This window comes from Streptomyces sp. NPDC055239 (assembly GCF_053606205.1).
On sequence record NZ_JBSGRD010000009.1, the window covers coordinates 168,453 to 224,058 of the forward strand.

General features: G+C 69.1%; 57 protein-coding genes and 4 tRNA genes (1 of these 61 running past the window's edge). 42 read left to right on the forward strand and 19 right to left on the reverse strand.

Annotation, left to right across the window (positions count from 1 at the left end; translation table 11 throughout):
• Both ACWFRJ_RS27125 and ACWFRJ_RS27130 read left to right on the forward strand, forming a co-directional pair.
• Positions 1–630: the 3' portion of an FAD-dependent oxidoreductase gene (locus ACWFRJ_RS27125; protein WP_453536143.1), read on the forward strand. The gene continues 573 nt to the left of window position 1, outside the view; only the last 630 of its 1,203 coding nucleotides appear in the window; the start codon falls outside the window, past its left edge; the stop codon is at positions 628–630.
• A gap of 139 nt (positions 631–769) precedes the next feature.
• Positions 770–1,585, forward strand: coding sequence for an HAD family hydrolase (locus ACWFRJ_RS27130; RefSeq protein ID WP_453536146.1), 816 nt, complete (start codon positions 770–772; stop codon positions 1,583–1,585).
• A gap of 4 nt (positions 1,586–1,589) precedes the next feature.
• Here the strand turns inward: ACWFRJ_RS27130 and ACWFRJ_RS27135 are convergent, their stop codons facing one another.
• Complete coding sequence (locus ACWFRJ_RS27135; RefSeq protein WP_453536704.1) at positions 1,590–3,578, reverse strand: CocE/NonD family hydrolase; 1,989 nt, start codon at positions 3,576–3,578, stop codon at positions 1,590–1,592.
• Positions 3,579–3,606: 28 nt separating this feature from the next.
• A complete protein-coding gene (locus tag ACWFRJ_RS27140) occupies positions 3,607–5,121 on the reverse strand; it encodes a peptide MFS transporter (RefSeq protein WP_453536149.1) in 1,515 nt (504 codons plus the stop codon).
• 298 nt (positions 5,122–5,419) lie between these two features.
• Between ACWFRJ_RS27140 and ACWFRJ_RS27145 the strand changes: the two genes are divergently transcribed.
• The 5 genes from ACWFRJ_RS27145 (at position 5,420) to ACWFRJ_RS27165 (ending at position 11,107) form a co-directional block, all read left to right on the forward strand.
• Positions 5,420–6,430, forward strand: a complete 1,011-nt coding sequence (locus ACWFRJ_RS27145) for a polyprenyl synthetase family protein (RefSeq protein WP_453536152.1) — start codon at positions 5,420–5,422, stop codon at positions 6,428–6,430.
• Between the two features lie 156 nt (positions 6,431–6,586).
• On the forward strand, positions 6,587–7,576 hold the full coding sequence (locus ACWFRJ_RS27150; protein WP_453536155.1) for a CHRD domain-containing protein: 990 nt from the start codon (positions 6,587–6,589) through the stop codon (positions 7,574–7,576).
• Positions 7,577–7,845: 269 nt separating this feature from the next.
• A complete protein-coding gene (locus tag ACWFRJ_RS27155; RefSeq protein WP_453536158.1) occupies positions 7,846–9,117 on the forward strand; it encodes a LolA family protein in 1,272 nt (423 codons plus the stop codon).
• 90 nt (positions 9,118–9,207) lie between these two features.
• Complete coding sequence (locus ACWFRJ_RS27160; RefSeq protein WP_453536161.1) at positions 9,208–10,188, forward strand: ABC transporter ATP-binding protein; 981 nt, start codon at positions 9,208–9,210, stop codon at positions 10,186–10,188.
• Positions 10,175–11,107, forward strand: coding sequence for an ABC transporter permease (locus ACWFRJ_RS27165; protein WP_453536164.1), 933 nt, complete (start codon positions 10,175–10,177; stop codon positions 11,105–11,107). Before ACWFRJ_RS27160 ends, ACWFRJ_RS27165 begins: the two co-directional genes overlap by 14 nt.
• A gap of 51 nt (positions 11,108–11,158) precedes the next feature.
• On the opposite strand, the gene ACWFRJ_RS27170 is transcribed toward ACWFRJ_RS27165, so the two are convergent.
• The 3 genes from ACWFRJ_RS27170 to ACWFRJ_RS27180 all read right to left on the reverse strand — a co-directional run bounded on the left by ACWFRJ_RS27170 (position 11,159) and on the right by ACWFRJ_RS27180 (position 13,907).
• Positions 11,159–11,740: a flavodoxin family protein gene (locus tag ACWFRJ_RS27170; RefSeq protein WP_453536167.1), complete on the reverse strand. Its 582-nt coding sequence runs from the start codon at positions 11,738–11,740 to the stop codon at positions 11,159–11,161.
• A gap of 145 nt (positions 11,741–11,885) precedes the next feature.
• Positions 11,886–12,827: a M28 family metallopeptidase gene (locus ACWFRJ_RS27175; RefSeq protein WP_453536170.1), complete on the reverse strand. Its 942-nt coding sequence runs from the start codon at positions 12,825–12,827 to the stop codon at positions 11,886–11,888.
• Positions 12,828–13,028: 201 nt separating this feature from the next.
• A complete protein-coding gene (locus ACWFRJ_RS27180) occupies positions 13,029–13,907 on the reverse strand; it encodes an AraC family transcriptional regulator (RefSeq protein WP_453536173.1) in 879 nt (292 codons plus the stop codon).
• 100 nt (positions 13,908–14,007) lie between these two features.
• Here ACWFRJ_RS27180 and ACWFRJ_RS27185 point away from each other — a divergent pair, with 100 nt between their 5' ends.
• Positions 14,008–14,874: an NAD(P)H-binding protein gene (locus ACWFRJ_RS27185; RefSeq protein WP_453536176.1), complete on the forward strand. Its 867-nt coding sequence runs from the start codon at positions 14,008–14,010 to the stop codon at positions 14,872–14,874.
• A gap of 1 nt (position 14,875) precedes the next feature.
• Here the strand turns inward: ACWFRJ_RS27185 and rarD are convergent, their stop codons facing one another.
• A complete protein-coding gene (gene rarD, locus ACWFRJ_RS27190) occupies positions 14,876–15,886 on the reverse strand; it encodes an EamA family transporter RarD (protein ID WP_453536178.1) in 1,011 nt (336 codons plus the stop codon).
• Between the two features lie 144 nt (positions 15,887–16,030).
• Complete coding sequence (locus ACWFRJ_RS27195; protein WP_453536181.1) at positions 16,031–16,891, reverse strand: NAD(P)H-binding protein; 861 nt, start codon at positions 16,889–16,891, stop codon at positions 16,031–16,033.
• Positions 16,892–16,982: 91 nt separating this feature from the next.
• On the opposite strand from ACWFRJ_RS27195, the gene ACWFRJ_RS27200 reads away from it, so the two are divergent.
• Positions 16,983–17,375, forward strand: coding sequence for a winged helix-turn-helix transcriptional regulator (locus tag ACWFRJ_RS27200; RefSeq protein ID WP_453536184.1), 393 nt, complete (start codon positions 16,983–16,985; stop codon positions 17,373–17,375).
• A gap of 57 nt (positions 17,376–17,432) precedes the next feature.
• Here ACWFRJ_RS27200 and ACWFRJ_RS27205 read toward each other — a convergent pair whose 3' ends face one another.
• The 5 genes from ACWFRJ_RS27205 to ACWFRJ_RS27225 form a co-directional block, all read right to left on the reverse strand.
• Positions 17,433–18,524 carry a 2-oxoacid:ferredoxin oxidoreductase subunit beta gene (locus ACWFRJ_RS27205; protein WP_453536187.1) on the reverse strand — a complete coding sequence of 364 codons (1,092 nt, stop codon included), beginning with the start codon at positions 18,522–18,524 and terminating at the stop codon, positions 17,433–17,435.
• A complete protein-coding gene (locus ACWFRJ_RS27210; protein WP_453536190.1) occupies positions 18,517–20,448 on the reverse strand; it encodes a 2-oxoacid:acceptor oxidoreductase subunit alpha in 1,932 nt (643 codons plus the stop codon). The genes ACWFRJ_RS27205 and ACWFRJ_RS27210 overlap by 8 nt, the downstream gene beginning before the upstream one ends.
• Before the next feature lie 328 nt (positions 20,449–20,776).
• Positions 20,777–21,436, reverse strand: coding sequence for a LuxR C-terminal-related transcriptional regulator (locus ACWFRJ_RS27215; RefSeq protein WP_453536706.1), 660 nt, complete (start codon positions 21,434–21,436; stop codon positions 20,777–20,779).
• A 207-nt stretch (positions 21,437–21,643) separates the two neighbouring features.
• Entirely contained in the window at positions 21,644–23,002 is a 1,359-nt protein-coding gene (locus ACWFRJ_RS27220) for a sensor histidine kinase (protein ID WP_453536193.1), read from the reverse strand.
• 166 nt (positions 23,003–23,168) lie between these two features.
• Positions 23,169–24,350, reverse strand: coding sequence for a sensor histidine kinase (locus ACWFRJ_RS27225; protein ID WP_453536195.1), 1,182 nt, complete (start codon positions 24,348–24,350; stop codon positions 23,169–23,171).
• A 230-nt stretch (positions 24,351–24,580) separates the two neighbouring features.
• Here ACWFRJ_RS27225 and ACWFRJ_RS27230 point away from each other — a divergent pair, with 230 nt between their 5' ends.
• From ACWFRJ_RS27230 to ACWFRJ_RS27290, 13 genes are all read left to right on the forward strand, one after another.
• Positions 24,581–24,970: an NADH-quinone oxidoreductase subunit A gene (locus tag ACWFRJ_RS27230; protein WP_365862827.1), complete on the forward strand. Its 390-nt coding sequence runs from the start codon at positions 24,581–24,583 to the stop codon at positions 24,968–24,970.
• Positions 24,961–25,593, forward strand: coding sequence for an NADH-quinone oxidoreductase subunit B (locus ACWFRJ_RS27235; RefSeq protein WP_453536198.1), 633 nt, complete (start codon positions 24,961–24,963; stop codon positions 25,591–25,593). The genes ACWFRJ_RS27230 and ACWFRJ_RS27235 overlap by 10 nt, the downstream gene beginning before the upstream one ends.
• Complete coding sequence (locus tag ACWFRJ_RS27240; protein ID WP_453536201.1) at positions 25,590–26,558, forward strand: NADH-quinone oxidoreductase subunit C; 969 nt, start codon at positions 25,590–25,592, stop codon at positions 26,556–26,558. Before ACWFRJ_RS27235 ends, ACWFRJ_RS27240 begins: the two co-directional genes overlap by 4 nt.
• Positions 26,555–27,523 carry a complex I subunit 1/NuoH family protein gene (locus ACWFRJ_RS27245; RefSeq protein WP_453536204.1) on the forward strand — a complete coding sequence of 323 codons (969 nt, stop codon included), beginning with the start codon at positions 26,555–26,557 and terminating at the stop codon, positions 27,521–27,523. The genes ACWFRJ_RS27240 and ACWFRJ_RS27245 overlap by 4 nt, the downstream gene beginning before the upstream one ends.
• On the forward strand, positions 27,524–28,108 hold the full coding sequence (locus ACWFRJ_RS27250; RefSeq protein ID WP_453536207.1) for a NuoI/complex I 23 kDa subunit family protein: 585 nt from the start codon (positions 27,524–27,526) through the stop codon (positions 28,106–28,108).
• Positions 28,105–28,809 (forward strand): NADH-quinone oxidoreductase subunit J family protein, encoded by a 705-nt coding sequence (locus tag ACWFRJ_RS27255; protein ID WP_453536210.1) that lies wholly within the window; start codon positions 28,105–28,107, stop codon positions 28,807–28,809. The genes ACWFRJ_RS27250 and ACWFRJ_RS27255 overlap by 4 nt, the downstream gene beginning before the upstream one ends.
• Positions 28,809–29,222: an NADH-quinone oxidoreductase subunit NuoK gene (gene nuoK, locus ACWFRJ_RS27260; protein WP_453536213.1), complete on the forward strand. Its 414-nt coding sequence runs from the start codon at positions 28,809–28,811 to the stop codon at positions 29,220–29,222. Before ACWFRJ_RS27255 ends, nuoK begins: the two co-directional genes overlap by 1 nt.
• Positions 29,219–31,219: an NADH-quinone oxidoreductase subunit 5 family protein gene (locus tag ACWFRJ_RS27265; protein WP_453536216.1), complete on the forward strand. Its 2,001-nt coding sequence runs from the start codon at positions 29,219–29,221 to the stop codon at positions 31,217–31,219. The genes nuoK and ACWFRJ_RS27265 overlap by 4 nt, the downstream gene beginning before the upstream one ends.
• 6 nt (positions 31,220–31,225) lie before the next feature.
• Entirely contained in the window at positions 31,226–32,815 is a 1,590-nt protein-coding gene (locus ACWFRJ_RS27270; RefSeq protein WP_453536219.1) for an NADH-quinone oxidoreductase subunit M, read from the forward strand.
• Complete coding sequence (locus ACWFRJ_RS27275) at positions 32,812–34,347, forward strand: NADH-quinone oxidoreductase subunit N (RefSeq protein ID WP_453536222.1); 1,536 nt, start codon at positions 32,812–32,814, stop codon at positions 34,345–34,347. Before ACWFRJ_RS27270 ends, ACWFRJ_RS27275 begins: the two co-directional genes overlap by 4 nt.
• 187 nt (positions 34,348–34,534) lie before the next feature.
• Positions 34,535–35,398, forward strand: a complete 864-nt coding sequence (htpX, locus tag ACWFRJ_RS27280; RefSeq protein WP_383276987.1) for a zinc metalloprotease HtpX — start codon at positions 34,535–34,537, stop codon at positions 35,396–35,398.
• Positions 35,395–35,787, forward strand: a complete 393-nt coding sequence (locus tag ACWFRJ_RS27285) for a YccF domain-containing protein (RefSeq protein WP_453536227.1) — start codon at positions 35,395–35,397, stop codon at positions 35,785–35,787. The genes htpX and ACWFRJ_RS27285 overlap by 4 nt, the downstream gene beginning before the upstream one ends.
• A gap of 144 nt (positions 35,788–35,931) precedes the next feature.
• Complete coding sequence (locus tag ACWFRJ_RS27290; RefSeq protein WP_453536230.1) at positions 35,932–36,198, forward strand: GlsB/YeaQ/YmgE family stress response membrane protein; 267 nt, start codon at positions 35,932–35,934, stop codon at positions 36,196–36,198.
• A 153-nt stretch (positions 36,199–36,351) separates the two neighbouring features.
• Here the strand turns inward: ACWFRJ_RS27290 and ACWFRJ_RS27295 are convergent, their stop codons facing one another.
• Positions 36,352–36,840 (reverse strand): YajQ family cyclic di-GMP-binding protein, encoded by a 489-nt coding sequence (locus ACWFRJ_RS27295; RefSeq protein ID WP_383276979.1) that lies wholly within the window; start codon positions 36,838–36,840, stop codon positions 36,352–36,354.
• A gap of 202 nt (positions 36,841–37,042) precedes the next feature.
• Between ACWFRJ_RS27295 and ACWFRJ_RS27300 the strand changes: the two genes are divergently transcribed.
• Positions 37,043–37,124: transfer RNA gene (locus ACWFRJ_RS27300), tRNA-Tyr, on the forward strand.
• A gap of 68 nt (positions 37,125–37,192) precedes the next feature.
• Positions 37,193–37,432, forward strand: a complete 240-nt coding sequence (locus tag ACWFRJ_RS27305; RefSeq protein ID WP_453536233.1) for a hypothetical protein — start codon at positions 37,193–37,195, stop codon at positions 37,430–37,432.
• Between the two features lie 66 nt (positions 37,433–37,498).
• Here ACWFRJ_RS27305 and ACWFRJ_RS27310 read toward each other — a convergent pair whose 3' ends face one another.
• The 3 genes from ACWFRJ_RS27310 to ACWFRJ_RS27320 all read right to left on the reverse strand — a co-directional run bounded on the left by ACWFRJ_RS27310 (position 37,499) and on the right by ACWFRJ_RS27320 (position 40,075).
• A complete protein-coding gene (locus tag ACWFRJ_RS27310; protein ID WP_453536236.1) occupies positions 37,499–37,876 on the reverse strand; it encodes a nuclear transport factor 2 family protein in 378 nt (125 codons plus the stop codon).
• Positions 37,877–37,995: 119 nt separating this feature from the next.
• A complete protein-coding gene (locus ACWFRJ_RS27315) occupies positions 37,996–38,652 on the reverse strand; it encodes an SDR family oxidoreductase (protein WP_453536239.1) in 657 nt (218 codons plus the stop codon).
• A gap of 94 nt (positions 38,653–38,746) precedes the next feature.
• The gene (locus ACWFRJ_RS27320; RefSeq protein WP_453536242.1) at positions 38,747–40,075 is read right to left on the reverse strand and encodes an amidohydrolase family protein; all 1,329 of its coding nucleotides are present in this window, start codon (positions 40,073–40,075) and stop codon (positions 38,747–38,749) included.
• A 500-nt stretch (positions 40,076–40,575) separates the two neighbouring features.
• On the opposite strand from ACWFRJ_RS27320, the gene ACWFRJ_RS27325 reads away from it, so the two are divergent.
• From ACWFRJ_RS27325 to ACWFRJ_RS27360, 8 genes are all read left to right on the forward strand, one after another.
• Positions 40,576–40,648, forward strand: a tRNA-Thr gene (locus ACWFRJ_RS27325).
• A gap of 47 nt (positions 40,649–40,695) precedes the next feature.
• Positions 40,696–40,768 (forward strand) — tRNA-Met (locus ACWFRJ_RS27330).
• Between the two features lie 91 nt (positions 40,769–40,859).
• Positions 40,860–41,024, forward strand: a complete 165-nt coding sequence (gene rpmG / locus ACWFRJ_RS27335) for a 50S ribosomal protein L33 (protein ID WP_004571794.1) — start codon at positions 40,860–40,862, stop codon at positions 41,022–41,024.
• A gap of 87 nt (positions 41,025–41,111) precedes the next feature.
• Positions 41,112–41,576, forward strand: coding sequence for an FAS1-like dehydratase domain-containing protein (locus tag ACWFRJ_RS27340; protein WP_453536245.1), 465 nt, complete (start codon positions 41,112–41,114; stop codon positions 41,574–41,576).
• A 4-nt stretch (positions 41,577–41,580) separates the two neighbouring features.
• Positions 41,581–42,009, forward strand: coding sequence for a MaoC family dehydratase (locus tag ACWFRJ_RS27345; RefSeq protein ID WP_453536248.1), 429 nt, complete (start codon positions 41,581–41,583; stop codon positions 42,007–42,009).
• Between the two features lie 150 nt (positions 42,010–42,159).
• Entirely contained in the window at positions 42,160–42,726 is a 567-nt protein-coding gene (locus ACWFRJ_RS27350; protein ID WP_453536251.1) for a TetR/AcrR family transcriptional regulator, read from the forward strand.
• A gap of 80 nt (positions 42,727–42,806) precedes the next feature.
• Complete coding sequence (locus tag ACWFRJ_RS27355; protein ID WP_453536254.1) at positions 42,807–44,246, forward strand: DHA2 family efflux MFS transporter permease subunit; 1,440 nt, start codon at positions 42,807–42,809, stop codon at positions 44,244–44,246.
• Positions 44,221–45,378 (forward strand): UDP-N-acetylmuramate dehydrogenase, encoded by a 1,158-nt coding sequence (locus ACWFRJ_RS27360; protein WP_453536257.1) that lies wholly within the window; start codon positions 44,221–44,223, stop codon positions 45,376–45,378. The genes ACWFRJ_RS27355 and ACWFRJ_RS27360 overlap by 26 nt, the downstream gene beginning before the upstream one ends.
• Before the next feature lie 31 nt (positions 45,379–45,409).
• On the opposite strand, the gene ACWFRJ_RS27365 is transcribed toward ACWFRJ_RS27360, so the two are convergent.
• Positions 45,410–46,060 carry an NAD(P)-dependent oxidoreductase gene (locus tag ACWFRJ_RS27365; protein WP_453536260.1) on the reverse strand — a complete coding sequence of 217 codons (651 nt, stop codon included), beginning with the start codon at positions 46,058–46,060 and terminating at the stop codon, positions 45,410–45,412.
• An 87-nt stretch (positions 46,061–46,147) separates the two neighbouring features.
• Between ACWFRJ_RS27365 and ACWFRJ_RS27370 the strand changes: the two genes are divergently transcribed.
• Positions 46,148–46,762 carry a TetR/AcrR family transcriptional regulator gene (locus ACWFRJ_RS27370; protein WP_453536263.1) on the forward strand — a complete coding sequence of 205 codons (615 nt, stop codon included), beginning with the start codon at positions 46,148–46,150 and terminating at the stop codon, positions 46,760–46,762.
• On the opposite strand, the gene ACWFRJ_RS27375 is transcribed toward ACWFRJ_RS27370, so the two are convergent.
• Both ACWFRJ_RS27375 and ACWFRJ_RS27380 read right to left on the reverse strand, forming a co-directional pair.
• Positions 46,752–47,771, reverse strand: a complete 1,020-nt coding sequence (locus ACWFRJ_RS27375) for an adenosine deaminase (protein WP_453536266.1) — start codon at positions 47,769–47,771, stop codon at positions 46,752–46,754. The genes ACWFRJ_RS27370 and ACWFRJ_RS27375 overlap by 11 nt on opposite strands.
• 144 nt (positions 47,772–47,915) lie before the next feature.
• Positions 47,916–49,142, reverse strand: coding sequence for a pyridoxal phosphate-dependent aminotransferase (locus tag ACWFRJ_RS27380; protein ID WP_453536269.1), 1,227 nt, complete (start codon positions 49,140–49,142; stop codon positions 47,916–47,918).
• Between the two features lie 192 nt (positions 49,143–49,334).
• Between ACWFRJ_RS27380 and ACWFRJ_RS27385 the strand changes: the two genes are divergently transcribed.
• From ACWFRJ_RS27385 to rplL, 9 genes are all read left to right on the forward strand, one after another.
• Positions 49,335–49,407 (forward strand) — tRNA-Trp (locus ACWFRJ_RS27385).
• Between the two features lie 105 nt (positions 49,408–49,512).
• A complete protein-coding gene (gene secE / locus ACWFRJ_RS27390; RefSeq protein WP_383275861.1) occupies positions 49,513–49,797 on the forward strand; it encodes a preprotein translocase subunit SecE in 285 nt (94 codons plus the stop codon).
• 89 nt (positions 49,798–49,886) lie between these two features.
• Positions 49,887–50,807, forward strand: a complete 921-nt coding sequence (gene nusG / locus ACWFRJ_RS27395; protein ID WP_453536272.1) for a transcription termination/antitermination protein NusG — start codon at positions 49,887–49,889, stop codon at positions 50,805–50,807.
• Between the two features lie 175 nt (positions 50,808–50,982).
• Complete coding sequence (rplK, locus tag ACWFRJ_RS27400; protein WP_160506641.1) at positions 50,983–51,417, forward strand: 50S ribosomal protein L11; 435 nt, start codon at positions 50,983–50,985, stop codon at positions 51,415–51,417.
• An 87-nt stretch (positions 51,418–51,504) separates the two neighbouring features.
• Positions 51,505–52,227: a 50S ribosomal protein L1 gene (gene rplA / locus ACWFRJ_RS27405; protein ID WP_453536276.1), complete on the forward strand. Its 723-nt coding sequence runs from the start codon at positions 51,505–51,507 to the stop codon at positions 52,225–52,227.
• A gap of 108 nt (positions 52,228–52,335) precedes the next feature.
• Positions 52,336–53,226: a hypothetical protein gene (locus ACWFRJ_RS27410; protein ID WP_453536279.1), complete on the forward strand. Its 891-nt coding sequence runs from the start codon at positions 52,336–52,338 to the stop codon at positions 53,224–53,226.
• 64 nt (positions 53,227–53,290) lie between these two features.
• Entirely contained in the window at positions 53,291–54,232 is a 942-nt protein-coding gene (locus ACWFRJ_RS27415; RefSeq protein ID WP_453536282.1) for a hypothetical protein, read from the forward strand.
• A 320-nt stretch (positions 54,233–54,552) separates the two neighbouring features.
• The gene (gene rplJ, locus ACWFRJ_RS27420) at positions 54,553–55,083 is read left to right on the forward strand and encodes a 50S ribosomal protein L10 (RefSeq protein ID WP_453536285.1); all 531 of its coding nucleotides are present in this window, start codon (positions 54,553–54,555) and stop codon (positions 55,081–55,083) included.
• Between the two features lie 113 nt (positions 55,084–55,196).
• Positions 55,197–55,577: a 50S ribosomal protein L7/L12 gene (gene rplL, locus ACWFRJ_RS27425; RefSeq protein WP_453536288.1), complete on the forward strand. Its 381-nt coding sequence runs from the start codon at positions 55,197–55,199 to the stop codon at positions 55,575–55,577.
• Positions 55,578–55,606 lie beyond the last annotated feature (29 nt).

Sequence of the window (55,606 nt, forward strand, 5' to 3'; positions counted from 1 at the left end):
GCCCTGGAGACGGCCGCGCTCGCCGCCGAAGCGGGCGCGAACGTGAAGGTGGTGGCACGCGGCAAGGGATCTGTGGCCTTCGGCGCGCCCCCGTGGAAGCAGCCGAAGCTGCGCCCCGAGTCGCCGTTCGGCCGCGCCTGGTCGCTCTACGCGATCAGCTACTACCCCCACCCCTACCGCTATCTGCCCCCGCAGGCCCGCCACTTCCTCGTCCGCCGCATTCTCGGCCCGCTCGGCGCGTGGTGGCTGCGCGAGCGCTTCGAGGCCAAGGTCGAGACGCGCGAGGTCCGGCGCATCACATCGGCGGAGGTCCAGGACGGCAACCCCGTCCTGAAGGTGGAGACCCTGGGCGGCCGCGTCCGGGAACTCTCCGCCGACCACGTCATAGCGGCGACGGGCTACCGGGTCGACATCGCCGCGATGGACTTCCTCGGCCCCGCACTCCGCGCCCGCCTCGCCACCAGCCGGGGCACACCGAAGCTGGGCGCGGGCTACGTCTCATCGATCCCGGGCCTGTACTTCACGGGCCTCCCGGCGGCGGCGTCGTACGGCCCTGTGATGCGGTTCGTGTGCGGCACGGAGTTTGCTTCGCCTCGGGTGGCGGGGCATGTGGCGCGGGTGCACGGGTGAAGTACTAGCTCAGGGCCGGTTCAAGGAGACACGTCTCGGTGAATCCGGCGAGCGCCGGTAGTGCGACCAGCGCACTGCGTGCGTCACAGCTCCTGTCACATTGCTTTCAGCATCGCCGAGGATCCGTATTCTCTGGATCATGGCTGCCCCCCTCGCATATTCACTCATCGCCACTGACCTGGACGGAACGCTGCTGCGCGGCGACGACACCGTCTCCGACCGGTCGTTGGCCGCGTTGACGGCGATCGCGGCTGCGGGGGCGCGTCACCTGGTGGTGACCGGGCGGCCCGCGCCGCGCGTGAAGCCGCTCCTCGATGACCTGGGGAGCGGTGGCCTGGCCGTATGCGGGCAGGGGGCGCAGTTGTACGACTCCGGGGCCGACCGCATGGTCTGGTCCGTGACGCTCGACCGTGAGCTCGCCGAGGCCGCGCTCGGGAAGATCGAGGCGGAGATCGGGCAGGTCTACGCCGCCGTGGACCAGGACGGCGTGGACGGGCTCACCCTCATCGAGCCGGGGTATCTGATGCCGCATCCCACCTTGCCCGCGGTGCGGGTACACCAGCGTGAGGCGCTCTGGGCCGAGCCCATCAGCAAGGTGCTGCTGCGCCACCCCGAGCTGAACGACGACGAGTTGGCCGCCGTCGCGCGCGATGCCGTCGGGCCCCTCGCCACCGTCACCATGTCCGGGCCCGGCACCGTCGAGCTCCAGCCGCGCGGGGTGACCAAGGCGACCGGGCTCGCCCTCGCCGCCGAGCGGCTCGGGCTGAGCTCCGAGAACACCATCGCCTTCGGGGACATGCCCAATGACGTACCGATGTTCGTGTGGGCGGCCCGCGGCGTCGCCATGGCCAACGCACACGCCGACCTCAAGTCCGCCGCCGACGAGGTGACTTCGTCCAATGAGGACGACGGGGTGGCCGTCGTCCTCGAGCGGTTGCTGGCCGCGGCGGAGTAGCGCCCTACCCCGCCGTCCTCGGGATCCGCTTCTCCCACGTCCTGTGGAACACCACCTCGGCCCCGTCCCTGCACACCACCTCGTTCGACGTGATGAAGTCCGTCGCGTCGCACGTGATCTCCGAGCGGGAGTTGATCGACACGTCCCATGCAAGGTCGGGGCGGTGCAGGCGGATCGTCCAGTCGGACCGGGTGCGGGCGCTGAGGGGGTCGGACTCGTTGATCGTGTACGTCTCCACGGCGTCCTCGGTGAATTCGAGGCCGTCAGGGTAGACGCGCGTACCGCCGTAGCGCGGGTCCACCTCCAGGCGCCATTCGCCCTTCGCCACATCGCGTACGACCAGGCGCTCGGGGCGCGGCCCGTCGAGCGTCGCCGGGTACACCACCTCAAGCGGCTCCGACTGCTCGGGCGGCGGGAAAGTGATCGACGGGTCCAAGTCGCCCTCGCGCACCGGGAGTTCGAGCGCGCTGCCCGCCGGGTCGAGGGTGAAGCCCGCCGAGTCCGCCTGCGGCCAGATCCACGGCCAGTACGCCGACGACACCGCGAGCCGGATGCGGTGGCCCGGCGGGAAGGTGTGGCCGATCGCGTTCAGCTCGAACGTCACGTCCTGTGTCCCGCCGACCGGCCACGGGTCCACCCTGTCCCTGCCGTCGCGCGACGAGAGGTTCAGGACGCCGCGCGTGACCAGGGTCGACGAACCGTCCGGCGCCACATCACACACCCGCGCGATCGCCTGTCCCGACGGCACGTCCATCGTCAGGCGCAGCGTCACCTTGGGTCGGCCGAGGATGCGTACGGCCGAGGGCACCTCGAACTCGAAGCACGCCGATTTCGCGTCCTCGTCCCGCTGGTCCGGCGGCAGGTCCGCGTCGTTGCCGAAGGGGAAGTAGCGGCCCGCGTCCAGGCCCGTGTGCTGGGGGGAGTTGACCACCAAGGGGTGGCCCTGGAGGGCGTACGAGACCGGTGTGACGTTCGGCGACGGCCAGGATGGGTCGCCCACCCAGCCGCCCGGCAGCTCGGCGTACACCGTCGCCGGCGGGTGGGATCCGCTGATCCAGGAGCGGAGTTTCGGCTCCTCCATCACCCCTGTGTCGATGCCCTTCAGGTGGTAATCCCACCAGCGCAGGGTCTCCTGGAGGAAGCCGATCGCCGGGCCCGGCGGCAGGCCCCGGTCCGGGTACTGGTGCGACCACGGGCCGATCAGGCCCCGGACGTCACCCGGAAGGTTCTCGACCAGACGCAGGACCGTGTCCCGGTAGGGGTCGTGGAAGCCGCCCACGGCGAGCACCGCCGCGTCGATCGCCGAGTAGTTCTCGCAGACGCTGCCGTGCTGCCAGTAGGCGTCGCGGGTCTGGTGGTCGAGCCAGGTGTGGATGAAGGGGTCGACCGCTTCGAGGCGGCTGAGCCACATGTCCCGCCAGCGGTCGCCGACGAACAGCGGGTCCGGGGGGCGGGAGACGAAGGCGAGCATCGTCGCCGCCCACGCGTGCATGTCCACCGCGAGGACGGAACCACCCATGTAGTGCACGTCGTTGTCATAGCGGTCGTCCGCGGAGCAGACCGTGATGACCGCCTTGAGCGGCTCGGGCGCGAGGGCCGCGATCTGGAGGGAGTTGAAGCCGCCCCAGGAGATGCCGAACATGCCGACCTTGCCGGAGCACCAGGGCTGCTCGGCGAGCCAGTTGACGACCTCGACCCCGTCGGCAAGCTCCACGGCGTCGTACTCGTCGCCCGGCATGCCCTCCGAGTTGCCGTGGCCGCGCACGTCCACGCGCACGGAGGCATATCCGTGGCCCGCGTACCAGGGGTGGCGCTGGAAGTCGCGTGGCGCCGTCCAGTCGCTCAGGCGGTAGGGGAGGTACTCCAGGAGTGCGGGGACGGGTTCGTCCGTCACCGGGCGCCAGATGCGCGCGTACAGCCTGGTGCCGTCCGGGAGGGGGATCCGGACGTCCTCGCGGGTGGTCTCGTACGGGAAGGATGAGCGGATCTGCATGTTCTGCATGGGGGGAACCTCAGTGTCCTCAGTGGACGGGGTGCATGGTGCGGCGCAGCCACGGTGCGAGCAGGACGACGGCGACACCGGCGGCCACCGCGATCGCGCCGTTCACGCCGAAGTACGCCGGGTTGGAGACCTCTCCGTACAGCTTCACGATCTGTGCCTGGATGCCGTTGGCGAGGGCGAGCGAGAGGAACCAGAGGGCCATGGTCTGGCTGGCGAAGGCCTGTGGGGCGAGCTTCGTCGTGGCCGACATGCCGGAGGTCTCCACGAGGATGTCGCCGAGGCCGAGCAGCAGGTAGGAGCCGACGATCCACCAGACCGCCATCTTGTACGAGCCGTCGCCGTGCCCCGAGGTCGGCAGGACCATCAGGATGAACGACAGGCCGCCCAGGATCACGCCGAACGCGATCTTGTTGGAGGCGTGCGGCTGGCGGGGGCCCATCCGGGCCCAGACCGCGGCGACGACGGGGGCGAGCGCGACCTCGAAGGCGCCGAGGGCGGAGGCGTACCAGCTGGCGGGGAAGGTGAAGCCGAGGATCGACGTCTCGGCGTTCGTCGACGCGAGCAGGATCATCGTCGAGTAGGCCTGGAAGAGGATGAAGTTGAAGACGACCGAGGCCAGGAAGAGGACCACGTAGGGCCTCAGACGGCCGCGTTCCTCGGCGCTCACGCGCGGGCTGCGGAACATCACCGTGAAGTAGACGACCGGCGCGATCACCGAGATGACGGTGAGGACGTCGACGAAGCGGTCCATCGTCAGCCAGCCGACGGCGGCAAGGAGCGCCGCCAGGGCGGCGAACACGACGACGCCCACGACGATCAGGACGACCGCGCGGCGCATCGCGTCCTTGGGCAGCGCGAATTCGGCCGATGCCTTGCGCCCCGCGAGGTGACGGCGGCCCAGGACGTACTGGATGAGGCCGAAGGTCATGCCGATCGCGGCCGCCGAGAAGCCCCAGTGCCAGCCCTTGTGGTCGCCGAGCCAGCCGGTGATCAGCGGGCCCGCGAAGGCACCGATGTTGATGCCCATGTAGTACAGCGCGAAGCCCGCGTCGCGCCGCTGGTCGTCGGTGCGGTAGAGCTTGCCGACCATCGAGGCGACGTTCGGCTTGAGGAGTCCGGTGCCCGCGCTGATCAGGCCCAGGCCCACCCAGGTCATCGTCGACGTCGGGATCGCCATCGAGTAGTGGCCGCAGGCGATGAGGATGCCGCCCCACAGGACCGCGCGGTACGAGCCGAGGATCCGGTCGGCGAGCCAGCCGCCCGCCACCGACACCAGATAGACGAGCGTTCCGTACGCCGCCGAGACCGAGGCGGCCGTCCCGGAATCCATGCCCATTCCGTCGTTGGCGACGGAGTCCGCGAAGTACAGGACGAGGATGGCCTGCATGCCGAGGAACGAGAAGCGTTCCCAGACTTCGAGCCCTGAGAGGGTGAGCAGGCCGCGTGGCTGCCCGAAGAACGCGTGGTCGTCGCCGGGCGGCGGCTCCGTCGGCGGCTCGGCGGGCGGTTCGGTGTCGGCCTCGGTGCGGGACAAAGGCGGTGCTCCCGGTCGTTCCGTTGTTCGTGGGGCTTTCGTGCATTGCGGGGTGATGCGGTCTTCTGTGTCGTATCAGCTGATCAAGAACATACCGGTGGTGATCGCACGTCGCCTGGGCGGCATCGCACAGGCGGGTGCCCACTGTGATCGAACAGGGACCGGATACGCTGACTTGCGTGATGGCAGCGACACATCGACAAACCGTGTCATCGACCCCGTCATCGCGCAAAGATCGACCGAGTGATGATCGACCGAGTGACCGACTTGTGATCGTCAGCAGACAGGAGAACCCCTCGTGACCGTCGTCGGGCCCTTCGGCCTCAGCGTGCGGGACCAGGCTCTCGAAGCCGATGTCCAGGCCGGATTGGCGGCCGTCGAGGAAGGTCTGCTCGACGCCACCAAAAGCGGGGTCCCCTTCATCACGGAGGCCGCGCAGCATCTGGTGCGTGCGGGCGGCAAGCGGTTCAGGCCGCTCCTCGTGATGCTCTCCTCGCAGTTCGGCGATCCGTACGCGCCGGGCGTCGTGCCCTCCGCCGTCGTCGTCGAACTCACGCACCTCGCGACGCTCTACCACGACGACGTGATGGACGAGGCGGACGTGCGCCGAGGGGTCGAGAGCGCCAATCAGCGCTGGGGCAACTCCGTCGCCGTGCTCACGGGTGACTTCCTGTTCGCCCGCGCCTCGTACATCCTGGCCGACCTCGGTCCTGACGCCGTCCGCATCCAGGCGGAGGCCTTCGAACGACTGGTCACCGGCCAGATCCTGGAGACGGCGGGACCGACCGAGGGCCGCGACCCGATCGACCACTACTTCGACGTGCTCGGCGGCAAGACCGGCTCGCTCGTCGCCGTGGCGTGCCGTTTCGGCGCCATGATGTCGGGCGCCGACGAGACCGTCGTGGACGTCCTGACGCAGTACGGCGAGCGGCTCGGCGTCGCTTTCCAGCTCGCCGACGACGTACTGGACATCGCGTCCGACTCGCACGAGTCCGGCAAGACGCCGGGCACGGACCTCCGTGAAGGCATCCCCACCCTTCCGGTCCTGCGCCTGCGCGAGCGGGTGGAGAAGCTCGGGCTCGCCGATGACATCGCCCTGAGCGAGCTCCTCGACGCGGACCTGACGGACGACGCGCGGCACGCCGAGGCGCTGACGCGGCTGCGGGCCCACCCGGCCCTGGACCAGGCGCGCAAGGACACCGTGCGGTTCGCCGAGGAGGCGCGGGCGACGCTCGCGCCGCTGCGGGACTGTGACGCAAAGACGTCGCTCGTGGAGCTGTGCGATCTGGTGGTGCATCGGGCAGGCTGAGGGCCTTCGGCACTCACTGACGGGGGTGACCTAGGTCACATCTTTGTGTGGCCTTGGATTGAGTCCAAGTTCAGATCTATTCCGTATCTCTACCCGGTAGCTGACGCTGTGGTGCGTCGGCTCAAGCAGGGGGGAATTCAGATCATGGGCATGAGTATGAGTATGGGCACTTCCGGCAGGGCACTGGTCGCCGTCGGTGCGGCCGTCGCCGCAGCGGCGGGCATGGCGGTCGTGGCGCCGCCCGCCGTCGCGCACAGCGGCACTGGCGGCAGCGTCAGCGGTGGTTCCAGCGGCGGTGGGTCCGTCTTCGTGGCGAGCATGAACGGCGCCAACGAGGTGCCGGTGCAGGGCGGCCCCGCGGTGGGCGACAAGGACGGCAAGGCGCTGGAGTTCGTCAAGGTCAAGGGCGACAAGGTGTCGGTCAGCGTCAAGTGGCGCGATATCGGCAGGCCGACCGCCCTCCACATCCACCAGGGCGTCAAGGGCACCAACGGCGACATCAAGATCCAGTTCACCAAGCTGCTCGACAAGAGCAAGGGCAACCGTGTCTCCGGCACGGTCAGGGTCGACGACGCGGCGCTGCTCAAGCAGTTGAAGGCGGACCCCGGCGGCTTCTACGCCAACCTGCACACCGCCGAGTTCCCGGGCGGCGCGATCCGCGGCCAGCTCCACAAGGTGACCACGCACTTCGACTTCCGCCACGCGGCGGCCAACTTCCAGGCCTCCGTGATCCAGGGCAAGCAGATCTACGAGTGCAAGAAGGTCGAGGACGATCCCGGGAAGTCCGGTTCCGGGAAATCCGGTTCCGAGAAGTTCGACTTCGCGCTGCGTGACGTGCGCGCCCGGCTCGGCGGCGGCATCGCGCACGACTTCGTCGCCCCCAACTCCGGCATCCCGCGCTGGACGGCCCACGACCGCAGCCAGGTCACCGGCAAGCTGATCTCCAAGACCCCGAACGGCGACAAGAACATCCCCGAACTCGACCTGGCGGCAACTCAGACCGGCAAGCGGCACGGACTGCTCGCCGGCACCGCGGAGATCCTGCGCCTGAACACGGTGGGCGGGGTCGCACCGGCGGGTCACTGCAAGCCGGGCGCCATCGCGAAGGTGCCGTACAAGGCGGACTACGTGTTCGTGCAGCGCTGATCCTGCCTGTTCGGCGGGGTCTTTGTGGCGTCTCGGTGGCGTCTCCCCTACGGGATGGGGGAGGCGCCGCCTCTCTGTGTCATCCCACAGCAGTACGTGGAGTTGCTCCCGGGGTCTGACGCTTCTCGCTGGCCGATTTGGTCGTATGGACACCAGCAAGGTCCAGCAAGAACAACCACTCCTGACCTATTCGGGTGAGAATGGCGGCGCGGGGTGGACGCACGCACGTACAGGGAAGGCCGCCGCCGACCACGGAGGTAGGGCACACAATGGCACCGTACGAACCGGAGCAGAACACCAACGAGACCGGGGAGCTGCGCGCAGGCCGCAGAAAGGCGGCGCGTTACGTGGTCCCCGTCGCGGTGGCGGGGGTGGCGGCGGCGACCATCGGTCTCGTCCCGGCGCTCGCCACGTCGGGCGACCCCGACCTGCCCGATGTCACCGCACAGCAGCTGATCGAGAAGATCGCCGCGTCGGACACGCAGCAGCTCTCGGGCAACGTGAAGATCAGCACCGACCTCGGCCTTCCGTCCTTCGGCGGCGACATGGCGGGCGGCTTCGCCTCGGGCGGCGGAGGCGGCAAGGGCGCGGACGGCGGGGGTTCGGCCGCGGACCCGCAGTCCAAGCTGATGGAGCTGGCGTCCGGCACGCACACGCTGCGCGTCGCCGCCGACGGTCCCGACAAGCAGAAGCTGTCCGTTCTGGACGACGCAGCCGAGTACAGCCTGATCCACAACGGCGACGACGTGTGGGCCTACGACAGCAAGTCGAACGAGGCGTACCACTCCAAGTCGAAGGGGGAGTCCGGCAAGAAAGGCCCCTCCAAGGACCTCCCCAAGGGTGTCCCGTCCACCCCCAAGGAGCTGGCTCAGGAAGCCCTGAAGGCGGTCGACAGCACGACGTCCGTGAAGGTGGACGGCACCGCGCAGGTCGCGGGCCGTGACGCCTACCGCCTGGTCATCAAGCCCAAGCAGTCCGGCTCGACGGTCGGCCAGATCACGGTCGCGGTGGACTCCAAGACGGGCACGCCGCTGAAGTTCACGCTCACTCCGTCGAGCGGCGGCAGCGCGGTCGTCGACGCGGGCTTCACGAAGGTCGACTTCGGCAAGCCGGCCGCCTCGACCTTCGACTTCACGCCGCCCAAGGGCGCGAAGGTCACGGAGGGCGACGACGCCAAGGCCAGGTCCGAGGCCAGGTCCGAAGCCAAGAAGCACAACTTCAAGGGCAAGGATTTCAAGGGCGAGGAGTTCAAGGGCAAGGAGGACCTGAACGGTCTGAATGTCATCGGCAAGGGCTGGAACTCCATCGCCGAACTGAAGCTGCCGGGCGGCCAGGGCCTCCCGACGGGCGGATCCGGCGCCGCGTCGCCGGACGCGCAGCGGCTTCTCGACTCGCTCGGCGACAAGGTGACGGGCGAGTTCGGCTCGGGCACGGTCTTCAAGACGCGTCTGATCAACGCCCTCATCACCGAGGACGGCAAGGTCTACGCGGGCGCGGTCACCAAGGACGCGCTCGTGAAGGCGGCGAACGCGGCGAAGTAGCGTGCTGCGGCAAGGCGAATGAGCGACGGGTCCGAGGTGCCGGGCAGGCACCTCGGACCCGCCGTCACGATTTCGAGCGGGGAGGGCTGAGTGCCGGGCACCAGCGTGGCGACGGAGAGCGTGATCGAGACCGACGCTCTCACCAAGCGCTACGGCAAGCAGTTGGCCGTGGACCGTCTGAGCCTCACCGTCCCCGCAGGAAGCGTGTTCGGGTTCCTCGGACCGAACGGCTCGGGCAAGACGACCACCATTCGGATGCTGATGGGCCTGATCGAGCCGACTTCCGGCCGGGCCAGGCTCCTCGGCCGCCCGATGCCGCGCGACACACGCACCGTGCTCCCGCACGTGGGCGCGCTCATCGAGGGCCCGGCCCTCTACGGCTTCCTGTCCGGCCGCGACAATCTCCTGCGGTACGACGCCGCGGACCCCACCGCCGACCCGCGCACCCGCCGCATCCGTGCCGAAGCAGCCCTGGACCGGGTCGGGTTGACGGCGGCCGCGGGCAAGAAGGCGAAGGCGTACTCCCTGGGAATGAAGCAGCGCCTCGGCCTCGCGGCGGCGCTCCTCCAGCCGCGCAGGCTCCTCGTGCTCGACGAGCCGACCAACGGCCTCGACCCGCAGGGCATGCGCGAGATCCGGGCGCTGGTGCGGGAGTTGGCGTCGGAGGGCACGACAGTCTTCCTCTCCTCACACCTCCTGGACGAGATCGAGCAGGTCTGCTCGCACGCCGCGGTGATGGCCCAGGGGCGTCTGATCACCCAGGGACCGGTGGCCGAGCTGGCCGCCGGTGCGCGGGGCCGCCTTGTCGTGACGACACCGGACACGGGTGACGCGGTACGCGTCCTGAAGGAGCTCGGCGTGACGGACCTCGTCGTGGCGGAGGACCGCGTGACGGGCGAACCGCCGGGTGCGGGTACCGGTACCGACTCGGACACTGGTACGGACCTCGCGGAGCTGAACGCCGCTCTGGTGGGTGCGGGCGTACGGGTACGGGGCTTCGGCGTCGAACGGGCCTCGCTGGAGGACGCGTTCGTGGCACTGACGGGGGAGGGCTTCGATGTCGCGGGCTGAGGCTGTCGGCGTAGATGAAGCACAGGAAGTGCAGGGCGGACAGGGCGTGCGCGAGAGCGGTGACGTGCGCGAGGTCCGGCGGATCTGGAGCCTCGGGCTCTTCCGCAGCGAGCTGGGCATCACCTTCCGCCGCTGGCGCACCCTCGCCCTGCTCGGCGTGCTCGCCGCCGTGCCGATCCTCGTGGGTATCGCCGTCAAGATCGAGACGAGCGACGGCTCGACGGTCGGCGGGGGCGGCGAGGGCGGGGGCCCCGCGTTCATCGCGCAGATCACGAACAACGGCCTGTTCCTCGTCTTCACCGCGCTCGCCGCGACACTCCCCTTCTTCCTGCCCATGGCGGTCGGCGTCGTCGCGGGCGACTCCATCGCGGGCGAGTCCAGCGCCGGGACGCTGCGCTATCTCCTTGTCGCCCCGGCGGGACGTACGCGTCTGCTGCTTGCCAAGTACGCGACGACGATGACGTTCTGCCTGGTCGCGACGCTCGTCGTGGCCCTCTCGGCGCTCGCCGTCGGGGCGCTGCTCTTCCCGGTCGGCGAGGTCACCACCATCTCCGGCGTCCCGATCAGCTTCGGCGAAGGTTTGCTGCGCGCGCTGCTCATCGCCCTCGTGGTCGCCGCGTCACTGATCGGTGTGGCGGCGCTCGGTCTCTTCGTGTCGACGCTGACCAGCAGCGGCATCGCGGCGATGGCGACGACCGTCGGCCTGCTCATCACGGTCCAGATCCTCGACCAGATCCCCCAACTGCACGCCATCCAGCCGTACTTCTTCTCGCACTACTGGCTGTCCTTCGCGGACCTGATGCGCGAGCCCGTCTACTGGGACGAGCTGGTCAAGAACCTCGGCCTCCAGGGCCTTTACGCGGTCCTGTTCGGCTCGGCGGCGTGGGCGCGGTTCGGGGCGAAGGACATCACGGCGTAGGGCATCACGGCGTAGGACACCACGGCATAGGCGGCGTCGGCCTCCTCCGCGTCAGGCTTCGAACGGGAAGCGGGCCAGCGCCGGCTCCTGCGCGAAGAACGACTTGGCCTCGGTCAGCGCCCGCTCGTCCTTCAGTACGTCGCCGGGCTTGCTGCCGTTGCCGAGCAGTACGCCGCCGAAGCGCATCCCGAGATACGCGGCGGAGTTGTGCAGGGTACCGACGAGCGGGTCTGCGACGACAGGCTGATCGTCGGCAAGCGCCGTCACGCCCCACAGGGTGCGCCCGGCCATCGTGGCCTTGAAGTCGACACCGGGAGTGCGCAGCCAGCCCGACCAGTAGTCGAGGTAGCGCTTGGTGGTGGCCGAGACGGAGTACCAGTACAGGGGCGACGCGATGACGATGTCGGTCGCCTCGACGGTCGCGTCGAGCAGCGTCGCGATGTTGTTGCCGGACGGGCGGACGTGATCGCTGTCGTGGCGGAGGTCCTCGAAGTCCGGCAGCGGATGGTCGGCGAGGTTCAGCCAGCGCTGCTCGACGTCCGAGGGGAGCTGCTCGGCGGCCCGGCGGGCCAGGGTCTCCGTGTTGCCGTCGGGACGGGAGCTGCCGAGTACGAAAAGGAACTTGCGAGTCATGAGGTCCCCCTGGAACTGGAAGTGAGGCGACTGCCGATTACCTGCGCGTGCACTATATGCACGCGCAGGTAATTACGTCCAGGGTGGCCCGGGACCACATGGGGCCCGCGGACTCCCGCGGGCCAAGGGGGGTGGTGCCCGCCGATTAGGAGGAAAGCCCCCACACCGCGTACGCGATGGCGTCGCTGTTGTGGTCGAGGGCCTTCCCGTCGATGTTCGACTCCGTGTCGCAAGCGGAGTGGTAGCACTTGTCGAACGGCTCACCGGCCGTGCCGCCCCAGTTCTGGGCCTGCTCGGCGGTCTTCTCGTAGTCGGCGCCGCTGAACAGGCCGCCGACCGGGACGCCCGCGTCCTTGAACGGGGCGTGGTCCGAGCGGCCGTCGCCCTCCTCGTCGGGCTCCGTGGCGAGGTTGAGGCCGCCGTAGTAGTCCTTGAAGGTCTTCTCGATGGTGGGGTCGTCGTCGTAGACGAAGTAGCCCGGGTTCGGGGAGCCGATCATGTCGAAGTTCAGGTAGTCCTTGATCTTCGAACGCTCGCCGGCGGGCAGTTTGTCGACGTAGTGCGAGGAGCCGACGAGCCCCAGCTCCTCGGCGCCCCACCAGGCGAACCGCAGGTGCTTGGTGGGCTTGTACTGCTCCTTCGCCACGGTGAGCGCGGTCTCCAGGATCGCGGCCGAACCGGAGCCGTTGTCGTTGATGCCGGGGCCCTCGCCGACGCTGTCGAGGTGGGAGCCCGCCATGACGACCTGGTCGGCGTCGCCGCCGGGCCAGTCGGCGATCAGGTTGTAGCCGGTCTTGCCGTTGGAGGTGAACTCCTGGAGCGAGGTGGTGAATCCGGCCTCGTCCAGCTTGCCCTTCACGTAGTCGACGGAGGCCTTGTAGCCCGCGCTGCCGTGGGCGCGGTTGCCGCCGTTGGCCGAGGCGATGGACTGCAGCTGTGAGAGGTGGGCCTGGACGTTGGCCACGGAGATGTCGGGGGCGGCCGCCTTGGGGGCGGGGGCCGCGGAGGATATCGCGCTGGTGGTGAAGAGTCCTACGACGGCTATGACGGCGGCTGCCGTGGTGCGTCCGGGAACGGAGAGCTTCATGTGGGGGGCTCCGTGTTCTGTTGGATCGTTCGTTCTGTTGGGGTACGCCAATTCGCTGAACATCGAAGCGAATTGGCGTGCCTGATGGTGCGGGTGAGATTGACCGCGCGTCAAGAGCGCATATCGGTCGCCGTGTTCCGCAGGGCGGTCGAATCGTTGCGCGTGGCGTTGGGCGTTGGGCGTCGGACGGGCGGGCGTAGGTCAGCCCACTGCCCTGAGCGACGAGCCGGAGTCCGGCCGCCGGGCGGTCAGTGAGGCGCGGTAGCCGCTCGGCGCGATGCCCCGGATCCGCTTGAAGGCGTCGCTGAATCCGAACCCGTCCGCGTATCCGACCTTCCCGGCCACGGACGCCACCGTCGCGCCCGGCTCGGCGAGCAGCTCGGCGGCGAGCGTCATCCGCCACTCTGTGAGGTACGCCATCGGGGGCCTGCCGACCTGTTCGGCGAAGTTGCGGGCGAACACCGCGCGCGAGACCTGGGCGCGTGCGGCGAGCGAGGCCACCGTCCAGGGCCGCGACGGCTCGTCGTGCATGGCGTGCAGGGCGGGGCCGACCACCTCGTCGCCGAGCGCGCTGTACCAGGAGGGCGGGCAGGCGTCCGGCAGGTCGAACCACTCGCGCAGGGTGCAGGCAAGGAGCCAGTCGAGCATCCGGTCCATCACGAACTGGTGTCCCGGCCGGTCGGCGTCCACCTCCGCGGCGATCAGCTCCAGGATGGGCATGCAGTCGTCGCCGGACGGCACCACGAGGAGCGGCGGCAACATGCTGACCAGGCGCCTGCCCACCGCACTGTCCAACTGGTAGGCACCGGTCACCAGTTCACACTCGTCGGAGCCCGCGCCCGCGCCCGCAGCCGAAAGCGTGAACGGGGCCGGAGTGCACACTACGGCCGCGGCCCCTTCCCCCAGAGTGCGCGGTTCCCCCGACGCGGCGGTGATCCGCGCCGTGCCGTGCACCACCGAGACCAGCGTCAGCGCCGCCCCCTCGCTGCGGCTCTCCTCCCACGGTCCTGTCAGCACCGTGCGGTCGAACAGCGCGCCGTCAGCGCGTACCCCTCGCAGCAGATCCCCCAGAGCGTCCATGCCCCCACCGTAGACGGCGCCCCGCTCGCGTAGACGTACTCCCATGCGGGCGAGACGGGCGCCCATGTGACAAGCCCCGGCAGGGCAGTTGGCTGTATCCATGACCGACAACGCAAAGAACAACTCGAAGAACCCTCTGGCATCCGACGCCCCCATCCTCGTCCTCGGCGCCACCGGCAAGACAGGCCGCCGCGTGGTCGCCCGGCTGCGAGAGGCGGGCCGGAACGTGCGTGCGGCGTCCCGCTCCGGCGAGACCCGCTTCGACTGGACCGACCGCTCCACCTGGGCCCCGGTCCTCGAGGGCGTGTCCGCCCTCTACCTGGTCGGCCCGCCCGAGCCCGAGCCGATCGCCGGCTTCGTCGACCAGGCAGTGGCGGCGGGCGTACGCCGCTTCGTGGTCCTGTCGGGGCGGGGCGTCGAGGTGTACGGCGACTCCTTCGAGCCGTCCATGGCGGAGGCCGAACGCGTGGTGCGCGAGGCGGGCGTGGACTGGACGGTGATCCGCCCGAACAACTTCACCCAGAACTTCGACGAGGACATCTTCCACGCACCCCTCGTGGCGGGCCGCCTCGCGCTCCCCGTCGGTGATGTGCCGGAACCGTTCATCGACGTGGACGACATCGCGGACGTGGCCGCCGCCCTGCTCACCGAGGACGGGCACACGGGCCGGGTCTACGAACTCTCGGGGCCGCGCGCGCTGAGCTTCGCCGATGCGGTCGCGGAACTGTCGCAGGCGTCGGGGCGTCCGATGCGGTTCGAGCACATCACGCCGGACGAGTACGTGGCGGAACTGACCGCGGCAGACGTCCCCGCCGAACCGGCCCGAGCCCTCGCGGACGTACTGGCCTGGCTGGCGGACGGCTACAACGCGGCACCGGTGAACGGCGTACGAGACGTACTGGGCCGAGAGGCCACGGATTTCAGCGTCTACGCGAAGGCGGCATCGGAGGCAGGGGCCTGGGGCTAGTTCAGACCGTGGACTCTTCCCGCCCGGCGGCGGGAGTCATCGGCTCCGTCTCCCGCCCGGCGACGGGGGCCGAGGCCACCGAGGCCCTCGCGGCAGCCAACCGCACCGCATTGACCCGCGCGGAGCGCACCGCGTCCCAGGTCAGCAACGTCAGTGCCAGCCACACGAGCCCGAACCCGGCCCACCGCTCGGGCGGCATCGCCTCATGGAAGTACAGGATGCCAAGGAGGAACTGGAAGACGGGAGCGAGGTACTGCAGCATCCCCAGGGTCGCGAGCGGCACCCGGATCGCGGCGGCGCCGAAGCAGACCAGGGGAATGGCGGTGACCAGACCGGTCGCGGCGAGCAGCGTCCCGTGCCCGAAACCCTCAGTCCCGAACGTGGCGTCGCCCCGCACACTCAGCCACACCAGGAACCCGACGGCGGGCAGGAACTGGATCGCGGTCTCGGCGGCGAGGGACTCGAGCCCGCTGAGGCCGACCTTCTTCTTCGCCAGGCCGTACGTGGCGAAGGAGAAGGCGAGGCAGAGCGAGATCCACGGCGGCTGCCCGTACCCGAAGGCGAGTACGAGGACGGCCGCGAGGCCGACGGCGACGGCCGTCCACTGCACGGGGCGCAGCCGCTCGCCGAGGAGCAGGACGCCCATCGCGATGGTGACCAGGGGGTTGATGAAGTAGCCGAGGGAGGCCTCCACGACGTGGCCGGAGTTCACGGCCCAGATGTAGACGCCCCAGTTGATCGTGATGACCGCCGCGGCGATCGTCACCAGGCCCAGCTTGCGCGGCTGGCGGATCAGCTCGCCCGCCCAGGCCCAGCGCCGTACGACGAGCAGCGCGATGCCGACCACGACGAGGGACCACGCCATCCGGTGCGCGAGGATCTCGCCCGCTCCGGCCGGCTTGAGCAGCGGCCAGAACAGGGGCACGAGGCCCCACATCCCGTAGGCCGCGATGCCGTTCAGCAGTCCTGTGCGCTGCTCGCTCTTCGACTGCTCAGCTGCGGCGGCGTCCACGGCCCCTCCTTGGTGCGTGGCAGCCCCACGCTGCCTCCAAGAAGGTAGCCGCACAGACACTCCCGTGTCATGCCCGTCTCACGAAAACGGTCATGACCCCTGTCTCGCCCCGCCTCAGCCCGTCTCGGTCCGTCTCAGCTCGTCTCAGGCCTTGAGCGCCACCGCGATCGCGTCCGCGAGAGGCGTCGTCGGCCGTCCGATGAGGCGGGCCAGATCGCCGCTCGTACCGGCGAGGAGACCCCGCTCGATCGCCGAGTCCACGTTGACGAGGATCGCGGCGAACTGCTCGGGAAGCCCGGCGCCGGTCAGGATCGCGAGGTTCTGCTCGGCGGGGACGTTCGCGTACGAGATGTCCTTGCCGGTCTGCCGGGAGATCTCGGCGGCGTACTCGGCGAGGCTCCACGCGACATCGCCGCTCAGCTCGTAGGCCTTGCCCTCGTGGCCCTCGCCGGTGAGTACGGCGACGGCGGCGGCCGCGTAGTCGGCGCGCGACGCGGAGGCGACCCTGCCCTCGCCCGCCGATGCGACGACGGCGCCGTGCTCCAGGACGGGTGCGAGGTTGGCCGTGTAGTTCTCGTGGTACCAGCCGTTGCGCAGGAACGTGTGCGGCAGACCTGAGTCGAGGACGAGCCGCTCGGTCTCCTTGTGCTCGTCCGCGAGGTCGAAGTCGGCGTCGGGTCCACCGAGGACGCCGGTGTACGCGAGCAGCGCCACGTCCGCCGCACGGGCGGCGTCGATCACCGCCGCGTGCTGCGGCACACGCTGCCCGACCTCGCTGCCGGAGATCAGCAGGACCCTGTCGCCCGCGGCGAAGACGCCGGTGAGGGTCTCGGGCGCGCTGTAGTCCGCGATCCGCAGTTCGACACCGCGTGCGGCGATGTCGGCGGCCTTCTCCTTGTCGCGGACCACGGCGGCGATCTGCCCGGCGGGCACCTGCGCGTCGAGCAGCCCGTCGATGACGAGACGGCCGAGGTGTCCGGTGGCTCCGGTGACGACGATGCTCATGTCTGGAATCTCCCTTTGGTGTGGTTCTGAGGAAGAGCCTACGCCGAGCGCTAACTATTGGAAAGTACCCACTTTGAAGTAAGGTACTGGTATGGCAGTAAGTACCTGGAACCTCGGAGACGACGGGATGTGCCCGCAGCGCCTCGTCCTGGAACACGTGACGAGCCGCTGGGGGGTGCTCGTCCTCATTGCCCTGGACGAGCGCTCGTACCGCTTCAGTGAACTGCGCCGGGCCCTCGGCCGGGTCAGCGAGAAGATGCTGACGCAGACCCTGCAGACCCTGGAGCGCGACGGCCTCGTGCACCGCGACGCCAAGCCGGTCATTCCGCCGCGCGTCGACTACTCGCTCACCGACCTCGGGCGCGAGGTCGGCGGGCAGGTCCGGGCGCTCGCCGAGTGGACCGAGCGGCGTCTGTCGGACGTACAGGGAGCACGACAGGTCTACGACGAAGCCCGGCAGGCGTACGACGAAGCCCGGTCCTGAAGAGTCAGAACCGGGCTCAGGGGGCAGTGGCAGCGGTAGCGGCAGTGCCCGGCGGTGTCAGCCGACGACGGTCCAGGTGTCGCCGCCTGCGAGGAGTGCGGCCAGGTCGCCCTTGCCGTTGTGTTCGATGGCGGTGTCGAGCTGGTCGGACATGAGCGTGTCGTAGACCGGGCGTTCGACGTTGCGGAAGACCCCGATGGGGGTGTGGTGCAGGGTGTCGGGGTCGGCGAGGCGCGAGAGGGCGAAGGCCAGCGTCGGCGAGGTGGAGTGCGCGTCGTGGACCAGGATCTGAGACTCGGTCTCAGGTGTGACCGGGACAACTTTGAGATCGCCGGTGGCCGGGTCGCGTACGACGCCCTTGGAGCCGTCGGTGCCGAAGCGGATCGGCTGGCCGTGCTCCAGGCGGATCACCGCCTCCTCGGCCTGCTGCTTGTCCTTGAGGACTTCGAAGGCGCCGTCGTTGAAGATGTTGCAGTTCTGGTAGATCTCCACCAGGGCGGTGCCGGGGTGTTCGGCGGCCTCGCGCAGGACCGAGGTGAGGTGCTTGCGGTCGGAGTCCACCGTCCGCGCCACGAAGCTCGCCTCCGCGCCGATCGCCAGGGACACCGGGTTGAAGGGCGCGTCCAGGGAGCCCATCGGCGTCGACTTGGTGATCTTGCCGACCTCGGAGGTGGGGGAGTACTGGCCTTTGGTAAGGCCGTAGATCCGGTTGTTGAAGAGGAGGATCTTGAGGTTGACGTTGCGGCGCAGGGCGTGGATGAGGTGGTTGCCGCCGATGGAAAGCGCGTCGCCGTCCCCGGTGACCACCCAGACGGACAGGTCGCGGCGCGAGGAGGCGAGTCCGGTGGCGATGGCGGGGGCGCGGCCGTGGATGGAGTGCATCCCGTAGGTGTTCATGTAGTACGGGAAGCGCGAGGAGCAGCCGATGCCGGAGACGAAGACGATGTTCTCTTTGGCCAGGCCGAGTTCGGGCATGAAGCCCTGTACTGCCGCCAGGACGGCGTAGTCGCCGCAGCCGGGGCACCAGCGCACCTCCTGGTCGGACTTGAAGTCCTTCATGGACTGCTTGGCCTCGGCCTTGGGCACCAGGGAAAGCGCTTCGATCGTGCTCCCGGCGCTCCCGGTGCTTTCGGTCTTCGTGTCAGCCATTGATGGCCTCCTTGAGAGCCGTGGCGAGCTGCTCGGCCTTGAACGGCATTCCATTGACCTGGTTGTACGAGACCGCGTCCACGAGGTACTTGGCGCGGAGGAGTGTGGCGAGCTGCCCGAGGTTCATCTCGGGAATCACCACCTTGTCGTAGCGCTTGAGGATCTCGCCCAGATTTCGGGGGAAGGGGTTGAGGTGGCGCAGATGGGCCTGCGCGACGCTCTCGCCGACCGCCCGCAGGCGCCGTACCGCCGCGGTGATGGGGCCGTACGTCGAGCCCCAGCCCAGGACCAGCAGCCTGGCGTCGCCGGTCGCGTCGTCGACCTCCAGGTCGGGCACGGCGATCCCGTCGATCTTGGCCTGGCGGGTGCGGACCATGAAGTCGTGGTTGGCCGGGTCGTAGGAGATGTTGCCGGTGCCGTCCTGCTTCTCGATCCCGCCGATGCGGTGTTCGAGGCCGGGCGTGCCGGGGATCGCCCACGGGCGGGCCAGCGTCTGCGGGTCGCGCTTGTAGGGCCAGAAGACCTCGGTGCCGTCGTCCTGGGTGTGATTGGGGCCCGAGGCGAACTGGACGCGCAGGTCGGGGAGTTCGTCGGTGTCCGGGATGCGCCAGGGCTCGGAGCCGTTGGCCAGATAGCCGTCCGAGAGCAGGAAGACCGGGGTGCGGTAGGTGACCGCGATCCGCGCCGCCTCGATCGCCGCGTCGAAGCAGTCGGCGGGGGTCTGGGGCGCCACGATCGGCACCGGCGCCTCGCCGTTGCGCCCGTACATCGCCTGCAGCAGATCCGCCTGCTCGGTCTTGGTCGGCAGGCCGGTGGAGGGCCCGCCGCGCTGGATGTCCACGACGAGGAGCGGCAGTTCGAGCGACACCGCGAGGCCGATGGTCTCCGACTTCAGCGCCACGCCGGGCCCTGACGTCGTGGTCACCGCAAGGGATCCGCCGAAGGCCGCGCCAAGGGCGGCGCCGATGCCCGCGATCTCGTCCTCGGCCTGGAAGGTCCGCACCCCGAAGTTCTTGTGCTTGCTCAGCTCGTGCAGGATGTCGGAGGCCGGAGTGATCGGATACGAGCCCAGATAGAGCGGCAGGTCCGCCTGCCGGCCCGCGGCGATCAGACCGTAGGACAGCGCCAGGTTCCCCGAGATGTTGCGGTAGGTGCCGGTGGGGAACGCGGCGGCGGCCGGGGCGACCTCGTAGGAGACCGCGAAGTCCTCCGTCGTCTCGCCGAAGTTCCAACCCGCCCTGAACGCGGTGATGTTCGCCTCGGCGATGTCGGGTTTCTTGGCGAACTTCGCCCGCAGGAACTTCTCCGTGCCCTCGGTCGGCCGGTGATACATCCACGACAGGAGGCCAAGAGCGAACATGTTCTTGCTGCGGCCCGCGTCCTTGCGCGAGAGGTCGAACTCTCCCAGCGCCTCGACCGTCAGCGTCGTCAGGGGCACCGGATGCACGCTGTAGCCGTCCAGCGAACCGTCCTCGAGCGGTGAGGCCTCATAGCCGACCTTCGCCATCGCCCGTTTGGAGAACTCGTCCGTGTTGACGATGATCTCCGCGCCGCGCGGCACGTCGGCGATGTTCGCCTTCAGGGCGGCCGGGTTCATCGCGACGAGGACGTTCGGCGCGTCGCCCGGCGTGAGGATGTCGTGATCGGCGAAATGCAACTGAAAGGAGGAAACACCCGGCAGGGTGCCGGCAGGAGCACGGATCTCGGCCGGGAAGTTCGGCAGCGTCGACAGATCGTTCCCGAAGGACGCCGTCTCGGAGGTGAACCGGTCGCCGGTGAGCTGCATACCGTCACCCGAGTCACCCGCGAAACGGATGATCACCCGGTCCAGACGGCGTACATCCTTCTCACCAGCAGGCTTGCGCTGCTCTCCGACGACTGTCCCATCGGCCTGCTCGGCTGTGCTACTGACCTGGCTGGTCACTGAACTGGACCTCCCTCGGGCGGCTGAGCGGGAAGGGCTGGGCGACCGGCCTTCCCAAAGCCCACCCTACGTCGGTAAGGGTCACCTACCTGTGGTAGATCGCATGACGGACGCGCTTTTGAGACGCGCCATTGCCCCGTTTTGTCATGGTGTGCCTCGTCCCCCGGCCCGTCATAGAAGACGCCCCCGCTCATCCTTTGGTTCTAGGACTGTTCTCCGTGCTTCTGTGCACTCACGCGCACTCATGATGGCGCCGCTGCCTTTAGTGGTGCTCAAGCGCCATCAATGACGCTCAAGCCCGTCAAATTGCTGACAGGGTGTCAGATCGCTATGAATTCAGGTAGGTGAGAACCGCCAGAACGCGTCGGTGATCCCCGTCACTCTGGGAGAGCCCCAGCTTCAGGAAGATGTTGCTGACGTGCTTCTCGACGGCGCCGTCGCTCACCACCAACTGCCGGGCGACCGCGGAGTTGGTCCGTCCCTCGGCCATCAGACCGAGTACCTCGCGTTCGCGCGGAGTGAGCCCCGCGAGGACATCCTGTTTGCGGCTGCGGCCGAGCAGCTGCGCCACGACCTCCGGGTCGAGCGCGGTGCCGCCCTGCGCGACGCGCACCACCGCGTCCACGAACTCGCGCACCTCCGCGACGCGGTCCTTGAGCAGATAACCGACGCCACGGCTGGACCCGGCGAGCAGCTCGGTGGCGTACTGCTCCTCGACGTACTGCGAGAGGACGAGCACCCCGAGGCCCGGGAACTGGTGGCGCAGATGCACCGCGGCCCGCACTCCCTCGTCCGTGTGCGTCGGCGGCATCCGCACGTCGGCGACGACCACATCGGGCAGCGCACCCGCGGAGGAGAGTTCGTTGATCGTCTTGATCAGCTGGTCCGCGTCGCCCACCCCCGCGACGACGTCGTGCCCCCGGTCGGTCAGCAGACGGGTCAGGCCCTCCCTCAGCAGCACTGAATCCTCGGCGATGACGACCCGCACTTTGTCCTCCACGTTCACGGCCCCCCGGCATATTCGATTCTGGTTGTCCCCCGACACCTCAGTATCGCGCGTACTGAGGGGCGTTACCGCGTGCGTGGACAGACCGGCACGGCAGAACCCACCCGGCATCCCCTCGCTGGGGGCTACCGGGTGGGTGAGCGGGGCCGGACTACCGCGTGGGCTGCCGGGAGTGGGGTGGGGTGGGTGTCACGCCCGCCACGGCAGCTCCGCCGTCACGGTGGTCGGTCCGCCCACGGGCGAATCCACGACCAGGATCCCGTCGACCGCGTCGAGCCGCTCGGCGAGCCCCGCGAGACCGGAGCCGCCGGTCACGTCCGCGCCCCCCGCGCCGTTGTCGGAGACCTGAAGCATCAGCCGGTTCTCGACCTGCCAGACGTCGACCGAGCCACGGGACGCCCGCGCGTGCTTGCTGATGTTCTGCAGCAGCTCGGAGACGGTGAAGTACGCGATGCCCTCGATCGCGGCGGCAGGACGCGCGGGCAGATCCACCTCGACCTGGACCGGAACCGTGCACCGCGCGGCGAGCGAGGAAAGGGCCGCGTCCAGACCTCGGTCGGTCAGGACCGCGGGGTGGATGCCGCGGGCCAGATCGCGCAGTTCCTGGAGGGCGACCTTCACCTCGCCGTGCGCCTCGTCCACCATGCGGGCCGCGGCCTCGGGGTCCTCCGTCAGCTTCTCCTTGGCCAGACCCAGATCCATGGCGAGCGCGACGAGGCGGGCCTGTGCCCCGTCGTGCAGGTCGCGTTCGATGCGGCGCAGGTCGGCCGCGGCCGTGTCGACGACGACCCCGCGGTCCGACTCCAGTTCGACGACGCGCGTCGCCAGGCTGGAGGGGCCGAGCAGCCCGACGACCATGACGCGGTCGACGGTGGTCAGGGCCCGGATGATCCAGGGGGTGGCGAGCGTGACAAGGAGGCCGGTGAGGGCGGTGACGCCGATCTCGAAGGGGTTGTCGATCAGGACGCGGTGCCCGTCGTCGCCGTAGAGCTGGATGCCGTTCTGGCCGCCGTAGACCGGGAAGAGCCACTGCCACAGCGGGTACGTGAGCATCGCCCAGCCGTACGTCCAGAAGAGCACCGACACGCCGAAGGAGAAGACCGCCCACGGCATGTGGAGCAGGGAGTAGAGGACGTGCCGCCAGGAGACACCGCTCTTGAGCACGGCGCCCATCCACCCCATCATGCCGCCGCCGTTCTTGGGCCGCAGCGGCTCCGGGTTCGCCACCTCCACATCGAGCAGCGCCCGCGCCCGCACCCGCTCGAGCGAGCCGATCCCGCGGCAGGCGGCGAGCCCGGCGGCGAGTACCGGGATGCCGATGAACGTGATCAGGAGCCCGGCGCCGAGCGACAGCATCGTGACCGCGAACGTGAAGGTCATGATGCTGATCGGCAGGCTCAGGAGCACATAGCCGAACTCCTTCCAGGCGCGGGCCTCGATCGGCGCGCGCAGCCCGGCGGGGATACGCGGCCGCCGCTCATCGAGGTCGGATCCCCGGAACTCCGAACGGTTCATGCGCCCGTACTCCTGTCCGTACTCCGTGGCCATCGGTGTCGTCCGTTTCTGCTGGGTCTGCGCGGTCTGCTGGATCTGTGGGGTCTGCCGTGGTGGTCCGGCGTCGTATCTCCAGACTCCCGTGCGCGGCTGATCCGGACCATGTGGTGCGTAGGTGTCTTCGACCGGGGGTTTTCCCTACCCTCGCGCATCGCGGTCCCTACGCTCGTGCATCCCGGTCCCGCCACGGCAGCTCCGCAGTGATGGTCGTGGGTCCGCCCTCCGGCGACTCGATCACGAACAGGCCGTCGACCGCGCCGAGCCGGTCCGCGAGGCCCGCCATGCCCGTGCCCCCGTCCAGGCTCGCGCCGCCCCGGCCGTCGTCCCGCACCTGGACGAGCAGCCGCTGGTCGGCACGCCACACCTCCACGGACGCCGAACGCGCCCCGCTGTGCTTGCTGACGTTCTGCAGCAGCTCGGAGACGGTGAAGTACGCGCTGCCCTCGATCGCGGCGGCCGGGCGCGTCGGCAGATCGGCCGTCACCTTCACCGGGACCGTGCACCGCGCGGCGAGCGAGGAGAGGGCCGCGTCAAGGCCGCGGTCGGTCAGGACGGCCGGGTGGATGCCGCGGGCGAGGTCGCGCAGTTCCTGAAGGGCGAGCTTCACCTCGCCGTGCGCCTCGTCGACCATCGCCGCCACCGTGTCGTCGGCCTGGCCCTCCAGGAGCTTCTCCTTGGCCAGACCGAGCCCCATGGCGAGCGCGACGAGGCGGGCCTGCGCCCCGTCGTGCAGGTCGCGCTCGATGCGGCGCAGGTCGGCCGCCGCCGTGTCGACGACGACCCCGCGGTCCGACTCCAACTCGACGATGCGCCGCTCCAGTTCGTCGGAGGGCGAGAGCAGCCCGCGCACCATCGCGCGGTCGGCGTTGGTCAGGCCGCGCACGACGTAGGGAAGCACGGGCCAGAGCACGAAGAGCCCCGTCAGGGTGACGGCGAACGTCACCACGCCCCAGGGCAGCCGCATGAACGAGTACAGCATCGTGCGCCAGCCGACCGGATCTCTCAGACTCGACCGCAGCCAGCTGAAGAATCCGTGCTTGCGCAGCTTCGGCATCGGGCTCGGCTCGTCGACCCGTACCCCGAGCAGCGCCCGCGCCCGTGCCCGCTCCGTCTTGCCGATCAGCCGTGCGCCGAGCAGCGCGCCCGCGAGCAGCGGCAGTCCGATGACCGTCACGGCGAGACCGCCGCCGGCCGCGATCGTGACGACCGCGTAGATGAAACCGGCCACGCCCAGCGGGAGGTTGGCGAGGAGGTGCGCGATCTCCTTCCAGGTCTGCCGGTCGTACGCCGCGAAGCGCGCGGGTGGCGGGGACGTGGATGAGGACGTGGCGCGTGCGGTCATAAGCGCTAGGGTGCACGGCCCGCCGCCGCGGCGCCATGAGGAGGGCCGCCAGGACACCCGGGGGATAACCCCACCCGTCGGCGCCACGTCACGAGCGATCAGTCCTTGCCGATGCGTGACGCTCTGCTTACCCGGTCTTTAGCAGGCCCTAGACTCCCGTGCGTACAGATCGTCGAACAGCGATCAGCTAACAGCTAACAGCGATGAGTGTCAGGGAGTGAGGAGCTGACGTGCACGTGACGAATGTCGCGGCGAGCTACTACCAGTCGTACTCCGTCGTCGGGCTGCTCGCCGTCGTCGGCGTGCTGTTCGTCGGTGTCGCCTTCGGCGCGGGGCGGCTGCTCAGGCCCGTCGTACCGACACCCGAGAAGCTCCTGACGTACGAGTGCGGCGTCGACCCGGTCGGCGACGGCTGGGCCCACACCCAGGTCCGCTACTACGTCTACGCGTTCCTCTATGTCATCTTCGCCGTCGACTCGATCTTCCTCTTTCCATGGGCGACGGTTTTCGCCGCGCCCGGCTACGGTGCGACGACGCTGGTGGAGATGTTCATCTTCCTCGGCTTCCTGACCGTGGGCCTGCTGTACGCATACAAGAAGGGCGTCCTCACATGGACGTGACCCCGGAGCCCGTGCTCCTGCCCGAGCCGACACTGCTTCCCGCATCCGAGCCGCAGAAGCTCGGCGTGCTGTCCCGCCTCGCGCCCGAGCCGATGAAGGTGGTCCTCAACTGGGGCCGCCGGTACTCGCTGTGGGTCTTCAACTTCGGCCTCGCCTGCTGCGCCATCGAGTTCATCGCCGCCTCCATGGCACGGCACGACTTCATCCGGCTCGGCGTGATCCCGTTCGCGCCGGGTCCGCGCCAGGCCGACCTGATGGTCGTCTCCGGCACGGTCACGGACAAGATGGCCCCGGCCGTGAAGCGCCTGTACGAGCAGATGCCCGAGCCGAAGTACGTCATCTCCTTCGGCGCCTGCTCCAACTGCGGCGGTCCGTACTGGGATTCGTACGCGGTGACCAAGGGCGTCGACCAGATCATCCCGGTCGACGTGTACGTACCCGGCTGCCCGCCCCGTCCCGAAGCGCTGCTCCAGGGCATCCTCAAGCTCCAGGAGAAGATCGCGCGGGAGTCGCTGGCCGAGCGGTACGGCAACGGAAACGGCGGTCGGCCTTCGACGGCGGCTCTGCAGAGCGGACTCGTGAAGCCGCCGGTGGCCTCGACGCCAGGGCAGGTGCAGTCATGACCGGCTGGCTGCCGAGCCCCGTCGAGGAGCTCTTCGGCGCGGAGGCCACGGCCGAGGAGTCGTACGACCTCCTGACGGTCGACGTGCCGCCGAGCACGTGGATCGCGTCTCTGGAAACCGCGCGCACGACCCTGAACTGCACCTATTTCGACTGGCTGAGCGCCGTCGACGAACCGGGCACGGGCTTTTACGTATCGGCCCACGTCGTGGCTCTCTCTCCGGTACGCCGCCTCCTCATCCGTACGACCGTCCCGCACGACGCCCCTGCCCTGCCGACCGCGGTCGACGTCTACGCGGGCGCGGCGTGGCACGAGCGCGAGACGCACGAGATGTTCGGCATCGCTTTCGAAGGCCACCCGCACCTGGTGCCGCTGCTCCTCCCGGACACCTTCGAAGGCCACCCTCTGCGTAAGGACTTCGTCCTCGCGGCCCGGGTCGCGAAGGCGTGGCCCGGTGCGAAGGAGCCGGGGGAGTCGGAGCACGGCGGGCCCAAGCGCCGCCAGATGCTGCCTCCCGGCGTACCCGACCCGAACGAATGGGGCCCCCTGAAGGGCCAACTCCCCGCAGCCCCGGCCCGCCCGGCCCGCGGCGCCGCCCGCGCGTCGGGCGACCGTCCGGTCCGCAGGACACGCACGGCGGGCGAGGGCTCGGCGTCCCAGAGCCCGGCATCTCAGAGTCCGGCAGTGAAGACGCCGCCGGAGGCGAAGCCTGAGGCAACTCCTCCGGTACCGGAGGCGAAGCCCGAGGCAACTCCGGTACCGGAGGCGAAGCCCGAGGCAACTCCGGCACCGGAGGCGAAGCCCGACGCGGCTCCGGCTCCCGAGGCCGCCTCCGACGCCCCGTGGCACCAGGCCCGCCCGGCGTTCGACGGCACCGAGAGCACCGAGAGCACCGACACCGGTACCAGTACCAGTACCGGTACCGACAACACAGGCGAGGACCGCCGCCCAGGAGGCACGGAGTGACCGACGCGCTCGACGTCGCCCTGCGTCTCCTCATCGTCTTCGCCGTCTTCCTCGTACTGCCCCTGGTCATCGGCCAGACCGAGCACAAGGTGATGGCCCACATGCAGGGCCGCCTCGGCCCCATGTACGCGGGCGGCTTCCACGGCTGGGCCCAGCTCGTCGCCGACGGGGTCAAGTTCGCGCAGAAGGAAGACGTCGTACCGGCCGATGCCGACCGCCGCATCTTCCAGCTCGCCCCCGCCGTCGCCCTGCTGCCCTACCTCCTGGTCCTCGTCGCGATCCCCATCGGCCCGAGCGAAGGAGCCGTCGGCCAACTCGTCGACGCGGGCATCTTCTTCGTGCTCGCGGTGATGGGCGTCGGCGTACTCGGCTCGCTCATGGCGGGCTGGGCGAGCGCCAACAAGTTCTCCCTCCTCGGCGGCCTGCGCACCGCCGCCCAGCTCCTGGCGTACGAACTCCCGATGCTGCTCGCCGCGGCCTCGGTCGCGATGGCGGCCGGGACGGTGTCGCTGCCCGGCATCCTCAACGCCTTCGAGTGGTGGTGGCTGCCCTGGCAGATCGTCGGCGCCCTCGTCTTCTTCGTCGCCGGGCTCGCCGAACTCCAGCGCCCGCCCTTCGACATGCCGGTCGCCGACTCGGAGATCATCTTCGGTGCGTACACCGAGTACACGGGCCTGCGCTTCGCCCTCTTCCTCCTCGCCGAGTACGCCGGAATCGTCGTCCTCTGCGGTCTCACCACCGTCCTCTTCCTCGGCGGCTGGCACGGCCCCTGGGGCGCCGACGGCCTCGGCTGGGTCTGGACCCTCCTGAAGACGGCGGTGCTCGCCTTCCTCGTGATCTGGCTACGCGTCAGCTACCCCCGTCTCCGTGAGGACCAGCTCCAGAAGCTCTCCTGGACCCTCCTCGTACCGCTCGCCCTCGCGCAGATCGCGCTCACCGGAATCGTGAAGGTGGCGATCAACTAAATGGCTGCGTCTCTCCCGCCCACCCGGCCCCGGATTCCCGGCAGCGGACTGGCCAAGGGCCTCGCCGTCACCCTCCGCACGATGACGAAGAAGACCGTCACCGAGCAGTACCCGGAGCACCAGCCCGAACTCCCGCCCCGCACCCGCGGCGTCATCGGGCTCTTCGAGGAGAACTGCACGGTCTGCATGCTCTGCGCCCGGGAGTGCCCGGACTGGTGCATCTACATCGACTCCCACAAGGAGACGGTCCCGGCGGCCGTCGAGGGCGGCCGTGAACGCAGCCGCAACGTCCTCGACCGCTTCGCCATCGACTTCTCCCTCTGTATGTACTGCGGCATCTGCATCGAGGTCTGCCCCTTCGACGCACTGTTCTGGTCCCCGGAGTTCGAGTACGCCGAGACCGACATCCACGAACTCACCCACGAGCGCGACAAGCTCCGCGACTGGATGTGGACGGTCCCGGCCCCGCCTGCCCTGGACCCCGCGGCCGAGGACCCCAAGGAGATCGTCACCGCCCGCAAGGCGGCGGAGAAGCTGGCCGCGGCCCAGGAAGCCGAAGCAGCCGGACCGGAGGGATCCGCGTGACTTTCGCAGCCGCTGCGGCGACAGCAGCCCACGCCCCTCTGGCCGCCGACGCCCCCCAAGGCTTCCTCTCCCCGACGGGAGTCGAGATCGCCTTCCTCCTGGTCGGCCTCGTCACCCTCGGCTCGGCGATCGTCACCGTCACCACCAAGCAGCTGGTGCACGCCGCCCTGTGGCTCGTGGCGACGCTCGGCGGCCTGGCCGTCGAGTACCTCCTGCTCACCGCCGAGTTCATCGCCTGGGTGCAGGTCCTGATCTACGTCGGCTCCGTCGTCGTCCTCCTTCTCTTCGGTCTGATGCTGACGCGGGCCCCCATCGGCCGCTCCCCGGACGCCGATTCGGGCAACCGTCCGGTCGCGCTCGCGGTGGCCGTCCTCGCGGCCGCCGCCCTGGTCTGGGTCGTCGTCGACGCCTTCCGGACCACCTGGATCGACCTCGACCGCGCCGCCGACGAGGCCCAGGGCTCCACCGGCGTTACCGGAAAGTTCCTCTTCCAGCACTGGGTGCTGCCGTTCGAGGCCCTCTCGGTCCTGCTCCTCGCCGCCCTGGTCGGCGCGATCGTCCTCTCCCGCAGGAACGCCCGTATGACCCGCCTGAACGACACCCCCGACGACACCCGCCGGACCGGCGCCCCCCGCACGACCGGCCACCCCCGCACGACCGGTGCCCCCAGCGACGCCCCCAGCGACAAGGAGCAGCGCTGATGCACCTCGCCTATCCCGCCGTCCTGGCCGCCCTCCTCTTCTGCGTAGGCCTGTACGGAGTGCTCGCCCGCCGCAACGCGATCCTGGTCCTGATGTCCGTCGAGCTGATGCTCAACGCCGTCAACCTCAACCTGGTCGCCTTCGACGTCTGGCTCCGCGACGCCCTCCACTCCGGCCAGGCCCTGACCCTCTTCACCATCGCCATCGCCGCCGCGGAGATCGGCATCGGCCTCGCGATCGTCCTGGCTGTCTACCGCAACCGCGGCTCCTCCGCCGTCGATGAACTCCGCGACACCGCCGAGGGCTCGGACGACCCCGACGACGGTGCCGAAGGCGCGGCCGTCGAAGAACCCGACTCGGACGACCCGGCACAGAAGTCGCAGAAGTCGCAGAAGGCTGAGGCCACCGCGTGACCACGACCACCCTCGCCGTACTCGTCCCCCTCCTGCCGTTCCTCGGCGCGGTCGCCGGTCTGCTGCTCGGCCGCACCGTCCCCGGTCTCGTACGCCCCCTCGCGGTGCTGCCCACCCTGGCGGCGCTGGCCATCGCCGTCCTGGTCGCAGTCCGCCACGGCGGCGGCGCCGACATCGAGTCCGCCACCGAGCTCACCCCGACCGGCTCGATCCCCATCGAACTCGCCCTGCACATCGACGGCTTCGCCGCCCTGGTCGCCGTCCTGGTCGGCGTCGTCGCCTCCTGCGTGCAGATCTACTCGACGGGCTACCTGCGCGACGACCCGCGCTACCCCTCGTACGCCGCTCTCGTCTCCCTCTTCACCTCCGCGATGCTGCTCGTCGTCTACTCCGGCGACCTGATGGTGCTCCTGGTCGGCTGGGAGATCATGGGCATCTGCTCGTACTTCCTCGTCGGCCACTACTGGGAGACGCCCGAAGCCCGCGCCGCCTCCCTCAAGGCCTTCCTTGTCACCAAGCTCGGCGATGTCCCCTTCCTGATCGGCCTGTTCGCGCTCGCCGTCGACACCGGGTCGTTCCGCATCACGACCGTCCTCGCGACGGTCGCGGGCGGCGGCCTCGAGCACCCGACGCTGATCGCCCTGCTGCTCCTCGCCGGTGTGGCGGGCAAGTCCGCGCAGTTCCCGCTGCACACCTGGCTGCCCGACGCGATGGCGGGCCCCACGCCCGTCTCCGCGCTCATCCACGCCGCGACGATGGTCGCCGCCGGTGTCTATTTCGTGGCCCGGCTCCTCCCTGTCTTCGCCGTGTCGGCGGCGGCGATGGTCGTCCTCGCCGTGATGGCCGCCGTCACGATGGCGGGCTCGGCGCTCGCCGCGCTCGCCCAGGACGACATCAAGCGCGTCCTCGCCTACTCGACGATCGGCCAGCTCGGCTATCTGACCGGCGCCCTCGCCGTCGGCGACCGCGGTGCCGCCGTCTTCCACCTCCTGTCGCACGGCGCCTTCAAGGCGCTCCTCTTCCTCGGCGCGGGCGTGATCATCCACGCCGCCGGCACCAACTCCCTCGCTGCGATGTCCCGTATGAAGGGCCTGCGCGACCGCGTCCCCGACGCCTTCTGGACGATGACCGTGGCGCTCCTCGCGCTCGCCGCGATCCCGCCGTTCAGCGGCTTCTTCTCCAAGGAAGCCGTCCTGGGCGCCGCCGAGCACGCAGCCACCGGACACTCCGAGACGGCCCCCGTCGCGGCGGGCTGGATCGTCCTGGTCGCCGGTCTGCTGACCGCCCTCCTCACCGCCGCCTACGCGACGCGTCTGTGGCTGCTCGCCTTCAACGGCAGGGGCCCCGAAGCCCCCGACCACGGCAAGCAGCCCGTCGCGATGACCTCCGTGCTCTGGGTGCTCGCCGTGCCCTCACTTACCTTCGGCCTCACCGTCGGCGTCCTGCCGAAATGGTTCGACGGCCACTCGCTCACCCCGACCCTCACCACCTCCGTCCTCGGCACGGGATTCGCCCTCGTCGGCGGGCTCGTCACCTACGGCGCGTGGCGCCACACCACGGCGCTCGCCGACCGCTACCCGATGGGCGCGGTCGCCGCCGACACGGGAGCCGGAGCCGACGGAGGCCTGGTCGAAGCCGAGGCGATCGCCACGCACACCCCCGCCTACGGTGACGTGGCCGCCGCCCACGACCCGGCCGACCCCGGCCGCCTCCTGCTCGGCCCGCTGCACCGGCACGCCGCCGTCGGCTTCCACCTCGACGCCGTCTACGCCGCCCTGTTCGTGCGCCCCGTCCAGGCCGCCGCGGGCCTCGTCCGGTTCCTCGACCGCGAGGTCGTCGAGACGTACGTACGCGGCGCGGGCACCGCACCCCGCTGGCTCGGCGCGGCCGTCCGCCGCGCGCAGACCGGCAATGTGCAGACCTACCTGAGCGCGCTGCTCGCAGGCACCGTCGTCCTGGCTGTCGCCGCCGTCCTCGTCGCCACCGTCGGAGCGTGAGCAGCCGTGATCGATATCAATGAATCCGTGATGCAGTTCCTTCTCGCATTGATCGTCATCGGCCCGCTCATCGGCGCCGTGGCCGCCCTGCTCCCGGCCCCGCCCGGACTGAAGGGGAAGTCACCGGACCAGGCCGTGCTGCGCCACGGCGTGGTCGTGACGGGCGTGATCCTCATCGCCGCGATCGTCCTCGCACTCGGCTTCGACCATGACCACCCGTCAAAGATGCAGGCCACGACCGATATCAGCTGGATCCCCGCACTCGACGTGCGCATCCACCTCGGCATCGACGGCATCTCGCTCCCCCTCCTGGTCCTGACCGCGCTCCTGACCTTCCTCTGCGCGCTGTACTCCTACTTCAAAATGCCGACGGGCCCGTCTCCCAAGGCATTTGTGGCACTGATCCTCGTGCTCGAGTCCGGCACCCTCGCGACCTTCGCCGTCCTCGATCTGCTGCTGTTCTTCCTGGCGTTCGAGATGGTCCTCATCCCGATGTACTTCCTCATCGCACGCTGGGGCGGCGCCCAACGCACGCAAGCAGCCTGGAAGTTCATCCTCTTCACGCTGCTCGGCTCCGTCGTGATGCTGCTCGGTCTCCTCCTCATCGGCCTCAAGTCCGGCACATTCGACATGGTGGCACTCGCCACTGACAACGGCCGGGGCCTGACCACGTCCGTGCAGGTCATCGCCGTTCTGGCGATCGGGATCGGCCTCGCGGTCAAGACGCCGATGTGGCCGCTGCACAGCTGGCTGCCGGACGCGCACACCGCCGCGCCCACCGTCGGCTCGGTCCTGCTGGCCGGCGTGATGCTGAAGATGGGAACGTACGGATTCGTCCGGATCCTGCTGCCGATCGCGCCCGACGGGATGCACACCTTCGCGCCGTACCTCGCGGCCTTCGCGGTCGTCGGGATCATCTACGGTTCGCTCGCCTGCCTCGCCCTCGCCAAGCAGGGCGCGAAGGGCGACCTCAAGCGCCTGATCGCGTACTCGTCGGTGGGCCACATGGGCTTCGTGCTCCTCGGCATCTCGACGATGAGCCCGACCGGCGTGAACGGCGCCCTGTTCGCCAACATCGCGCACGGCCTCATCACCGGCCTGCTGTTCTTCCTCGTCGGCGCGCTGAAGGACCGCACCGGCACCAGCGACCTCGACACCCTCGCGCAGGAATCGGGCGCCGCGCTGTACGGCAAGGCCCCCCGCCTCGGCGGTCTCCTCGCCTTCGGCGCCGTCGCCTCGCTCGGCCTTCCGGGCCTCGCCGGGTTCTGGGGCGAGATGCTCGCCCTGTTCGGCGCGTTCAAGCCCGCCGACGGCCTCAGCCGCCCGGCCTTCCTCACCTTCATGGCGATCGCCGCCTTCGGCACCCTGCTCACCGCCGCGTACATGCTCGTCGTCGTACGCCGTGTCTGCATGGGCCCGATGCCCCAGGGCGCCGCCAAGACCGAATCCCCGGCGCTCGCCGACGTCCAGGGCTATGAGTTCGCCGCCTGGACCCCGCTCGTCGCCCTCACCGTCCTCGCCGGACTCTGGCCCGCCGCTCTGCTCGGCCTCACCGACCCGGCCGTGCAGCAGCTCCTCTCAGGAGGCAAGTCGTGACCGTGGCCGTCGAAAGCGCCGCCAGTGTCGTCCAGTCCGTCGACTGGCTCGCGATCGCTCCGCCCACCGTCGCGGCGGTCGTCGGTCTCCTCGTGCTCGTCGCCGACCTCTTCGTGGGCGACAAGAAGAAGGCGCTGCTCGGGTGGATCTCCGTGGCGGGGCTCGCCGTCGCCGCGCTCTCCCTGCTGCCGATCCTGAACGACGACCGCTCGACGTTCTGCCTGACCGGCGGGGACGCCTGCAGCTACACCGCCGACCGCTTCACGCTCGTCATCCAACTCCTCGTACTCGGCGGTGCCTTGCTGGCCGCGCTGCTCTCGATGAGCGCGCTCAAGGACGCGAACGGCACGGAGAAGGAACTCCCCGAAGGGGAGTTCTGGTTCCTGCTGCTCTCCTCCGCCGCGGGTGCCGCGCTGCTGCCCGCCTCGCGTGACCTCGCGACCCTCGTCGTCGCCCTCGAAGTCGCCTCGCTGCCCGCCTTCGCCCTCGTCGGCCTCAGGCAAGGCGACAAGCGCTCCTCCGAAGCGGCCCTCAAGTTCTTCCTCTCCTCCGTCACCGCGACCGCCGTGACGCTGATGGGCGTCAGCTTCGTGTACGCCGCGACCGGCACCCTGCACCTCACCGAGATCGCCGACGAGCTCCGGCACGTCGACGGGCAGCTGGACACGCTCGCCCAGACCGGCGTCGCCCTCACCCTCGTCGGCTTCGCCTTCAAGGTGGCCGCCGTGCCCTTCCACTTCTGGGTGCCCGACACCTACGTGGGAGCGCCGCTGCCGGTCGCCGCCTATCTCTCCGTAGTAGGTAAGGCGGTCGGTTTCACCGGCCTGATCCTCGTCACCGTCGTCGCCTTCCCCTCGTACGCGGACGTGTGGGGCCCGGCGCTCGCCGTGCTCGCCGCGCTCACCATGACCGCGGGCAACGTGGCGGCGCTGCGCCAGCAGGCCACGCGCGCGTACAGCGCGGTACGCCTGCTCGCCTGGTCCTCGGTCGGCCAGGCGGGATACCTCCTCGTGCCGATCGCAGCCGCCGGATACGCCGACAACCCCGCGGAGGCCGAGAAGGCCGTCGGCTCCACCGTCGCGTACGCCCTGATGTACGCGGCCGTGAACCTCGGAGCCTTCGCCGTCGCCGCCCTCGTCGGCCGGACCCAGCGCCTGAACCGCGTCAGCGACTACCGCGGCCTGTACGCCAGGAGCCCGCTCGCGGCCCTGGTGCTGGGCTTCTTCCTGCTCTGCCTCGCGGGCCTGCCGCCGGGCATCATCGGCCTCTTCGCGAAGGTCACCGTCTTCTCGGCGGCGGTCGACGCGGGCCTGGGCTGGCTCGCCGTGGTGATGGCCGTGAACGTGGTCATCGCGCTCTTCTACTACCTCCAGTGGACCGCGCTGCTGTTCCGCGCCCCCGAGGGCGAGCCGGTCAAGCACCGCGTCCCGGCCCCCCTGACGGCGGCCATCGCCCTGACCGCGGTCCTCGGCATCGCCCTCTCCGGAGCGCCGCAACTCGTCCTGAGGTTCTCCGACACCGGCCTCTTCTGACGCGGTCCCGTCTCCGCAAGGGCCGCTCGGCCATCACCCGAGCGGCCCATATCGCTCCTGCACCGCTCCTGCGCGCACAAGGGAACTAGTGCCTGCCGCCTGGCGTTGACCAGTACGGGAGGGTCCACTGAAGAGTGGAAGCACCAGTAGACAGAGGGTTCCCCCACGCACCACAGGAGGGCGTACCGTGCACCGACGGACCAACGGGCTGAAGACCGCCGTACTCCTCGGGGGACTGTCCGCCCTTATTCTCGTCATCGGCAGTTTCTTCGGGCGTACGGGCTTGATCGTCGCGCTTTTCGTGGCGCTCGGCACCAATGCGTACGCGTACTGGAACAGCGACAAGCTCGCCCTGCGTGCCATGCGCGCGCGCCCGGTGAGCGAATTCGAGGCCCCCGCGCTGTACCGCATGGTCCGCGAGCTCTCCACCCAGGCCCGCCAGCCCATGCCCCGCCTCTACATCTCGCCCACCGAGGCGCCGAACGCGTTCGCGACGGGCCGCAATCCGCGCAACGCGGCGGTGTGCTGCACCGACGGCATCCTGCGCCTCCTGGACGAGCGTGAGCTGAGGGGCGTCATCGGCCACGAGCTCAGCCATGTCTACAACCGCGACATCCTGATCTCGTCGGTCGCGGGCGCACTCGCCTCGGTGATCATGTTCCTGGTCAACTTCGCCTGGCTGATCCCTGTCGGCAGGTCGAACGACAACGACGGTCCCGGCATCTTCGGCATGCTCCTGATCATGCTCCTGGGCCCCCTTGCCGCCTCCGTCATCCAACTCGCGATCAGCCGCTCCAGGGAGTACGAGGCCGACGCTTCGGGCGCACAGCTCACGGGGGACCCGCTGGCCCTCGCCAGCGCCCTGCGTAAGCTCGACGCGGGCACGAAGCAGCTGCCGCTGCCGCCCGAGCCCCGCATCGAGACGGCAAGTCACATGATGATTGCGAACCCTTTCCGTCCGGGGCAGGGCATGTCCAAGATGTTCTCCACGCATCCGCCGATGGCGGAGCGCATTGCCCGGCTCGAGCAGATGGCAGGTCGCCACCAGTGAAGACAATCCTCAACGTCATATGGCTAGTCCTGTGCGGCTTCTGGATGTTCCTCGGCTACCTCCTGGCGGGGTTGCTCCTGTGCATCACGATCATCGGCATCCCGTTCGGCCTCGCCAGCTTCCGGATCGGCCGCTATGCCCTGTGGCCCTTCGGCTACGCGGCGGTTGAGCGCCGTGACGCGGGTGCGGCGTCCTGCATCGGCAACGTCCTGTGGCTGATCCTCGCGGGCTGGTGGCTCGCGATCGGCCACGTCGTCACCGGTTTCCTTCTCTGCGTCACGATCATCGGAATCCCGCTCGGCATCGCCAACTTCAAGCTGATCCCGGTGTCGTTGATGCCGCTCGGCCGCGAAATCGTCCGCACGGACCAGCCGTTCGCGACGCGCTAGCGCGCGTACCGGGTGCGATGCCACGGCATCGCACCCGTGTGCTCACCCGTGTGTCATACACCGCACCCGGCTGATCACCGCAACCGCACCCCGCCCCAGTGACGTCCTCCAGGAGGACAGCACAAAGAGGGGCAGGTTGACCGCATGGGCATCATCAGCTGGATCGTTCTGGGGCTGCTCGCCGGTGCCATCGCCAAGGTCCTGCTGCCAGGCCGCGACCCGGGTGGCTTCATCGGCACGACCCTCATCGGTATCGCGGGCGCCTTCATCGGCGGCTGGTACTCCGCCCGCTATCTCGACCGCCCGATATCCAACGACTTCTACGACGGCCCGACCTGGGTGGCGGCCATCGGCGGCTCACTGGCCCTGCTCGTCGTCTACCGCATCCTCTTCGGCCACTCCCGCCGCTGAGGCCACGCGCGCCGCTCCAGGCGCCGATCCCACGATCTGCGGCCAGCAGCAAGGGCGGGCACCCGATTCGGGTGCCCGCCCTCCGGCGTAGTACGACGAGAAACACCAGTACTAACTGGCGCCTACCGCCTACCGCCTACCGCGTACTGACGACTACCGGTAGTTCGCGAACTGCACGTCGAAGTCGAAGTCCTGCCCCTTGACCAGTGCCTGTACGGCCTGCAGGTCGTCGCGGCTCTTCGAGCTGACGCGCAGCTCGTCGCCCTGGACCTGCGCCTTGACGCCCTTCGGGCCCTCATCGCGGATGATCTTGGCGACCTTCTTCGCGTTCTCCTGGGAGATGCCCTCTTCGATCGAGGCGAAGATCTTGTACTCCTTGCCGGACAGCTGCGGCTCGCCCGCGTCCAGCGACTTCAGCGAGATACCGCGCTTGATCAGCTTGGACTGGAAGATGTCGAGGATCGCCTTGACCCGCTCCTCGCCGTTCGCCTCCATCAGGATCTTCTCGCCGGACCAGGCGATCGAGGCACCCGTGCCCTTGAAGTCGTAGCGCTGCGAGATCTCCTTGGCGGCCTGGTTGAGGGCGTTGTCGACCTCCTGCCGCTCGACCTTCGAGACGATGTCGAAACTGGAGTCGGCCATGTCCTGTGGCTCCTTGTATCGGGGTCTGCGTACTCAGCTGGTGCACGGCCTTCGGTCCCTGGCCGCATCCGCAAAGCCTAGCCACCGCCCCCGCGCCGGGCACTGATCAATCGGGTGGCGAAGCACCCCTGTGCATCAGGTATCGTTTACGTCGTTGCCACGGAGCGCCCGCACCAAACGGTCGATTCCAGGCAGCGACCCAGGCGGTGTGCCCGAGCGGCCAAAGGGAGCAGACTGTAAATCTGCCGGCTCAGCCTTCCCAGGTTCGAATCCTGGCGCCGCCACACGAAGGAGACCCTCTCCGATCTTGCGGAAACGCGAGTTGGAGGGGGTCTTTTCGTACGCTGAGGCCATGTCGTCCATGTCGTCAGCGTCATCCACGGCCTCGCGCCGCAGGAACTGTCCCGAGTGCCGTCGTGAAATCGCCGTCGTCGGGGGTCGGTTCGCCCGTCACGATCCGCCGGGGCAGCGTGGCAGCGGTGATCTCGTCTCCTGTCCGGGTTCGCGCAGGCAGGCCCTGCTGGGCGCCGCACAGCCCGCTCTGGACGGTTACGTGGTCCCGGACTTCCCCGGTCAGCTCCAGCTGTTCTGAGGCGCTCTCGCGGGCTTCCAGGGCTTCTGTGGGGCCCGTGTGGGGCACGCACGGGCCCGTGTGGGGCTATGGATGCCTGATGTCCATCCGGCTCACCAAGCCGTCGTCGCGGAACGTGTAGACGTGCTCGACCGTCGTCGGCGCCCAGTGATCGCCCGTCTCGTCCCGCAGCCCGGGCCGTACGGTCGCCACGACGCGCCGTCCGTCGTCGTCGAGCCGCAGCCGCTCCAGGTGCACCAGTGGGTGCATCACCGCGAACTGCCGTGCCCAGTAGGCGCGGACCGCCGTGATGCCGCGGGCGCGGGTGTTGTCCAAGAGGTTCGGCCAGTCCACGTCCGGTGCCAGGGAGCGGGGGATGAACGCGTCGCGCTCTTCGGTACTGAAGACGGCGTACATCTGCCGCACGAGGGCCTCGCGCGCGGCGGGCACCTGGGAAGCGGGCATGGCGTTCCTCACGTAGGCGGCAGCTCAAGACAAGCACCGCCACTCAAGACAAGCACCGCCACGCGCGCGGGACATCCCTCCGGAGACCGACTTCGGAAGCCGATCTCGCCGTACGGACGTCAGTTGCCCGCTACGGATTTGACCGCCACGGACACCGGCGTCGACCCGCTGATCAGCTCCAGCGTCAGGCCCGCCGTCGCCGACGAATCGACGAGCTCCGCGAGCACCGCGGCCACGTCGTCACGCGGGATCGGCCCGCGTCCGGTCGACACCTCAAGGCGTACGAGACCGGTGCCCGCGTCGTCCGTCAGCATCCCGGGGCGCAGGATCGTCCAGTCCAGAGCCTTGCGGCCGCGCACGGACGCGTCGGCCTCGCCCTTGGCCCGCAGATAGGCGTCGAAGATCTCGTCGCCCTCGTGCGCGGGGTCGGCGCCCATCGACGACACGACGACGTAGCGCCGCACGCCCGCGCGCTCGGCCGCGTCGGCGAAGAGCACGGCGGCGTCGCGGTCCACGGTGTTCTTGCGGTCGGCTCCGCTGCCCGGCCCCGCGCCCGCCGCGAAGACGGCCGCGTCGGCGCCCTGAAGAAGCCCGGCGACCTCGTCGACGGATGCCGACTCCAGGTCGCACAGCGCCGCTTCGGCACCCGCTGCCCGCAGGTCGCCTTCCTGTCCGGCACTGCGGACGAGTCCTACGACCTCGTCACCCCGCGCGGCGAGCAGCCGCTCGAGCCGCAGCGCGATCTGACCATGACCTCCAGCGATGACAATGCGCATGTCTCCGACCGTACGACAGCTCCCGCATGATCGCCCCGCGCACGCGGGAGCACGGCCGGAAGCGTCACCCGCCCTCAGGACGCTTCCGCCGCTCTCAGGACGGTTCCGCGCCCTTCGGCCGTCCCGGGCCCGCTCCCTTCGAGCGGCCCTGGCGCGGCAGGTCGAGGGCCACGGCGGCTGCCGAATCGCAGTACTCCCGCACTGCGCTCGTCCGTGCCACCACGCGCCCCCGGTGCACCACGATGCGGCTGTACGCGAGTGAGAGCGCCCCCGCGAGATGGTCGCCGCGCACCGCGAGCAGCTCAGCGGGGAAGCCCGCCTCCACCCGCACCTGGGGCAGCCCCAGCGCGGCCCGCGCCGCCGTGCTCACCGCGCCGTACGCGTCATCGGGGCGCAGCCCGCACCGTGAGGCCAGCAGATAGGCGGCCTCCAGCGGATCCCCGCGCCCCACGGGGTTCGACACGTCCCGCATGGCCCCGCTGCCCGCAGCGACCCGTACTCCGGCCGCCCTGAGCAGCCGTACCGGAGCCACAGCGCCCCGCCGCTCCACGCTCCCGCACCCGCCCTGCGGCAGGCACACCACCGTCACGCCGGCCGCCGCCAGCTGTTCCGCCGTCCGAGCGGCGACGTCCGACGGGAGCCGTCCGAGCCCTCCGCACGGACCGATCGTCACCCCGGGCCGCAGCCCGCCCGCCATCGCCGCGAGCCGCCCGAGCCGCGCCGAATCGCTGGCGTCCGTGTGCAGGTCGACGGGGCAGCCGTGCTCGGCGGCGACCTCGAGCACCGCCTCCACGTACCCGGTCGGATCGGGGTCGAGGTCGGGGCAACCGCCCACTACGGAGGCGCCCATTTTCACCGCGTCCCGCAGCATCGCGAGCCCGTCGGCACCCGCCACCCCGGTCAGCAGCCGCGGCACGGCAACAGCCGTCAGGTCGACCAGGCCACGCAGCGAGCGCCGCGCCTGCAGCACCGCCTCCATCGACGTGAGACCGGGCACGTCACCGATCCGCACGTGCGAGCGCAGCGCCGTCGCGCCGTGCCCCAGCTGCAGCAGGGCGGCTTCGGTGGTCCGGCGCTGGACGTCGGCGAGTTCGTACGAGACCGGGCCCTCCGCGTCCGCGGACAGGGCCGTGTCGCTGTGTGCGTGCGGTTCGGCCGCGGCCGGCAGCAGGAGGTAGCCGCCGAGGTCCACGCGCGCGGACTGCCGCGCGGACTGCCGCGCGGACTGCGCGGTCAGGCTGCCCGCCGTACCGACCGCCTCGATGCGCCCGGAGCCGAGCCGCACGTCCACGGTCCGGCCGTCGGTCAGCCGGGCACCGCAGAGGAGCAGTGCGGTGGTGTCGGCCTCATCACCCGAAGAACCGGAAGAGCCGGAGGAGCCGGAGGAGCCGGAGGAGTGGGGCTGCGGCTGGCTGTCGGGCATCGCGCTCCTGAGGTTCGGGGGCGGCTGCGGGGCGTGGCATCGGCCGGGCGGAGGCGTCCGGGAGCACGACGTCCAAGATCACGCAACGTGGGTCGAGCCTATGGCGACGACCGGCCCTCTTCGAGGAGGAGCGAAATAGTCGTACCGGCGTGGTGCGGGCCACCGAGAACCGTGGTGCGGGCCACCGAGAACCGTGGTGCGGGGCTACGGAGAACCGTGGTGCGGGGCTACGGAGAACCGTGGTGCGGGACTCCGAAGAGGAGCTGCTCGAGGGCTCGTACCGGCGTGGTCCGAGGGTTCGTACCGGCGTGATCAGAGGTCCCGTACCGGCGTGATCAGAGTGCCCGAACCCGTGTGGCGCGAAGGGCCGAACCGGTGTGGCGCGAGGCGCCGAAGTGACGTGGTGAGGCGGCCGGGACGCCTGTCGAGATGCCCCTGGACAGCCCCGGCGAAACGGATTTGGGCGATCGGCGACCGACCGTGTAATGTCTTCATCGCTCGCCCCAATAGCTCAGTCGGTAGAGCGTCTCCATGGTAAGGAGAAGGTCTGCGGTTCGATTCCGCATTGGGGCTCTGATGTTGGTTGATCCTCGTCTTCGGACGGGGGGATCCGGCATCGCAGCGGTGTAGCTCAGTCGGTAGAGCAAGCGGCTCATAATCGCTGTGTCACCGGTTCAAGTCCGGTCACCGCTACTGAATTGGTAGCCGATTGTGGGGTCGGACCTTCGATCGGCTACTATTTTTTTGCGTTCATCCGTCCATCCGTCCGTCAAGGAGCACTCACGTGGCTGCCACAGACGTCCGCCCGAAGATCACGCTGGCCTGCGTGGAGTGCAAGGAGCGGAACTACATCACCAAGAAGAACCGGCGTAACGACCCGGACCGACTTGAGATGAAGAAGCACTGCCCGCGCTGCAACGCGCACACTGCGCACCGCGAAACGCGCTAGATACAGGCTCGTACACGAGGCCGTCCCCGTTTTTCGGGGGCGGCCTCGCGTCGTTGTTCACCCATACCTGCAGGAGGTACCGAGTCCATGGCGCTCGACCAGTCCTTCGTGGGGCGGTCCTACCCGCCCACCGATCCCTATGAGGTCGGCCGGGAGAAGATCCGTGAGTTCGCCGAGGCGGTGGGCGACGCCAACCCCGCGTACACCGACGCGGAGGCCGCCAAGGCGTTCGGGCACCCCGATGTGATCGCTCCGCCGACTTTCGTGTTCGCCATCTCGTTCAAGGCCGCGGGCAAGGTCATCGAGGATCCGCAGCTGGGGCTCGACTACAGCCGCGTCGTGCACGGGGACCAGAAGTTCGCGTACACCCGCCCGGTGCGTGCGGGGGACCGACTCACGGTCACCTCGACCATCGAGGCCATCAAGTCGATGGCGGGTAACGACATCCTGGACATCCGCGGCGAGGTCCACGACGAGGCCGGCGAGCACGTCGTGACCGCCTGGACCAAGCTCGTCGCGCGTGCGGCGGAGCCCGCGGCAGAGGGAGCCTGAGTCGATGACCGCCAAGATTTCGTACGACAGCGTCGAGGTCGGCACCGAGCTGACGGCCCAGAGCTTCCCCGTGACACGCGCCACACTCGTGCGGTACGCGGGTGCTTCCGGTGACTTCAACCCGATCCACTGGAACGAGAAGTTCGCGGTCGAGGTCGGCCTGCCCGATGTCATCGCGCACGGCATGTTCACCATGGCCGAGGCGATCCGCGTGGTGACGGACTGGGTGGGCGACCCTGCCGCCGTCGTCGAGTACGGCGTGCGCTTCACCAAGCCCGTCGTGGTCCCGAACGACGACCAGGGTGCGTTGATCGAGGTCAGCGCCAAGGTCGCGGTGAAGCTCGACGACAACCGGGTCCGGGTGGACCTGGTGGCGAAGAGCGGGGACCAGAAGGTGCTTGGCATGTCCCGGGCCGTGGTCCAGCTCGCCTGACCTTCGCAGCACATGAAGAGGTAAGAAGAGGTAGGCAGTAGTAAGGGGCACCCGCCGTGGGCGGGTGCCCCTTACTACTGCCTACCCACCGCTGCTGCCGCCCGCCATGACCTCTTGACTCAGGTAGTGATTGGCCACTAACTTCATCACATGGTCAGGATGAGCGCAGAGGAGCGACGCGAGAGCGTCATCCGCGCGGCGATGATCGAATTCGCCCGCGGCGGCTTCAACGGCACGTCCACCGAGGTGATCGCCAAGCGGGTGGGTGTTTCGCAGCCGTATCTCTTCCGCCTCTTCCCGGGGAAGGAGGCGATCTTCCTCGCCGCTTCCGAGCGCTGCTGCCAGGAGGTCACCGAGGTCTTCAGGAAGGCGTCCGAGGGGCTCGAGGGGGAGGAAGCCCTGCACGCCATGGGCGATGCCTATCAGGCACTCATCGCCGACGACCCGGACATGCTGCTCATGCAGATGCAGATGTACGTCGCTGTGGCCTCCGCGGAGGCGACGGGTGACCGGGAGTTCGGCGAGGCGCTGCGGGCCGGCTGGATGGAGATGTACGACACGGTCCGCCTCGCGCTGGGTGCGGATGTCGGCGATGCGACGCAGTTCCTCGCGTACGGGATGCTGATCAACGTTCTGGTGTCGATGGGGTTCCGGCCCGACCACCGGGTGTGGACCGGCTTTTACGACTCGGCGCAGCCTCAGGGGGAGCAGGGCTGAGCTGATTCGCACAGGTCAGGGGGGTGCGTACTTTTGCGCCCACGAAAGTTAGTCATCAATAACTAACCAAAGGGGAAGCAATGTCACTGCAGACAGCAAGGCGCGGGCAAGCAGCCTGGGCCCTCGCCATCACCAGCGTCGCCGGATTCATGGCGGCCCTCGACAACCTCGTCGTCACCACAGCCCTGCCCGCCATCCGCGAGGACTTCGGGGGAGAGCTGCACGACCTCGAATGGACGGTGAGCGCCTACACCCTCACCTTCGCCGTGCTGCTGATGTTCGGCGCCGCCCTGGGCGACCGCTTCGGGCGTCGCAAGCTCTTCATCACCGGCCTCACCATCTTCACCGGAGCCTCCGCCGCCGCGGCCCTCGCGCCCGGCATCGAGGCGCTGATCGCCGCCCGCGCGGTCCAGGGTGTCGGCGCCGCGATCATGATGCCGCTGACGCTGACCCTCCTGACGGCTGCCGTTCCGGTGGCCAAGCGCGGGATGGTGTACGGGATCTGGGGCGCCGTCAACGGTCTCGCGGTCGCCAGTGGTCCGCTCATCGGCGGCAGTCTCACCGAACACGTGTCCTGGCAGTGGATCTTCTGGCTGAACGTCCCGCTCGGCGTCGCGCTGCTCCCGCTGGCCCGCCTGCGCCTCTCCGAGTCCTACGGCACGGGGGCGCCGCTCGACATCGCCGGAACGCTGCTGGCCAGCGGCGGGCTCTTCGGCATCGTCTACGGGCTGATCCGCGGCAACATCGACGGCTGGACCAGCGCGACCGTCCTCACCGGTCTGATCGCGGGCGCCGCGCTGCTCGGCGGCTTCGTCCACCACGGCATCAACAGCAAGAATCCGATGCTGCCGATGCGGCTCTTCCGTAGCCGCGCCTTCTCCGCGATCAACGCCGCGAGCCTGCTGATGTTCGTAGGAATGTTCGGCTCGATCTTCCTGCTCAGCCAGTTCCTGCAGAACGTCATCGGCTACTCGCCCACCGAGGCGGGCCTGCGGATGCTGCCCTGGACCGGTATGCCGATGATCGTCTCTCCCCTCGCGGGCTATCTCGCGGACCGGTTCGGCGGCCGCCCCGTCGTGACCGCGGGCCTCGCGCTCCAGGCCGTCGGCCTCGCCTGGTTCGCGGCCATCGTGGAGCCCGACGTGTCGTACGGCGCCCAGCTGCCCGCCCTGATCATCAGCGGGATCGGCATGGCGCTGTACTTCGCTCCCGCCGCGAACCTGGTGATGTCCAGCGTCCGCCCGTCCGAGCAGGGCATCGCGTCCGGCGCCAACAACGCCCTGCGGGAGGTCGGCGGCGCCCTCGGCATCGCGATCCTCGCCTCGGTCTTCTCCGCCCAGGGCGGCTACGGGTCGGCCCAGAGCTTTGTGGACGGCCTCGGGCCCGCGCTGTGGGCCGGCGCCGCGCTCGTCGGCGTGGGTGCGGTGGCGGCGGCGCTGCTCCCGGGGCGGACCGCTGCCGGGAAGCAGGACGGTGCTGTGCCGGCCGCGGCCGATGAGCGCACGCCCGTCGGCGTCTGAACCGGCTCCGCCCGCCTCACCCCACGGTCCGTGGCCCCGCCCGAGAGGCGGGGCCACGGACCGTACTCTTGAGCACGTGCAGGAACTCCACGATGCTCCCCTCGCCCCGCTGACCACCTTCCGGCTCGGCGGTCCCGCGGCCCGTCTGATCACCGCGACGACCGACGCCGAGGTGATCGCCGCCGTCCGCGAAGCCGACGACTCCGGGACCCCGCTGCTTCTCGTCGGAGGCGGCTCGAACCTCGTCATCGGCGACAAGGGGTTCGACGGCACCGCTCTGCGCATCGCCACGAAGGGCTTCGCACTCGACGGTACGAAGCTCGAACTGGCGGCCGGTGAGGTGTGGACCGACGCGGTGGCCCGTGTCGTGGAGGCCGGTCTCGCGGGCATCGAGTGCCTCGCCGGGATCCCCGGCTCCGCGGGTGCGACGCCGATCCAGAACGTGGGGGCGTACGGCCAGGAGGTCTCGTCGACCATCACCGAAGTGATCGCGTACGACAGGGAGACGCACGAGACGGTCACCGTCACGAACGCCGAGTGCGACTTCTCGTACCGCCACAGCCGTTTCAAGGCCGATGCCGACCGCTTCGTGGTGCTGCGTGTCCGCTTCGTGCTTGAGGACGCCCAGGGGATGAGCGCCCCCCTCAAGTACCCGGAGACGGCCCGCACCCTCGGCGTCGAGGCCGGTGACCGGGTCCCGGCGGCCGTCGCCCGCGAGACCGTACTGAAGCTGCGCGCGGGCAAGGGCATGGTGCTCGATCCCGAGGACCACGACAGCTGGTCGGCCGGGTCCTTCTTCACCAACCCGATCCTCACGCAGGAGGAGTTCGCCGCCTTCCACGCGCGCGTGGCGGACCGTCTGGGCCCGGACGTGGCACCCCCCGCCTTCCCGACGGACGACGGCCGTGTGAAGACCTCCGCCGCCTGGCTCATCGACAAGGCGGGCTTCACCAAGGGCTACGGAGAGGGCCGGGCCCGCATCTCCACCAAGCACACCCTCGCCCTCACCAACCGCGGCGGCGCGACCACGGAGGACCTGCTCGCCCTCGCCCGTGAGGTCGTCGCCGGAGTACGGGACGCCTTCGGGGTCACGCTGGTCAACGAGCCGGTGACGGTGGGCGTCAGCCTCTAGGGGCACCCTCTCCGGAGCACCCGCAAGGCGCCTAGTAGGCGACGCCCACGCCCTGCTTCACCGTCGACAGGTCGTCGAGCACCGCCAGCATCGCGTGCGCCACATCGGACCTGCCGATGAACCGCCCGCTGACCGGTGTGCCCCCGACGACCATGCGGTAGCCGCCCGTCACCGGCTTGTCCTGCAGCCTCGGCGGGCGCACGGACGTCCAGTCCGTCGCGCTGGCCGCCAGGTCGGCCTCCATGGCCCGCAGGTCGTCGTACACGGGCTTCAGGATCTTGCTGACCAGGGAACCCACGATCCGGTCGACCACCGGCTGACGCTCGGCCGGAGGGCCGACCGGCGCCGCGCTCACCACCACCAGCCTGCGCACCCCCTCGGCCTCCATCGCGCGCACGACCGACCGCGTGAGCTCGGCTGCGATCCCCGCGTCCGCCTTCTTGCGCGCCCCGAGGCCCGAGAGGACCGCGTCCCGTCCGGCCACCGCGGCCCGCAGGGCCTCCGGGTCCGTCAGGTCGGCCCGGAACACCTCAAGGCTCCCTCCCGTCGTGCCCGTCGTGCCCGTCGCGCTCAGCCGCGCAGGGTCACGCACGACCGCCGTGACCTCGTGACCCGCGGCGAGCGCCTGCCGGACGATCTCCCCGCCGACACCGCCGGTCGCACCGAACACCGTGAGCTTCATGGCGCATCCTCCCCAGGTGGGTAAGTATTCACTCACCCCTAGAGTGAGTATCCACTCACCCATTCGTCAAGCTTGGTTGGACGGCACATGCAGCAACGGCACACGCAGCAGAAGCCCACCCGGGCCCGCATCCTCGACGCGGCCCACGACCTCATGCTCACCATCGGCCTCGCGCGTGCCACCACCAAGGAGATCGCCAAGGCGGCGGGCTGCTCCGAAGCCGCGCTCTACAAGCATTTCGCCAGCAAGGAGGAGCTGTTCGTGGGCGTCCTCCAGGAGCGGCTGCCCCGACTTGGCCCGCTCCTGCGCCGCCTCGCCGAGGACCCGGGGGAGCGTCCCGTGGAGGAGAACCTCGCCGAGATCGCCCGCCTGGCCAGCCACTTCTACGCCCAGAGCTTCCCGATCGCCGCGTCCCTGTACGCCGAGACCAAGCTCAAGCGCCGCCACGAGGACTCCATGCAGGCGATGGGGACGGGCCCGCACGTGCCCATCGAGGCCCTCGACGCCTACCTCCGTGCCGAACGCGACGCAGGCCGGATCGCCCCCGGGGCCGACACCTTCGCGGCCGCCTCGCTCCTCCTGGGCGCCTGTGCCCAGCGTGCCTTCGCCTACGACTCCACGGTCGGCAAGCAACCCCCGCAGCCCGTCGACGAGTTCGCCGCAGCCCTCGCCCGCACCCTCCTCACGGGCATCAGCCGCTGAGCCACTCCTCGATCCCGGACAGCAGCTTCGCCTGTATGTCGACCGGGGCGGCCGAGCCGCGCACCGACTGCCGGGCGAGCTCGGCCAGGTCGCTGTCGTCGAAGGCGTGGTGCTTGCGCACGATCTCGTACTGCGCGGCGAGCCGTGACCCGAAGAGCAGCGGGTCGTCGGCCCCGAGCGCCATCGGCACCCCGGCGTCGTACAGGGTCCGTAGCGGCACGTCCTCGTGCTTCTCGTAGACGCCGAGCGCCACGTTGGACGCCGGGCACACCTCGCAGGTCACGCCCCGCTCGGCGAGCCGCTTCAGGAGCCGCGGGTCCTCGGCAGCCCGCACCCCGTGCCCGATCCGCCCCGCGTGCAGGTCGTCCAGGCAGTCCCGCACCGAGGAGGGCCCGCTGAGCTCACCGCCGTGCGGCGCCGCGAGCAGGCCGCCGTCCCGCGCGATCGCGAAGGCCCGGTCGAAGTCACGTGCGAAGCCGCGGCGTTCGTCGTTGGACAGCCCGAAGCCGACGATGCCTTTGTCGGCGTACCGCACGGCGAGCCTGGCCAGCGTGCGCGCGTCCAGAGGGTGCTTCATGCGGTTCGCGGCGACGAGCACGCGCATTCCGAGGCCGGTGTCCCGCGAGGCGCTCTCGACGGCGTCCAGGATGATTTCCAGGGCCGGGATGAGCCCGCCGAGCCGAGGCGCGTACGACGTCGGGTCGACCTGGATCTCCAGCCACCCCGACCCGTCCCGCAGATCCTCCTCCGCGGCCTCCCGCACCAGGCGCTGGATGTCCTCGGGCTCCCGCAGACAGGACCGCGCCATGTCGTAGAGCCGCTGGAAGCGGAACCACCCGCGCTCATCGGTCGCCCGCAGCTGCGGAGGCTCACCGCCGGTCAGCGCCGGGGGCAGCCGCACGCCGTACTTGTCGGCGAGTTCCAGCAGGGTCGTGGGCCGCATCGACCCGGTGAAGTGCAGATGCAGATGGGCCTTCGGCAGCTCTCTTACGTCCCGTACACGCTCCATTCGAGGATCTTGCCGTACGGATGTGGCGTCCCGGAAGCCGCTTTCCCTTTCGTGCACATCTCCGAACGAAGAAACGGGCCGCCTCCCGAAGAGGGGAGACGGCCCGCACGCGCGCGTGGACCTGCCGAAAAGGGGACGCGACCGTCAGTCGCGGGCCTCGGCGAGCAGCTTCTGGAGCCGCGACACTCCCTCGACGAGGTCCTCGTCACCCAGGGCGTACGAAAGACGCAGGTAACCCGGCGTCCCGAAGGCCTCGCCAGGAACGACCGCGACCTCGGCCTCCTCCAGGATCAGCGCGGCGAGCTCCACGGAGTCCTGCGGGCGCTTGCCGCGGATCTCCTTGCCGATGAGGGCCTTGACCGAGGGGTAGGCGTAGAAGGCGCCCTCGGGCTCGGGGCAGAGCACGCCCTCGATCTCGTTCAGCATCCGCACGATGGTCTTGCGGCGCCGGTCGAAGGCCTCGCGCATCTTGTCGACGGCGGCCAGGTCGCCGGAGACGGCCGCGATGGCCGCGACCTGCGCGACGTTGGAGACGTTCGACGTGGCGTGCGACTGGAGGTTCGTCGCGGCCTTCACCACGTCCTTCGGGCCGACGATCCACCCCACGCGCCAGCCGGTCATCGCGTACGTCTTGGCCACGCCGTTGACCACGATGCACTTGTCGCGCAGCTCGGGCAGGATCGCCGGGAGCGAGGTGAACTTCGCGTCTCCGTAGACGAGGTGTTCGTAGATCTCGTCGGTGAGCACCCACAGGCCGTGCTCCACGGCCCAGCGGCCGATCGCCTCGGCGTCGGCCTCGCTGTAGACGGCACCCGTCGGGTTGGACGGCGACACGAAGAGGACGACCTTCGTACGCTCCGTGCGAGCGGCCTCCAACTGCTCCACCGAGACGCGGTAGCCCGTGGTCTCGTCGGCGACGACCTCGACCGGCACGCCGCCCGCGAGACGGATCGACTCCGGGTACGTCGTCCAGTAGGGAGCCGGCACGATGACCTCGTCGCCCGGGTCGAGGATCGCGGCGAACGCCTGGTAGATGGCCTGCTTGCCGCCGTTCGTCACCAGGACCTGCGAGGCGTCGACCTCGTACCCGGAGTCGCGCAGCGTCTTCGCGGCGATCGCGGCCTTGAGCTCGGGGAGCCCGCCGGCCGGGGTGTAGCGGTGGTACTTCGGGTTCTTGCAGGCCTCGACGGCGGCTTCGACGATGTAGTCGGGCGTCGGGAAGTCGGGCTCACCCGCGCCGAACCCGATCACCGGCCGCCCGGCGGCCTTGAGGGCCTTCGCCTTGGCGTCGACGGCGAGGGTCGCGGACTCGGAGATCGCGCCGATGCGGGCGGATACCCGGCGCTCGGTGGGAGAAGTGGAAGCGCTCATAACCCCATCGTTCCAGACCCGAAACACCCCGGGCACACAGGTTTCGGTGTTTGCCGACGGACCACCGGATCTGATTCTGTTCGACGGAGGGCCTCAGAGCACGTACACTCACTGCTCGTTGGCCTTCACCGGCTGCACCCACTCATCGCACTCAGTGCACTCGGGCGGATGCGGTAGGTTGGAGGAAATCAAAGGGTCGTAGCTCAATTGGTAGAGCACTGGTCTCCAAAACCAGCGGTTGGGGGTTCAAGTCCCTCCGGCCCTGCTACACACTCCTCTCGGATGTGTGCGCATGTACGTACTGCATTGCACCGCCGTGCGGCTCATACCGGGCGCGGCACGGCCACGACCCGGAATCAGGTGAGGACGAGTGACGGACGCCGTGGGCTCCATCGACATGCCTGATGCCCAGGACGAGGCGCCGGAGTCCAAGAAGGCCCGCAAGGGCGGCAAGCGCGGCAAGAAGGGCCCCTTCGGCCGTCTCGCGCTCTTCTACCGCCAGATTGTCGCGGAACTCCGCAAGGTCGTCTGGCCGACTCGCAGTCAGCTCACGACCTACACCACCGTGGTGATTGTCTTCGTCGTCATCATGATCGGCCTCGTGACCGTGATTGACTATGGGTTCAACCAGGCCGTCAAGTACGTCTTCGGCTGAGCCGATGGCTGAGCCGAGAGCGAAGGGCGCCGTACCCGGCGCCCGTTTCGCGCGTTCCACCCCTCTGTATCCAGGAAGAAGCAGCCACCGTGTCTGACCCGAACCTGAACGACGCCATCGAGTCGGCGGAGTCCGTGGAGGACAAGCTCGACATCGTCGAGGCGGCGGACTCCGAGGACCCGGACCAGGCCGAAGCTGCTGACGCCGCCGCGGGCGTACCCGCCGAAGAGTCGGCCCTGCACGTCGAGCCCGTCGCCGAGTCCACCGAGGCCGTCGCCGAGTCCGACGAGGACACCGAGGCAGGCGACGAGGCCGCCGCCGACGACGAGACCGAAGAGACCGAAGAGGCTGCCGAGTCCGAGTCCGCAGAGGACGAGGAGGAGGCCGAGCCGGTCGACCCGATCGTGGCCCTGCGCGAAGAGCTCCGCACCCTCCCCGGCGAGTGGTACGTCATCCACACGTACGCCGGTTACGAGAACCGCGTGAAGACCAACCTCGAGCAGCGTGCCGTCTCGCTGAACGTCGAGGACTTCATCTTCGCGGCCGAGGTGCCGCAAGAAGAGGTCGCGCAGATCAAGAACGGCGAGCGCAAGACGATCCGTCAGAACAAGCTCCCCGGATACGTCCTGGTGCGCATGGACCTGACGAACGAGTCCTGGGGCGTCGTCCGCAACACCCCCGGCGTCACCGGCTTCGTGGGCAACGCCTACGACCCGTACCCGCTGACCCTGGACGAGATCGTCAAGATGCTCGCCCCCGAGGCCGAGGAGAAGGCAGCCCGCGAGGCCGCCGAGGCCGAGGGCAAGCCGGCTCCGTCCCGCAAGGTCGAGGTCCAGGTTCTGGACTTCGAGGTCGGCGACTCGGTCACCGTCACCGACGGCCCGTTCGCGACGCTGCAGGCGACGATCAACGAGATCAACGCCGACTCGAAGAAGGTCAAGGGTCTCGTCGAGATCTTCGGCCGTGAGACCCCGGTCGAGCTCAGCTTCGACCAGATCCAGAAGAACTAGCCCTCGCGGCTTCCTCTGGAACATACGCCTCCGACCAGGTCAGACGGGCTCTCAAAGCCTGTCTGACCTGCTCGGTTTTTGGCCGCGCTGCTATACCCGTTATCGTGGTGCGGTATGCCTCCATCCGGATGACTGGATGGCGGCTGGAAACTCTCACTAGGACCCGGAGAGAGCAATGCCTCCCAAGAAGAAGAAGGTCACGGGGCTTATCAAGCTCCAGATCCAGGCCGGCGCAGCCAACCCGGCCCCGCCGGTCGGCCCCGCGCTGGGCCAGCACGGCGTCAACATCATGGAGTTCTGCAAGGCCTACAACGCCGCGACCGAGTCGCAGCGTGGCTGGGTCATCCCGGTGGAGATCACGGTCTACGAAGACCGCTCCTTCACCTTCGTGACCAAGACTCCGCCGGCCGCCAAGATGATCCTCAAGGCCGCGGGTGTCGAGAAGGGCTCCGGCGAGCCGCACAAGACCAAGGTCGCCAAGATCACTGAGGCGCAGGTCCGCGAGATCGCCACCACCAAGATGGAAGACCTCAACGCCAACGACCTGGACGCCGCGTCGAAGATCATCGCCGGCACCGCCCGTTCCATGGGCATCACGGTCGAGGGCTGAGAGCTTTCCCCGTCTGACCTTTCTCAGTGGTAGGGCCATGCGCCGGCCCGCACCACGACTCCACACCTGATACCAACAGGAGCAGAAGTGAAGCGCAGCAAGACTCTCCGCGCTGCGGACGCCAAGATCGACCGGGACAAGTTCTACGCCCCGCTCGAGGCCGTCCGTCTCGCCAAGGAGACCTCCGCGACCAAGTTCGACGGCACCGTCGAGGTCGCCTTCCGCCTGGGTGTCGACCCGCGCAAGGCCGACCAGATGGTCCGTGGCACCGTGAACCTCCCGCACGGCACCGGCAAGACCGCCCGGGTCCTGGTCTTCGCGACCGGTGACCGTGCTGCGGCCGCGGAAGCCGCTGGGGCCGACATCGTCGGCGCCGACGAGCTCATCGACGAGGTCGCCAAGGGCCGCCTGGACTTCGACGCCGTCGTCGCCACCCCGGACCTCATGGGCAAGGTCGGCCGCCTCGGCCGCGTGCTCGGTCCGCGTGGTCTGATGCCGAACCCGAAGACCGGCACCGTGACCCCCGACGTCGTGAAGGCTGTCAACGACATCAAGGGCGGCAAGATCGAGTTCCGCGTCGACAAGCACTCGAACCTGCACTTCATCATCGGCAAGGTCTCCTTCGACGAGACCAAGCTGGTGGAGAACTACGCCGCGGCGCTGGAGGAGATCCTCCGTCTGAAGCCGTCGGCCGCCAAGGGTCGCTACATCAAGAAGGCCGCGCTCACCACCACGATGGGCCCCGGCATTCCGCTGGACAGCAACCGCACCCGCAACCTCCTCACCGAGGAGGACCCGGCCGCCGTCTGAATCTGACGGCAGTCGCGTCGCGTACGCGTTTCTGACGACGGGCCCCGCAACCTTTCGAGGTGCGGGGCCCGTCCTCGTATTCATCACGAGTACCAGGGGTGGGATGTCATGAACAGAACGACCATGCGACGCGCGGGCCTGTCGATCGCGGCGGCCGCGGCGCTGATCGGGGTCGCGGCCTGTGGCTCCTCCGGCGGAGACGGCGACGCGGAGAGCGAGGGGAAGGGCTCCGATGCCCGCAGCCTGACAGCCGCCCTGCGCACCATCCAGGACAAGACCGACGACGCAGGCTCGGCCAAGGTCGAGGGCAAGACGGTCATGGGCAGCCTGATGTCGACGGACATGACGGGCTCCATGGAGTGGTCGGACGGCATCACCGGCAATGTCACAGCGACCCTCACGGGCGGCACCCAAGCCGAGCAGATGAAACAGATGGGCCAGTCGAAGATCAACTACCGCTATCTGAAGAGCGGGTTCTACGCGAACATGGGAGACAAGTTCGCGTCACGGGCCGGCGGCGGCAAGCACTGGCTCGAGTACGACTACGACGCGCTGGCCGCGATGAGTGGTGATGCCGGCGATGCCTTCAAGGACCAGATGCAGAACGCCACCCCGAACCAGTCGGTCAAGGTGCTGCTCGCCTCGGGCGACGTGAAGCGCGTGGGCGAGGAGAACGTGCGGGGGACAAGGACGACCCACTACTCCGGGACCGTCGACGTCGAGGACTTCAGCAGAAAGAACTCGGATCTCGACGCCGAGCAGATGGCCGAGCTGAAGAAGCAGTTCAAGCAGGTCGGCATGAGCACTCAGACGATCGATATCTGGGTCAACGACGACGACCTCCTGGTCAAGAAGACCGAGAAGGGCGAGACGGATGACGGAGACATCTCTCAGACGGCCTTCTACAGCGACTACGGCACTTCCGTGTCCGTGGAGAAGCCCCCGGCCGGGGACACCGTGAGCTTCAAGGACCTCATGAAGCAGCAGCCACAGGCCTGACCTCGCTGTCAGGTATTCTCGCCGAACCTAATTGTGTCGATCATGTGTTCCTAGGGGTGGGGTCATGACTGTGAAGAGAATGGCGGGCGGAGTACTCGCCACCGCGATGCTGTGTACGGGTGCGGTGGCCTGTGGAGGCTCCGACGACAAGAAGGCCGAAGGGGCTGCCTCGGGGGAGACGCAGTCCCGTTCGAAGGTGACCGAGGTCATCACGGCGGCGTACGAGAAGACCTCGAAGGCCAAGTCGGCCAAGGTCGAGATGACGATGACCGCGCCGAAGTCGGCAGGCGGCGCGAGCGGCGACATGAAGATGTCCGGTGTCATGGGCTGGGACCCGACCGTCATGGATATGACGATGACTGGTTCGGCGCTCGCGGAGGGTGGCCCCGAGGCTCCGGACAAGGTCCGGGTGCTCTGGCTCGACAACGTCATGTACATGGACATGGGGGCTGCCGCCGCCAAGGACATGGACGGCAAGCAGTGGATGAAGATGGACCTGAACTCCATCGCCGAGCAGTCCGGTGACGAGAAGGTCGCGAAGCAGCTCACCGGCGGCCTGGACAGCATGAACCAGGACCCGGCGCAGCAGCTCGCGATGCTTCTCGACTCGCCGAACCTGAAGCACGTGGGCCCGGCCAAGGTCGACGGTGTGCAGGCCCAGCGTTACAAGGGCCGGCTCACCGTCAAGGAAATGATGGAGACGAACAAGGGCCTCAGCGACGTGCTCAGCAAGAGCGAGCGCGAGGAGATGTTCAAGAACATCGAGAAGTCGGGCATCAAGGGCTACGACACCGAGGTCTGGGTCAACGAGGACGACTACCCGGTGCGTATGGACATCGACATCGACTCCCCCGAGGGCACGATGAAGATGTCGCAGAAGTTCTCCGACTACGGCGCCGCGGCCAAGGTGACCGCGCCGCCCGCCGGGAAGACCTTCGACCTGATGGAGATGTTCAAGGAGCTCGGCAAGGGCGGCTCCGGAGCCGGTGCCGACAGCGGTCTCTGAGGGGCTTCGGACAGGCCTCTGACCGGCCTTTGACGGGCCTCGGACAGCGACTCCGAGCCGATTTGCCTGACGCGAACCCGTTCGCGTACTCTTCCACAGAAGCCAAAGACCGCTGGTCGTTGCCGTGTGTTCGTCAGAGGACGCGGTGGCCGAAGGATCCGCTGAAACTGCGGACGACCCGCGTAGGTGACTGTGGAAGTGAGTGCTCCCGGACGGGATTCCGTCAGGTCGAGCTCATGCCCCGGCGCCTGCGCCGGGGCGTTTTGTTTTGTCAGCCCCTTTTGAGCGGTCCTCATCACCCGGAAGGAGGCTGACGCTCTATGCCGACGCCCGACAAGGCTGCCGCGGTAGCCGAGCTCACGGACAAGTTCCGCAGCTCGAACGCCGCCGTGCTGACCGAGTACCGGGGTCTCACCGTGGCCCAGCTCAAGCAGCTGCGCCGTTCCCTCGGTGAGAACTCCGAGTACGCCGTGGTGAAGAACACGCTGACCAAGATCGCGGCCAACGACGCCGGGATCGACACGCTGGACGACCTGTTTACGGGTCCGACGGCGGTTGCCTTCGTCACCGGTGACCCGGTGGTGTCGGCGAAGGGTCTTCGTGACTTCGCCAAGGACAACCCCAACCTCATCATCAAGGGCGGTGTCCTTGACGGTAAGGCGCTGTCCGCCGATGAGTTCAAGAAGCTCGCGGACCTCGAGTCCCGCGAGGTTCTGCTCAGCAAGCTGGCCGGCGCGCTGAAGGGCAAGCAGACGCAGACTGCGCAGCTCTTCCAGGCGCTGCCGTCGAAGTTCGTCCGCACCGCGGAGGCGCTTCGTGCCAAGCAGGCCGAGCAGGGCGGTGCCGAGTAATTCGGCTCGCGCATTGATCGCCGCCCGTTAGGGCGACGGTCGCAGCGGGCCCAACGTACGCCCGCCTTCATGTACACCCGGCACCAGCCGAATTAGTGGAAGGATCGCCCATCATGGCGAAGCTCAGCCAGGAAGACCTGCTTGCCCAGTTCGAGGAGCTCACCCTCATCGAGCTCTCCGAGTTCGTGAAGGCCTTCGAGGAGAAGTTCGACGTCACCGCCGCCGCGGCCGTCGCCGCCGCCCCGGCCGGCCCGGGCGCCGTTGTCGAGGCCGTCGAGGAGCAGGACGAGTTCGACGTCGTCCTCACCGGCGCCGGCGAGAAGAAGATCCAGGTCATCAAGGTCGTGCGCGAGCTCACCTCCCTGGGCCTCAAGGAGGCCAAGGACCTCGTCGACGGCACCCCGAAGCCGGTCCTCGAGAAGGTCACCAAGGAGGCCGCCGAGAAGGCTGCCGAGTCCCTCAAGGCTGCCGGCGCCTCGGTCGAGGTCAAGTAACCTCGCGAGTCGTCTGACTCCTTTTGAGT

Coding starts and splice junctions, on each gene's coding strand:
- ACWFRJ_RS27380 (WP_453536269.1), bottom strand. CDS start 49,142: ATGAGCGCTTCCACTTCTCCCACCGAGCGCCGGGTATCCGCCCGCATC.
- ACWFRJ_RS27340 (WP_453536245.1), top strand. CDS start 41,112: ATGGCGCTCGACCAGTCCTTCGTGGGGCGGTCCTACCCGCCCACCGAT.
- rplK (WP_160506641.1), top strand. CDS start 50,983: ATGCCTCCCAAGAAGAAGAAGGTCACGGGGCTTATCAAGCTCCAGATC.
- ACWFRJ_RS27200 (WP_453536184.1), top strand. CDS start 16,983: ATGGCAGTAAGTACCTGGAACCTCGGAGACGACGGGATGTGCCCGCAG.
- rplJ (WP_453536285.1), top strand. CDS start 54,553: ATGCCGACGCCCGACAAGGCTGCCGCGGTAGCCGAGCTCACGGACAAG.
- ACWFRJ_RS27305 (WP_453536233.1), top strand. CDS start 37,193: ATGTCGTCCATGTCGTCAGCGTCATCCACGGCCTCGCGCCGCAGGAAC.
- ACWFRJ_RS27410 (WP_453536279.1), top strand. CDS start 52,336: ATGAACAGAACGACCATGCGACGCGCGGGCCTGTCGATCGCGGCGGCC.
- ACWFRJ_RS27205 (WP_453536187.1), bottom strand. CDS start 18,524: ATGGCTGACACGAAGACCGAAAGCACCGGGAGCGCCGGGAGCACGATC.
- ACWFRJ_RS27130 (WP_453536146.1), top strand. CDS start 770: ATGGCTGCCCCCCTCGCATATTCACTCATCGCCACTGACCTGGACGGA.
- ACWFRJ_RS27415 (WP_453536282.1), top strand. CDS start 53,291: ATGACTGTGAAGAGAATGGCGGGCGGAGTACTCGCCACCGCGATGCTG.
- ACWFRJ_RS27345 (WP_453536248.1), top strand. CDS start 41,581: ATGACCGCCAAGATTTCGTACGACAGCGTCGAGGTCGGCACCGAGCTG.
- ACWFRJ_RS27310 (WP_453536236.1), bottom strand. CDS start 37,876: ATGCCCGCTTCCCAGGTGCCCGCCGCGCGCGAGGCCCTCGTGCGGCAG.
- ACWFRJ_RS27225 (WP_453536195.1), bottom strand. CDS start 24,350: ATGACCGCACGCGCCACGTCCTCATCCACGTCCCCGCCACCCGCGCGC.
- ACWFRJ_RS27170 (WP_453536167.1), bottom strand. CDS start 11,740: ATGACTCGCAAGTTCCTTTTCGTACTCGGCAGCTCCCGTCCCGACGGC.
- ACWFRJ_RS27370 (WP_453536263.1), top strand. CDS start 46,148: ATGCAGCAACGGCACACGCAGCAGAAGCCCACCCGGGCCCGCATCCTC.
- rplL (WP_453536288.1), top strand. CDS start 55,197: ATGGCGAAGCTCAGCCAGGAAGACCTGCTTGCCCAGTTCGAGGAGCTC.
- ACWFRJ_RS27355 (WP_453536254.1), top strand. CDS start 42,807: ATGTCACTGCAGACAGCAAGGCGCGGGCAAGCAGCCTGGGCCCTCGCC.
- nuoK (WP_453536213.1), top strand. CDS start 28,809: ATGCACCTCGCCTATCCCGCCGTCCTGGCCGCCCTCCTCTTCTGCGTA.
- ACWFRJ_RS27315 (WP_453536239.1), bottom strand. CDS start 38,652: ATGCGCATTGTCATCGCTGGAGGTCATGGTCAGATCGCGCTGCGGCTC.
- ACWFRJ_RS27165 (WP_453536164.1), top strand. CDS start 10,175: ATGTCGCGGGCTGAGGCTGTCGGCGTAGATGAAGCACAGGAAGTGCAG.
- ACWFRJ_RS27235 (WP_453536198.1), top strand. CDS start 24,961: ATGGACGTGACCCCGGAGCCCGTGCTCCTGCCCGAGCCGACACTGCTT.
- ACWFRJ_RS27135 (WP_453536704.1), bottom strand. CDS start 3,578: ATGCAGATCCGCTCATCCTTCCCGTACGAGACCACCCGCGAGGACGTC.
- ACWFRJ_RS27185 (WP_453536176.1), top strand. CDS start 14,008: ATGACCGACAACGCAAAGAACAACTCGAAGAACCCTCTGGCATCCGAC.
- ACWFRJ_RS27375 (WP_453536266.1), bottom strand. CDS start 47,771: ATGGAGCGTGTACGGGACGTAAGAGAGCTGCCGAAGGCCCATCTGCAT.
- ACWFRJ_RS27175 (WP_453536170.1), bottom strand. CDS start 12,827: ATGAAGCTCTCCGTTCCCGGACGCACCACGGCAGCCGCCGTCATAGCC.
- ACWFRJ_RS27195 (WP_453536181.1), bottom strand. CDS start 16,891: ATGAGCATCGTCGTCACCGGAGCCACCGGACACCTCGGCCGTCTCGTC.
- ACWFRJ_RS27320 (WP_453536242.1), bottom strand. CDS start 40,075: ATGCCCGACAGCCAGCCGCAGCCCCACTCCTCCGGCTCCTCCGGCTCC.
- ACWFRJ_RS27155 (WP_453536158.1), top strand. CDS start 7,846: ATGGCACCGTACGAACCGGAGCAGAACACCAACGAGACCGGGGAGCTG.
- ACWFRJ_RS27290 (WP_453536230.1), top strand. CDS start 35,932: ATGGGCATCATCAGCTGGATCGTTCTGGGGCTGCTCGCCGGTGCCATC.
- ACWFRJ_RS27250 (WP_453536207.1), top strand. CDS start 27,524: ATGGCTGCGTCTCTCCCGCCCACCCGGCCCCGGATTCCCGGCAGCGGA.
- ACWFRJ_RS27220 (WP_453536193.1), bottom strand. CDS start 23,002: ATGGCCACGGAGTACGGACAGGAGTACGGGCGCATGAACCGTTCGGAG.
- ACWFRJ_RS27350 (WP_453536251.1), top strand. CDS start 42,160: ATGGTCAGGATGAGCGCAGAGGAGCGACGCGAGAGCGTCATCCGCGCG.
- ACWFRJ_RS27240 (WP_453536201.1), top strand. CDS start 25,590: ATGACCGGCTGGCTGCCGAGCCCCGTCGAGGAGCTCTTCGGCGCGGAG.
- ACWFRJ_RS27360 (WP_453536257.1), top strand. CDS start 44,221: ATGAGCGCACGCCCGTCGGCGTCTGAACCGGCTCCGCCCGCCTCACCC.
- ACWFRJ_RS27295 (WP_383276979.1), bottom strand. CDS start 36,840: ATGGCCGACTCCAGTTTCGACATCGTCTCGAAGGTCGAGCGGCAGGAG.
- ACWFRJ_RS27180 (WP_453536173.1), bottom strand. CDS start 13,907: ATGGACGCTCTGGGGGATCTGCTGCGAGGGGTACGCGCTGACGGCGCG.
- ACWFRJ_RS27150 (WP_453536155.1), top strand. CDS start 6,587: ATGAGTATGGGCACTTCCGGCAGGGCACTGGTCGCCGTCGGTGCGGCC.
- ACWFRJ_RS27365 (WP_453536260.1), bottom strand. CDS start 46,060: ATGAAGCTCACGGTGTTCGGTGCGACCGGCGGTGTCGGCGGGGAGATC.